This window comes from Pseudomonas sp. DD1 (genome assembly GCF_044510355.1).
Lineage (GTDB): Bacteria > Pseudomonadota > Gammaproteobacteria > Pseudomonadales > Pseudomonadaceae > Aquipseudomonas > Aquipseudomonas shahriarae.
Map to the genome: position 1 here is coordinate 112,765 of NZ_MSAJ01000035.1, position 56,163 is coordinate 168,927.

General features: G+C 60.1%; 53 protein-coding genes, 1 tRNA gene and 1 pseudogene (2 of these 55 cut by a window edge). 21 read left to right on the top strand and 34 right to left on the bottom strand.

Annotated elements, in window-relative coordinates; genetic code table 11:
- A protein-coding gene (locus PSFL_RS22020; RefSeq protein WP_397470483.1) for a hypothetical protein crosses the window boundary here: on the top strand, window positions 1-624 show its 3' portion. 183 nt of this gene lie to the left of the window's left edge; only the last 624 of its 807 coding nucleotides appear in the window; its start codon lies beyond the left edge, outside the window; it ends in the stop codon at window positions 622-624.
- A gap of 223 nt (window positions 625-847) precedes the next feature.
- Here PSFL_RS22020 and PSFL_RS22025 read toward each other — a convergent pair.
- From PSFL_RS22025 to PSFL_RS22110, 18 genes are all read right to left on the bottom strand, one after another.
- Window positions 848-923: transfer RNA gene (locus PSFL_RS22025), tRNA-Lys, on the bottom strand.
- 63 nt (window positions 924-986) lie between these two features.
- On the bottom strand, window positions 987-1,676 hold the full coding sequence (queC, locus tag PSFL_RS22030; protein WP_057960521.1) for a 7-cyano-7-deazaguanine synthase QueC: 690 nt from the start codon (window positions 1,674-1,676) through the stop codon (window positions 987-989).
- Between the two features lies 1 nt (window position 1,677).
- A complete protein-coding gene (queE, locus tag PSFL_RS22035) occupies window positions 1,678-2,325 on the bottom strand; it encodes a 7-carboxy-7-deazaguanine synthase QueE (protein WP_057441364.1) in 648 nt (215 codons plus the stop codon).
- Window positions 2,326-2,490: 165 nt separating this feature from the next.
- Window positions 2,491-3,315, bottom strand: coding sequence for a tol-pal system protein YbgF (ybgF, locus tag PSFL_RS22040; RefSeq protein ID WP_057445194.1), 825 nt, complete (start codon window positions 3,313-3,315; stop codon window positions 2,491-2,493).
- A gap of 6 nt (window positions 3,316-3,321) precedes the next feature.
- Entirely contained in the window at window positions 3,322-3,822 is a 501-nt protein-coding gene (gene pal / locus PSFL_RS22045) for a peptidoglycan-associated lipoprotein Pal (RefSeq protein ID WP_029300299.1), read from the bottom strand.
- Between the two features lie 55 nt (window positions 3,823-3,877).
- Complete coding sequence (gene tolB / locus PSFL_RS22050) at window positions 3,878-5,158, bottom strand: Tol-Pal system beta propeller repeat protein TolB (protein ID WP_154220440.1); 1,281 nt, start codon at window positions 5,156-5,158, stop codon at window positions 3,878-3,880.
- 17 nt (window positions 5,159-5,175) lie between these two features.
- Window positions 5,176-6,249, bottom strand: a complete 1,074-nt coding sequence (gene tolA / locus PSFL_RS22055; RefSeq protein ID WP_029300302.1) for a cell envelope integrity protein TolA — start codon at window positions 6,247-6,249, stop codon at window positions 5,176-5,178.
- Window positions 6,249-6,701, bottom strand: a complete 453-nt coding sequence (tolR, locus tag PSFL_RS22060) for a protein TolR (RefSeq protein ID WP_162473200.1) — start codon at window positions 6,699-6,701, stop codon at window positions 6,249-6,251. The genes tolA and tolR overlap by 1 nt, the downstream gene beginning before the upstream one ends.
- 23 nt (window positions 6,702-6,724) lie before the next feature.
- Complete coding sequence (gene tolQ / locus PSFL_RS22065; protein ID WP_029300305.1) at window positions 6,725-7,420, bottom strand: protein TolQ; 696 nt, start codon at window positions 7,418-7,420, stop codon at window positions 6,725-6,727.
- Window position 7,421: 1 nt separating this feature from the next.
- Window positions 7,422-7,877 carry a tol-pal system-associated acyl-CoA thioesterase gene (gene ybgC / locus PSFL_RS22070; protein WP_057441374.1) on the bottom strand — a complete coding sequence of 152 codons (456 nt, stop codon included), beginning with the start codon at window positions 7,875-7,877 and terminating at the stop codon, window positions 7,422-7,424.
- 138 nt (window positions 7,878-8,015) lie between these two features.
- The gene (gene ruvB, locus PSFL_RS22075) at window positions 8,016-9,074 is read right to left on the bottom strand and encodes a Holliday junction branch migration DNA helicase RuvB (RefSeq protein ID WP_029300308.1); all 1,059 of its coding nucleotides are present in this window, start codon (window positions 9,072-9,074) and stop codon (window positions 8,016-8,018) included.
- Window positions 9,075-9,686 carry a Holliday junction branch migration protein RuvA gene (gene ruvA / locus PSFL_RS22080; protein ID WP_057441376.1) on the bottom strand — a complete coding sequence of 204 codons (612 nt, stop codon included), beginning with the start codon at window positions 9,684-9,686 and terminating at the stop codon, window positions 9,075-9,077. It lies immediately after the preceding gene.
- A 63-nt stretch (window positions 9,687-9,749) separates the two neighbouring features.
- Window positions 9,750-10,274 carry a crossover junction endodeoxyribonuclease RuvC gene (gene ruvC, locus PSFL_RS22085; RefSeq protein WP_024077147.1) on the bottom strand — a complete coding sequence of 175 codons (525 nt, stop codon included), beginning with the start codon at window positions 10,272-10,274 and terminating at the stop codon, window positions 9,750-9,752.
- 154 nt (window positions 10,275-10,428) lie between these two features.
- On the bottom strand, window positions 10,429-11,175 hold the full coding sequence (locus PSFL_RS22090; RefSeq protein ID WP_038442836.1) for a YebC/PmpR family DNA-binding transcriptional regulator: 747 nt from the start codon (window positions 11,173-11,175) through the stop codon (window positions 10,429-10,431).
- 135 nt (window positions 11,176-11,310) lie between these two features.
- Entirely contained in the window at window positions 11,311-13,086 is a 1,776-nt protein-coding gene (gene aspS, locus PSFL_RS22095) for an aspartate--tRNA ligase (protein WP_057960524.1), read from the bottom strand.
- A 110-nt stretch (window positions 13,087-13,196) separates the two neighbouring features.
- Window positions 13,197-13,418: an FmdB family zinc ribbon protein gene (locus tag PSFL_RS22100; protein WP_057441377.1), complete on the bottom strand. Its 222-nt coding sequence runs from the start codon at window positions 13,416-13,418 to the stop codon at window positions 13,197-13,199.
- A 162-nt stretch (window positions 13,419-13,580) separates the two neighbouring features.
- Entirely contained in the window at window positions 13,581-13,931 is a 351-nt protein-coding gene (locus PSFL_RS22105; protein WP_057441379.1) for a ribbon-helix-helix domain-containing protein, read from the bottom strand.
- 192 nt (window positions 13,932-14,123) lie between these two features.
- On the bottom strand, window positions 14,124-14,597 hold the full coding sequence (locus PSFL_RS22110; protein ID WP_029300319.1) for a Dps family protein: 474 nt from the start codon (window positions 14,595-14,597) through the stop codon (window positions 14,124-14,126).
- A 407-nt stretch (window positions 14,598-15,004) separates the two neighbouring features.
- Here PSFL_RS22110 and PSFL_RS22115 point away from each other — a divergent pair, with 407 nt between their 5' ends.
- The gene (locus PSFL_RS22115) at window positions 15,005-15,607 is read left to right on the top strand and encodes a cold-shock protein (protein ID WP_057441381.1); all 603 of its coding nucleotides are present in this window, start codon (window positions 15,005-15,007) and stop codon (window positions 15,605-15,607) included.
- Between the two features lie 82 nt (window positions 15,608-15,689).
- Here the strand turns inward: PSFL_RS22115 and PSFL_RS22120 are convergent, their stop codons facing one another.
- Both PSFL_RS22120 and PSFL_RS22125 read right to left on the bottom strand, forming a co-directional pair.
- Window positions 15,690-15,896, bottom strand: a complete 207-nt coding sequence (locus PSFL_RS22120; protein WP_057441383.1) for a SlyX family protein — start codon at window positions 15,894-15,896, stop codon at window positions 15,690-15,692.
- Window positions 15,897-15,899: 3 nt separating this feature from the next.
- Window positions 15,900-16,325 (bottom strand): HIT domain-containing protein, encoded by a 426-nt coding sequence (locus PSFL_RS22125; protein WP_057441386.1) that lies wholly within the window; start codon window positions 16,323-16,325, stop codon window positions 15,900-15,902.
- A 716-nt stretch (window positions 16,326-17,041) separates the two neighbouring features.
- On the opposite strand from PSFL_RS22125, the gene PSFL_RS22130 reads away from it, so the two are divergent.
- The gene (locus PSFL_RS22130; protein ID WP_397470484.1) at window positions 17,042-18,337 is read left to right on the top strand and encodes an OprD family porin; all 1,296 of its coding nucleotides are present in this window, start codon (window positions 17,042-17,044) and stop codon (window positions 18,335-18,337) included.
- 175 nt (window positions 18,338-18,512) lie between these two features.
- Here PSFL_RS22130 and PSFL_RS22135 read toward each other — a convergent pair whose 3' ends face one another.
- Together PSFL_RS22135 and PSFL_RS22140 are read right to left on the bottom strand one after the other, a co-directional pair.
- A complete protein-coding gene (locus PSFL_RS22135; RefSeq protein WP_115128830.1) occupies window positions 18,513-19,355 on the bottom strand; it encodes a mechanosensitive ion channel family protein in 843 nt (280 codons plus the stop codon).
- 127 nt (window positions 19,356-19,482) lie between these two features.
- The gene (locus PSFL_RS22140) at window positions 19,483-19,968 is read right to left on the bottom strand and encodes a YajQ family cyclic di-GMP-binding protein (protein WP_057440144.1); all 486 of its coding nucleotides are present in this window, start codon (window positions 19,966-19,968) and stop codon (window positions 19,483-19,485) included.
- Between the two features lie 137 nt (window positions 19,969-20,105).
- Here PSFL_RS22140 and PSFL_RS22145 point away from each other — a divergent pair, with 137 nt between their 5' ends.
- From PSFL_RS22145 to PSFL_RS22155, 3 genes are read left to right on the top strand one after another with little or no spacing between them, the layout of a single operon-like run.
- A complete protein-coding gene (locus PSFL_RS22145; RefSeq protein ID WP_057440143.1) occupies window positions 20,106-21,023 on the top strand; it encodes a putative 2-dehydropantoate 2-reductase in 918 nt (305 codons plus the stop codon).
- Between the two features lie 46 nt (window positions 21,024-21,069).
- Window positions 21,070-23,106 (top strand): ATP-binding protein, encoded by a 2,037-nt coding sequence (locus PSFL_RS22150; protein ID WP_397470485.1) that lies wholly within the window; start codon window positions 21,070-21,072, stop codon window positions 23,104-23,106.
- 2 nt (window positions 23,107-23,108) lie between these two features.
- Window positions 23,109-23,687 carry a cob(I)yrinic acid a,c-diamide adenosyltransferase gene (locus PSFL_RS22155; protein WP_115128832.1) on the top strand — a complete coding sequence of 193 codons (579 nt, stop codon included), beginning with the start codon at window positions 23,109-23,111 and terminating at the stop codon, window positions 23,685-23,687.
- 489 nt (window positions 23,688-24,176) lie between these two features.
- Here the strand turns inward: PSFL_RS22155 and PSFL_RS22160 are convergent, their stop codons facing one another.
- The 3 genes from PSFL_RS22160 to secA form a co-directional block, all read right to left on the bottom strand.
- Window positions 24,177-25,121 carry a Nudix family hydrolase gene (locus PSFL_RS22160; RefSeq protein WP_120734018.1) on the bottom strand — a complete coding sequence of 315 codons (945 nt, stop codon included), beginning with the start codon at window positions 25,119-25,121 and terminating at the stop codon, window positions 24,177-24,179.
- 58 nt (window positions 25,122-25,179) lie between these two features.
- Entirely contained in the window at window positions 25,180-26,397 is a 1,218-nt protein-coding gene (argJ, locus tag PSFL_RS22165; protein WP_057440140.1) for a bifunctional glutamate N-acetyltransferase/amino-acid acetyltransferase ArgJ, read from the bottom strand.
- Window positions 26,398-26,513: 116 nt separating this feature from the next.
- Complete coding sequence (gene secA / locus PSFL_RS22170; protein WP_115128834.1) at window positions 26,514-29,249, bottom strand: preprotein translocase subunit SecA; 2,736 nt, start codon at window positions 29,247-29,249, stop codon at window positions 26,514-26,516.
- 308 nt (window positions 29,250-29,557) lie between these two features.
- Between secA and PSFL_RS22175 the strand changes: the two genes are divergently transcribed.
- The gene (locus PSFL_RS22175) at window positions 29,558-30,013 is read left to right on the top strand and encodes a DUF721 domain-containing protein (protein ID WP_057440138.1); all 456 of its coding nucleotides are present in this window, start codon (window positions 29,558-29,560) and stop codon (window positions 30,011-30,013) included.
- Between the two features lie 106 nt (window positions 30,014-30,119).
- Here the strand turns inward: PSFL_RS22175 and PSFL_RS22180 are convergent, their stop codons facing one another.
- Entirely contained in the window at window positions 30,120-31,598 is a 1,479-nt protein-coding gene (locus PSFL_RS22180; protein WP_057440147.1) for a helicase HerA-like domain-containing protein, read from the bottom strand.
- 197 nt (window positions 31,599-31,795) lie between these two features.
- On the opposite strand from PSFL_RS22180, the pseudogene PSFL_RS22185 reads away from it, so the two are divergent.
- Together PSFL_RS22185 and PSFL_RS22190 are read left to right on the top strand one after the other, a co-directional pair.
- Window positions 31,796-32,827: pseudogene (locus PSFL_RS22185) on the top strand (cache domain-containing protein); the annotation flags it as partial.
- Window positions 32,828-32,920: 93 nt separating this feature from the next.
- A complete protein-coding gene (locus tag PSFL_RS22190) occupies window positions 32,921-33,685 on the top strand; it encodes a methyl-accepting chemotaxis protein (protein WP_370693749.1) in 765 nt (254 codons plus the stop codon).
- 24 nt (window positions 33,686-33,709) lie between these two features.
- On the opposite strand, the gene PSFL_RS22195 is transcribed toward PSFL_RS22190, so the two are convergent.
- A complete protein-coding gene (locus PSFL_RS22195; protein ID WP_057440136.1) occupies window positions 33,710-33,907 on the bottom strand; it encodes a hypothetical protein in 198 nt (65 codons plus the stop codon).
- Window positions 33,908-33,994: 87 nt separating this feature from the next.
- Entirely contained in the window at window positions 33,995-34,843 is an 849-nt protein-coding gene (gene purU, locus PSFL_RS22200) for a formyltetrahydrofolate deformylase (RefSeq protein ID WP_029295472.1), read from the bottom strand.
- Window positions 34,844-35,193: 350 nt separating this feature from the next.
- Between purU and mvaT the strand changes: the two genes are divergently transcribed.
- The gene (gene mvaT, locus PSFL_RS22205) at window positions 35,194-35,568 is read left to right on the top strand and encodes a histone-like nucleoid-structuring protein MvaT (protein WP_057440135.1); all 375 of its coding nucleotides are present in this window, start codon (window positions 35,194-35,196) and stop codon (window positions 35,566-35,568) included.
- Window positions 35,569-35,657: 89 nt separating this feature from the next.
- Here the strand turns inward: mvaT and sbcB are convergent, their stop codons facing one another.
- Window positions 35,658-37,085 (bottom strand): exodeoxyribonuclease I, encoded by a 1,428-nt coding sequence (gene sbcB, locus PSFL_RS22210; RefSeq protein WP_170045564.1) that lies wholly within the window; start codon window positions 37,083-37,085, stop codon window positions 35,658-35,660.
- Window positions 37,086-37,295: 210 nt separating this feature from the next.
- Here sbcB and PSFL_RS22215 point away from each other — a divergent pair, with 210 nt between their 5' ends.
- Genes PSFL_RS22215 through PSFL_RS22240 form a run of 6 tightly spaced genes read left to right on the top strand, consistent with a single transcriptional unit; the run spans window position 37,296 to window position 43,960 of the window.
- Complete coding sequence (locus tag PSFL_RS22215) at window positions 37,296-37,988, top strand: RDD family protein (RefSeq protein WP_115128837.1); 693 nt, start codon at window positions 37,296-37,298, stop codon at window positions 37,986-37,988.
- On the top strand, window positions 37,985-38,965 hold the full coding sequence (locus tag PSFL_RS22220) for a stage II sporulation protein M (protein WP_169959670.1): 981 nt from the start codon (window positions 37,985-37,987) through the stop codon (window positions 38,963-38,965). Before PSFL_RS22215 ends, PSFL_RS22220 begins: the two co-directional genes overlap by 4 nt.
- Window positions 38,952-40,478, top strand: a complete 1,527-nt coding sequence (locus PSFL_RS22225; RefSeq protein WP_397470486.1) for a DUF4129 domain-containing protein — start codon at window positions 38,952-38,954, stop codon at window positions 40,476-40,478. The genes PSFL_RS22220 and PSFL_RS22225 overlap by 14 nt, the downstream gene beginning before the upstream one ends.
- Window positions 40,475-41,632, top strand: a complete 1,158-nt coding sequence (locus PSFL_RS22230) for a DUF4350 domain-containing protein (protein WP_115128839.1) — start codon at window positions 40,475-40,477, stop codon at window positions 41,630-41,632. The genes PSFL_RS22225 and PSFL_RS22230 overlap by 4 nt, the downstream gene beginning before the upstream one ends.
- Window positions 41,629-42,621 carry a MoxR family ATPase gene (locus PSFL_RS22235; protein ID WP_115128840.1) on the top strand — a complete coding sequence of 331 codons (993 nt, stop codon included), beginning with the start codon at window positions 41,629-41,631 and terminating at the stop codon, window positions 42,619-42,621. Before PSFL_RS22230 ends, PSFL_RS22235 begins: the two co-directional genes overlap by 4 nt.
- A 7-nt stretch (window positions 42,622-42,628) precedes the next feature.
- Window positions 42,629-43,960 carry a DUF58 domain-containing protein gene (locus PSFL_RS22240; RefSeq protein WP_397470487.1) on the top strand — a complete coding sequence of 444 codons (1,332 nt, stop codon included), beginning with the start codon at window positions 42,629-42,631 and terminating at the stop codon, window positions 43,958-43,960.
- Window positions 43,961-43,973: 13 nt separating this feature from the next.
- Here the strand turns inward: PSFL_RS22240 and PSFL_RS22245 are convergent, their stop codons facing one another.
- Both PSFL_RS22245 and PSFL_RS22250 read right to left on the bottom strand, forming a co-directional pair.
- On the bottom strand, window positions 43,974-44,333 hold the full coding sequence (locus PSFL_RS22245) for a PilZ domain-containing protein (protein ID WP_057440146.1): 360 nt from the start codon (window positions 44,331-44,333) through the stop codon (window positions 43,974-43,976).
- Window positions 44,334-44,566: 233 nt separating this feature from the next.
- Window positions 44,567-44,941 (bottom strand): hypothetical protein, encoded by a 375-nt coding sequence (locus PSFL_RS22250; RefSeq protein WP_057440129.1) that lies wholly within the window; start codon window positions 44,939-44,941, stop codon window positions 44,567-44,569.
- Window positions 44,942-45,116: 175 nt separating this feature from the next.
- On the opposite strand from PSFL_RS22250, the gene pyk reads away from it, so the two are divergent.
- A complete protein-coding gene (gene pyk / locus PSFL_RS22255) occupies window positions 45,117-46,568 on the top strand; it encodes a pyruvate kinase (protein ID WP_029295454.1) in 1,452 nt (483 codons plus the stop codon).
- Window positions 46,569-46,747: 179 nt separating this feature from the next.
- On the opposite strand, the gene PSFL_RS22260 is transcribed toward pyk, so the two are convergent.
- On the bottom strand, window positions 46,748-47,497 hold the full coding sequence (locus PSFL_RS22260; RefSeq protein WP_057960545.1) for an enoyl-CoA hydratase: 750 nt from the start codon (window positions 47,495-47,497) through the stop codon (window positions 46,748-46,750).
- A gap of 28 nt (window positions 47,498-47,525) precedes the next feature.
- Entirely contained in the window at window positions 47,526-48,458 is a 933-nt protein-coding gene (locus PSFL_RS22265; RefSeq protein ID WP_057960546.1) for an iron-sulfur-binding ferredoxin reductase, read from the bottom strand.
- Between the two features lie 248 nt (window positions 48,459-48,706).
- Between PSFL_RS22265 and PSFL_RS22270 the strand changes: the two genes are divergently transcribed.
- From PSFL_RS22270 to PSFL_RS22285, 4 genes are all read left to right on the top strand, one after another.
- Window positions 48,707-50,230: a fumarate hydratase gene (locus tag PSFL_RS22270; RefSeq protein ID WP_397470488.1), complete on the top strand. Its 1,524-nt coding sequence runs from the start codon at window positions 48,707-48,709 to the stop codon at window positions 50,228-50,230.
- A gap of 222 nt (window positions 50,231-50,452) precedes the next feature.
- The gene (locus PSFL_RS22275; protein WP_057440125.1) at window positions 50,453-52,219 is read left to right on the top strand and encodes an ATP-binding protein; all 1,767 of its coding nucleotides are present in this window, start codon (window positions 50,453-50,455) and stop codon (window positions 52,217-52,219) included.
- Entirely contained in the window at window positions 52,213-53,547 is a 1,335-nt protein-coding gene (locus PSFL_RS22280; protein WP_057958663.1) for a sigma-54 dependent transcriptional regulator, read from the top strand. Before PSFL_RS22275 ends, PSFL_RS22280 begins: the two co-directional genes overlap by 7 nt.
- Before the next feature lie 616 nt (window positions 53,548-54,163).
- Complete coding sequence (locus PSFL_RS22285) at window positions 54,164-55,483, top strand: MFS transporter (RefSeq protein WP_057439396.1); 1,320 nt, start codon at window positions 54,164-54,166, stop codon at window positions 55,481-55,483.
- A gap of 63 nt (window positions 55,484-55,546) precedes the next feature.
- On the opposite strand, the gene PSFL_RS22290 is transcribed toward PSFL_RS22285, so the two are convergent.
- A protein-coding gene (locus PSFL_RS22290; RefSeq protein WP_115128842.1) for a hypothetical protein crosses the window boundary here: on the bottom strand, window positions 55,547-56,163 show its 3' portion. It continues 139 nt past the right edge of the window; only the last 617 of its 756 coding nucleotides appear in the window; its start codon lies off the right edge, out of view; the stop codon is at window positions 55,547-55,549.

Genomic DNA, 56,163 nt, shown 5'->3' on the forward strand with positions numbered 1-56,163 from the left:
CTGGCCGCCAATGAACAGGAACTGACGGGGGTGATGAATATGATCCTGACCGTCGATGCGCAGAACCACGTAGTGGACTGCTCAGCCCAACGCGGAACCCTGCTGCCCAACGAGGGCCAGAACAACCTGCGCCAGGCCAAGCTGGCCAAATTGGTCACCGAACTGTGCTGGACCACCTTGTTTCCCGAAGTCTCGCCCAAGGTCTTCGCCGATGCCAAGGACACCCAAAAGATTATCGCCCCCATGGTGTTCACCCCTCTGATTGGGCTTTCGGAAGAACAGCAACAACTGCAGAAAAAGCGCATCGACCTCTACCAGCAGATCCGCTTCTTCCGTGAGCAATTGTTTGTCGGGCATGACCCCCAGAGTATTGGCGTCGCGAGCTTCCACTTCATCGCCGATGCCCAGGGCAAAGTGAGTGAGTGCATGGTCAACCTGAATCAAAGCCCGTACCGCTCACAAGGCTTCAAGGTAGATAGCGCGTTGCAGCAGCGCCTTGTCACGCAGTGCAAACGACTGGACTTGCGACAGATGCCGGGGTTTGCCAACTACCCTCAAGGCCTGCCCCAGGGTTACGTGGAGGTGGACTACAGCCCTTGGATGAATGGAGCCAAGCAACTTTGAGCCTAGGGTTGGGGCGCGGTTCAGGGGCAGCCGAAGCCCATCTTCAGCCGATCGACATCAACCCACCCACGAAATGAATGGTCGCCGCAGACGGCTGCATGTCTAACCGGCAAGCAGCACGTCACGCTCCCAGAGAGCCCTGCGCGTGCTTTTGCACCAGGCAAAAAAAAACCCGGAAATCCTCACTTGCGTGGGCCTTCCGGATTTTCTAAACCGCCAAAAATGGTGGGTCGTGTGGGATTCGAACCTACGACCAATTGGTTAAAAGCCAACTGCTCTACCAACTGAGCTAACGACCCGCTGTGTGGTGGCGCGTATAATACTGATTTCTAAGGATTATTCAACACCTTATTTTAAATAAATCAGAAATAACGCGTTGGGTCAGTAATTCCGGCCGCTTGGAAGCCTTCAGCGCGCAGGCGGCAGCTGTCACATTTCCTACAGGCACGACCATCATTGTCCGCCTGGTAGCAGGAAACAGTCAGCGAGTAGTCGACACCCAGCCTTACACCCGCCTTGACGATATCCGCCTTGCTCAGGTTTTGCAGCGGCGCCTGGATACGGAAGCCGTGGCCTTCTACGCCGGCCTTGGTCGCCAGGTTGGCCATACGCTCGAACGATTCGACGAACTCTGGGCGGCAGTCCGGGTAGCCGGAGTAGTCCACCGCGTTGACGCCGATAAAGATGTCACGGGCGTTGAGCACTTCTGCCCAGCCCAGGGCCAGCGAGAGGAACACGGTGTTACGGGCCGGCACATAGGTGACCGGAATGCCCTCTGTGGGCGCCTCAGGCACGTCGATGGTGTTGTCGGTCAAGGCCGAGCCGCCAATACCATTGAGGTTCAGGCCGATTACCTTGTGCTCCACCACGCCGAGGTCGCGAGCAACCCGGGCGGCGGCGTGCAACTCGGCATGGGAACGCTGGCCGTAGTCGAAGCTCATGGTGTAGCAGCTGTAACCCTCGGCACGGGCCATCGCCACCACGGTGGCGGAGTCAAGGCCGCCGGACAGCAGGATTACCGCACGTTTTTGATCAGTCGTTTGTTCAGTCATTTCAGCGTCCCGGCTCGTCATTCCAAAGGTATTTATGCAGCTGCAATTGCAGGCGCACCGGCAGGTTGTCCGCAACCACCCAATCAGCGAGGTCGCGAGCGTTCAAGTCATGGTGGCTTGGAGAGAACAACACCTCGCCGGCGCGTCGGTCCAGGCCGTACTGGATCAGCTTGGAGTTGGCCCAGTCATAGTCGTCCCGCGAACAAATGACGAACTTGACCTGGTCGTTGGCCGTCAGCAGCTCGATGTTCTCATAACGGTTGCGATGCGCCTCCTTGGAGTCCGGGGTTTTCAAGTCAACCACTCGGCTGACGCGAGGATCGACCGCGGAAATGTCCAGGGCACCACTGGTTTCCAGCGACACTTCGTAACCGGCGTCACACAGCTGCTTGAGCAAAGGAATGGCATTGGGCTGGGCCAGGGGCTCGCCGCCTGTCACGCAGACGTAGCGCGGCCGGAAGCCTGCAACCTGCTCCAGGATGTCGTCGAGGGTACGAATGGTGCCGCCGCTGAAGGCGTAGGCGCTGTCACAGTACTGGCAGCGCAACGGGCAGCCGGTGAGGCGCACAAATACTGTGGGCAGGCCGGCAGTGCGCGTTTCACCCTGTAACGAGTAAAAAACTTCGGTGATGCGTAATGTGTCTTGCATAGTCGCCACGGGCGTAACAGCTAAACAGGCTGTCCGCCTCCGTCAGGCACTTCATGGGATCCCGGCAAAGCGTGAACCCCAAAAAGCGTATTTCATAAAAGGGCGTGGATTCTAACGAAAAAACCCGCGACAGGCGCGGGTTTCTTCCAAGCGGGACAGCAGTGCTTACAAACGCTGCAAATCGCGCTGAGCCAACTGGGCAGCAGAGGTCCCAGGATATTGGGCCACTACTTGCTGCAGAATGCCTTTGACCTTGTCGGTATGACCCAGGCGGCGCTCTACGTCAGCCAGTTTGTACAACGAATCAGGCACCTTGGCATGCTTGGGGTAAAGCTGGCTGACCTTGGCAAACGCCTGGCCTGCACCTTGCAAATCACCCTTGGCCAGGTTGACCTCACCCAACCAATACTGGGCATTGCCCGCGTACTGGCTGTTTGGATAACGTCCCAGGAAAGCGGTGAACGCTTTGCTGGCCTTGTCGAAGTCCTTGGCTTTGATCAGGTCGAAGGCTGCATCGTAATACAGCTTTTCCTTGGCCGGATCAGCCGGTTCGCTGCTGGCTGCAGGGGCCTGTGCGGCGCCTGCGGCTGCACCACCGGCGGCGCTTGCAGCGCCACCGGCAGAAGAATTCTCAGGAGTCGCGGCAGGTGTAACGCCGGTTCCTATACGCCGATCAAGATCCTGGTATCGCTCCAGGCCTTCTTGCTTCAGGCGGTTCACTTCATTTTGCAGAACCTCAATCGCACCTTGTTGCTGTGCCAATTGATCCTGCATGCGTTGCAGCTGGTTAAACAGCTCGCCCTGTGCCGAGGGAGCGGCAGTAGCTGCTCCCCCTGCATAGGCGCCGTTCGTGCCATAACCTGCTGGTGGATAACTACTCCCACTATTGTTATAGCCAGAGTTGCTATCTTCCACGGGAACCGCAGCCCACACCGCAAGCGGTGCGAGGCTGAGAGCCAATACGGTTACTACACGACGGCACGTTCGCATGACGAATTACTTACGCAGTTCGACGCGACGGTTTTGAGCCCAGGATTGCTCGTCGTTGCCGGTAGCAACTGGACGCTCTTCACCGTAGGAAACCAGTTCCAGCTGAGCTGGGGAAACACCTTGCAGTACCAGGTAGCGCTGAACGGCTTTCGCACGACGCTCGCCCAGTGCCATGTTGTACTCACGAGTACCACGTTCGTCGGTGTTGCCTTCCAGAACAACGCGAGCGCCGTTACCTTTCAGGTCTTTCGCGTGAACGTCCAGAGCGCGCATGGCTTCTGGCTTCAGGTCCGAACTGTCGTATTCGAAGTAGAAAGTGGTGATTGCGCGCAGAGCAGCTTCTTCGCTCAGGGAGCCGTCAACTGCACCAGTGTTAGCGCCGTAACCAGCGTTTGGATCAACAGCTGCGCCTTCACCGGCATTGTCGCCGCCTTTAGACGAGCAACCAACGGCTACGGACAGAGCCAGAGCCAGAGCAGCAAACTTACCAAACTTCAGCATTTCCATCGTGAAACTCCTAATGAACCCCAGTGTGTTAAGTACTTCTTTTTGTAGCGCCGCGTCAGTTCAGGTAAGGGGACCAGGATGGTTCTCTGACTTCGCCTTGTGCGGTAGGAAGCGGGAGCCTTACGCGTCCATTAATGGACACGAGCATCAAGACTCCCCGGCCCTGCTGGCGGGTGGCGTAGATTACCATGGTGCCGTTGGGCGCAACAGTAGGCGACTCATCAAGAGTGCTATCTGTGAGGATTTTTACGCTTCCGCGCTGCAAATCCTGGGCCGCCACCTTGAAATTAGTGAAACCATCCTGGCGATGAATCATTACCAGGGTCTTTTCATCAGCCGAAAGCTTCGGATTGGCGTTGTAGTTACCGATAAAGGTCACACGCTCCGCACCACCACCGCCAACACTGCTCTTATAGATCTGCGGTTTGCCGCCACGGTCTGAAGTGAAGTAGATGGTCGAACCATCCTTGCCCCAGAACGGTTCGGTGTTGATGCCAGGACCGGAAGTGACGCGGGTGATCTGGCGCGAACCAAGGTTCATCACGTAGATATCCGGGTTACCGTCCTTGGACAGCACGAATGCCAGGCGATTGCCATCCGGCGACCAGGCTGGCGCGCCGTTCAGGCCTTCGAAGTTGGTGATCTGCTCACGGCGACCGGTATCAATGTGCTGAACGAAGATGCGCGGACGCTTCTGTTCAAACGACACGTAGGCGATACGCTTGCCATCCGGGGCAAAACGCGGCGACAGGATTGGCTCGCGCGATTGCAACAGAGTCACTGCACGGGCACCGTCGTAGTCCGAACGTTGCAGGGTGTAGCGGGTGTTGTTCACCGAGAAACGCTCAGCCGTCACGTACAGGATGCGGGTGGAGAACGCACCTTTGATACCGACCAGTTTCTCGAACGATTGGTCGGCGATGTAGTGCGCCATGTCCCGCAGTTGGTCGACGCTGCCCGACACGCTACCGGTCAGCACTTGCTGCTCGGTGGCCACGTTGAACAGGGCGTATTGCACCTGCAAGCGACCGCCTGCTGGAACGATGCTACCTACCATCAGGTACTGGGCGCCCAGGGCTTTCCAGTCACGGTAGATCACTTCGCTGCCTTGGGTCGGCTGGCTGATCATGTTCTGTTTCGGAATTGGCGCGTAGTAACCCGAGTTGCGCAGGTCATTACCAATGATTTCCGCCATATCGTCCGGCAGCACGCTGCCGCCCTGCCAGCCAAACGGTACAACCGCAATCGGAGTGGCCCGATCGCTACCACTGGTTACCAGGATGTTCTTTTCATCCGCCGCCGCTATCCCTGCCATGCAGCAAATAACGACAAGCATTCCTCGAAGAAGGTTTCTCACAAGGCTAGATCCTCAGGTGTGAATGTCATCTTGAATGAACGATAGGGAGCGAAGTCGCTTGGTTTCATTCCCTGCATCTCGGTCAGCCGGCCAATATTCTTGACCGCTGCAACCGCCGAACTGTCGAACGAACCATCGCCACTGGACTTGGCCACGCTGACCGAAGTCACCGTACCATCCGGCAACATGCCGATCTGCAGCACGACTGTCATGCCTTTGCGTGCCGAAGGTGGACGTGTCCAGCCCTCCGCTGCGCGCGCGCGAATCAGATCGTCGAAACTGCCCGCGACTTCATCACCACGTTCATCGGCCAAGGCTTGCTGACGTTGCGGCGTGTCGGAAAGCAAATCTGCCAGGGCCTGGGCCTTTTTATCTTCGGCGGATTTGCGCGCTGCTTCCTGGGCCTTTTTCTTGGAGGCGTCGGCGGCAGCTTTCTTCTTCGCGTCGTCGGCGATTTTCTTCTTCGCCTCGTCTGCTTCAGCTTTTTTCTTGGCGTCTTCGGCGGCTTTCTTCTTCGCGTCTTCGACTATCTTCTTCTTGGCTTCTTCAGCGGCCTTTTTCTTGGCCTCTTCTTCAGCCGCTTTCTTGGCTTCTTCTTCAGATTTCTTCTTGGCTATATCAGCCAATTGTTTCTCTTCGGCTTTTTTAGCTTCGGCAGCTTTCTCGGCTTTCTTGGCTTCATCAGCCTTTTTCGCCTCGTCGGCCTTCTTCGCTTCGTCAGCCTTTTTCGATTCCTCGGCCTTTTGAGCCGCCTCGTCTTTCTTTTGTTCCGCAGCAGCCTTCACCGCTTCCTGCTCGACCTTCTTCTGTTCCATCTGTTCGACTTCAGTCTGGCGCGCAGCCGACTTCTGGGCCTCACCCGCAATCTTCTGATTGGTCTGGGTGGTGGCCTGACTTTTCGATTTCAGCTGATACAGGGTCGCCTGCACGATCGGCTTGGCTGGCGGCAGCTCCGGGGTCATGGCAAAGCTGACAAACAGCATGCCAAACACCAGAACGTGCAGGGCTATTGCCCAGACGCTAGGCCAGAAGAAGCTTTCCGAGGCGGACGGCTCTCGCTGTTGCTGCATCAGGGCGCCTCGGTAATCAAGCCAACATTACCGACCCCGGCTTTCTGCAGCCCGCCCATGGCGCCCATGACGGAGCCATAGTCGACCGACTTGTCACCGCGGATGAACACCTGGGTGTGCTTGCCGCCTTCGTTGCCGGCGCGGATGATTTTGGTCACGGCGTCGGTCATTTGCGGCAAGGTCATGGCCTTGTCCTGCTGCTTCTGGGTATCGACTTCGCTGCCAAGGTTCCAGTAATAGGTCTTGTCAGCCTTGATCGAAATGGTCAGGACCTGGGTGTTGTTGTCCTGCGGCAAGGCTTCGCTGGAAACCTTGGGCAGATCAACTTTCACCCCCTGATTGAGCATCGGCGCGGTCACCATGAAGATCACCAGCAGCACCAGCATCACGTCGATGTAAGGCACTACGTTCATCTCGGCGACCGGCTTGCGCTTTTTGCGAGCTCGAGCGATTAAAGCCATTGGGAATTACCTGCTTATTCTTCGCTGGTGTGCACTTTACGGTGCAGGATCGCCTGGAATTCATCGGCGAAGGTGTAGTAACGGCCAATCAGGGTTTCGCTGGTGGCGGCGAAACGGTTGTAGGCGATTACTGCGGGGATTGCAGCGAACAGGCCGATGGCTGTGGCGATCAGCGCTTCGGCGATACCCGGGGCCACGGTGGCCAGGGTCGCTTGCTGGGCCGTTGCCAGGCCACGGAAGGAGTTCATGATGCCCCATACGGTACCGAACAGGCCGATATACGGGCTGACCGAACCGACGGTGGCCAGAAATGGCAGGCTCTGCTCGAGTTTTTCTTCCTCACGGGAGATCGCTACGCGCATCGCACGGGCCACGCCTTCCATGACGGCTTCCGGGTCAACGCCGGACTGCTGGCGCAGGCGGGAGAATTCCTTGAAGCCGGCGCGGAAGATCTGCTCGACGCCCGAATCCGGGTCCGGGTTGCTGCCCGCCTGGCGATACAGCTTGGACAGGTCGATACCCGACCAGAAGCGCTCTTCGAAGCTCTCCAGGGCACGTCGACCGGCACGCAGCAGGTTGCTGCGCTGAAAAATCATGACCCATGAGGTAACCGATGCGGCTACCAGGGTCAGCATGACCAGTTGAACCACGACACTGGCATTGCTGACCAGGCTCCACATGGAGGAATGGTCGACGACGGTAGGTTCCACGCTAAATCTCCTGCTTTGATTGTTGACCCGCGCCGCTCACGTTGGCAAAGGCCGCACGTAGAGTTTCGGGAATGGCCCTGGGTTTCAAACTGTTGGTGCGCACACACGCCACCAGGAACTGCCCCTCACAGAGCAGCGTTGCATCCGTTGCCCGCCTGACCTGCTGTTTAAAGCGCAGGCTGACACGGTTCAATTCGATTACTTCCGCGCTGACCAGCAATTCATCGTCCAGTCGCGCCGGCGCGTAGTAACGGGCCTCGCTGGAATGCACGACAAATAACAGGTCCTCCCCTGCCAGCTGGGATTGGGCAAAGCCCAGCTCCCGTAGCCGCTCGGTTCGAGCCCGCTCCATGAACTTTAGATAATTGACGTAATACACGATGCCGCCCGCATCGGTGTCCTCGTAATAAACGCGACAGCGATGTGCGAACGACTGATCCCCGTTTTGCGCGCGCATACTCTAGTGCTTACTCCTCAGGTTGCCAATCCGGCCAGGCAACTGTTTTTCATTCTCTGCAGCATTTCTAACGAAAGAATGACGACGCCAGCCACTAGGACAGCACAAACGTCGAATAAATCGACCCGCCATACCTTTTTAATCGTCCACTGCATCGAGGAATTCGTCTACCACAGGCATCTCCCCCAATCGTGACGGAATGTTTAACCCAAAGTGCAAATACGCATGGCGCGTGACCACCCGGCCCCTCGGCGTGCGCATGATGTAACCCTGTTGAATCAGGTACGGCTCCAGCACATCCTCAATGGTATGGCGCTCCTCACTGATCGCCGCCGCCAGGCTGTCCACGCCCACTGGCCCGCCATCGAACTTCTCGATCATGGTCAACAGCAGGCGCCGGTCCTGGTGGTCAAAGCCATGTTCATCGACATCCAGCAGGTTCAGCGCCAGGTCGGCCACGGCCTTGGTGATATGCCCCTTGGCCCGCACTTCGGCAAAATCGCGCACCCGCCGCAGTAAGCGGTTGGCGATCCGCGGCGTGCCACGCGCCCGACGGGCAATCTCGAAGGCACCCTCAGGGTCCAGCGGCAAGCCGAGAATCCCTGCCGACCGACTGACAATCGTCGCCAGATCGGCAGTGCTATAAAACTCTAGACGTTGAACAATGCCGAAACGGTCTCGCAACGGATTGGTCAGCATGCCGGCACGGGTGGTGGCGCCGACCAGAGTGAAGGGCGGCAGGTCGAGCTTGATCGAGCGCGCCGCCGGCCCTTCGCCAATCATGATATCCAGCTGGAAATCTTCCATGGCCGGGTACAGCACTTCTTCGACGATGGGCGACAGCCGGTGGATTTCGTCGATGAACAGCACATCATGGGGTTCAAGGTTGGTCAGCAACGCAGCCAGGTCGCCGGGGCGCTCCAGCACCGGACCGGAGGTGCTCTTGATCGACACCCCCATTTCCTGGGCGATGATATTGGCCAGGGTGGTCTTGCCCAGCCCCGGCGGACCGAAGATCAACGTATGGTCCAGGGATTCGGCACGCCCGCGCGCCGCCTGGATGAACAGCTCCATCTGCTCACGCACAGTGGGCTGGCCGATGTAGTCGGCAAGGCTCAGGGGGCGGATGGCCCGGTCCTGGACCTCTTCACGGTCGCGAGGGCCGGTGGCCGCAATCAGACGATCAGCTTCAATCACTTAAATCATTCCCTTCAGGGCTCGGCGGATCATGTCTTCAGCGCTCAGGTTCTTGTCCTTGATGGCCGACACTGCCTTGCTGGCTTCCTGCGGCTTGTAGCCCAGGGAGATCAGCGCATTGACGGCATCGCTTTCGGCACTGGCGACCTGGGCCGCCGGCATATCCGGCTGGTTCGGCACCAGAGCAAACATGCTGGGCGCCACTTCCCAGGCTTTGAAGCGGTCCTTGAGCTCCACCAACAGGCGCTCAGCGGTTTTCTTACCGACCCCTGGCACCTTGGTCAGCGCCGAGGTGTCCTGGGCCGAAACCGCACGTACCAGTTCGTCCACTTCCAGGCTCGACATCAAGGCCAGGGCCAGTTTCGGGCCCACACCATTGAGGCGGATCAGCTCACGGAAGAAGTCACGGTCGCGCTTGCCGATGAAACCATAGAGTAGTTGCGCGTCTTCGCGCACCACCAGATGGGTGTGCAAGGTTATCGGCTCACCGACCGACGGTAGGCGGTACAGGGTGGTCATGGGCACTTCCAGCTCATACCCCAGCCCGTTTACATCCAGAATCAGGTGCGGCGGCTGTTTCTCAGCCAGGGTGCCGCGCAAGCGTCCAATCACGGTTCAGATCCTTAAAGCTTGAGGTCAGATCGAGGCCCGACCATAACGATTGCGCTGATGCTATCAGAGACGCAGGCGCCCGCCACGACTGCGTGCCGTGCCAAGGCCATGGGGCAGCAGGCTGGAACGGGTATGGGCATGGCAAATGGCAATGGCCAGGGCGTCAGAGGCGTCGATCTGTGGCTTGGAGGTGAGTTTGAGCATATGCATGACCATCATCTGCACCTGCTCTTTATTCGCCGCGCCGGTACCGACCACCGCCTGCTTGACCTGGGTCGCAGTGTATTCGGCGATTTCCATGCCCTCCTCCGCCCCGGCAACAATGGCTGCGCCCCGCGCCTGGCCCAGCTTCAAGGCCGAGTCGGCATTTTTGGCCATGAACACCTTTTCAATGCCCATGGTCACCGGCCCGTAGGTCTGGATCACTTCACGCACGCCGCGATAGACGATCTGCAAACGCTCGGCCAACTCGCCGGCGCCGGTGCGGATACAACCCGACGCCACGTAGACGCAGCCACGCGGGGTGTGCTGCACCACGCCAAAGCCGGTGATGCGTGAACCGGGGTCGATACCTAGGATTAAAGTCATAACGCCTGCAGGTTGGGTAAACACATTTTTTGATACAGCGAAGATCCAATGTGGGAACGGGCTTGCTCGCGAAAGCGGTGTTTCAGTCAACGCATGTACTGACTGACCGCTTTCGCGAGCAAGCCCGCTCCCACATTTTGGTCTACACCAGCCTTCAGACTAGCTGTGCGGCCACGTCTTCTGGAATGTCGGCGTTGGAGTAGACGTTCTGCACATCATCCAGGTCTTCAAGCATATCCAGCATCTTGAGCACCTTCTGCGCGCCGTCCAGGTCCAGTTCGGCACTGGTGGTCGGCAGCATGACGATTTCCGCGTCGGTGCCCTTGAAACCAGCGGCTTCCAGGGCGTTACGCACCGCGTAGAAGCCGGCAAACGAGGTAAACACGTCGATGGAGCCGTCTTCGTTGGTCACCACGTCGTCGGCATCTGCCTCCATCGCGGCTTCCATCAGCGCATCTTCATCCGTACCCGGCGCAAAGGTAATCTGCCCCTTGCGCTCGAACAGATAGGCCACCGAGCCATCCGTGCCGAGGTTACCGCCACACTTGCTGAACGCATGGCGCACGGCCGCCGCAGTACGGTTGCGGTTGTCAGTCATGCACTCGACCATCACCGCGACGCCGCCCGGGCCGTAGCCTTCGTAGGTCAGCTCGACCATGTCGTCGGTATCCGCCGCACCGGCGCCACGGGCCACGGCGCGGTCGATGATGTCGCGACTCATGTTGGCGCCCAGGGCCTTGTCCAGCGCCAGGCGCAGGCGCGGGTTGGAGCCTGGATCACCGCCACCTTGGCGGGCAGCAACCGTCAGTTCACGAATCCACTTGGTGAAGATCTTGCCTTTTTTGGCATCCTGACGCTCTTTGCGGTGCTTGATGTTCGCCCACTTGGAATGGCCAGCCATAACACAACTCCGAAATTCTCTAGAAACCTTTCAATCCCGCCCCAGGCGAGATTTCCCTCTTTTAAACGCAAAGGCGCATCCGAAGATGCGCCTTTTTGACTGCGTACAACCTTATCGCGCTTTCACGCCGCAGCCTTACTCAGCCTTCGGCGCCTCGCGCAGACGGATGTGCAGCTCGCGCAGTGCCTTGGCATCCACCACACCTGGAGCCTGGGTCATGACGTCCGCAGCACTCTGGGTTTTCGGGAAGGCAATCACTTCACGGATCGACTGGGCACCGGTCATCAGCATCACCAGGCGGTCAAGACCGAAGGCCAGGCCACCGTGGGGTGGAGCACCGTATTTCAGGGCATCGAGCAGGAAGCCGAACTTCTCTTCCTGTTCCGCTTCGTTGATGCCCAGCAGGCGGAACACCGACTGTTGCATCTCCTTACGGTGGATACGGATCGAACCGCCGCCCAACTCAGTACCGTTGAGCACCATGTCGTAGGCACGGGACAGCGCGCCGGCCGGGTTGGCTTCCAGCTCCTGTGGCGTGCACTTGGGTGCGGTGAACGGGTGGTGCAGGGCGCTGAAGCTGCCGTCGTCGTTTTCTTCGAACATCGGGAAGTCGACAACCCACATCGGGGCCCACTTGCAGGTCAGCAGGTCGAGGTCGTGACCCAGCTTGATCCGCAGCGCGCCCAGGGCTTCGCTGACGATCTTGGCCTTGTCGGCACCGAAGAACACGATATCGCCATCGACTGCGCCAACGCGATCGAGGATCACATTGAGCTTGTCTTCCGGGATGTTCTTGACGATTGGCGACTGCAGGCCTTCAACACCCTTGGCGCGCTCGTTGACCTTGATGTACGCCAGGCCCTTGGCACCGTAGATACCCACAAACTTGGTGTAGTCGTCGATCTGCTTGCGCGGCATGCTCGCGCCGCCTGGCACGCGCAGTGCGGCGATGCGGCATTTCGGGTCGTTGGCCGGGCCGCTGAACACCTTGAAGTCGACTTCCTTGAGCTGATCGGCAACGTCAACCAGTTCCAGCGGGTTACGCAGGTCTGGCTTGTCGGAACCGTAGCGGCGCATGGCCTCTTCGAAGGTCATGTGCGGGAACTCGCCGAATTCCAGACCCAGCACTTCCTTGAACAGGTTGCGGATCATTTCTTCGGTCAGGCCCATGATCTCTTTTTCATCGAGGAAACTGGTCTCGATGTCGATCTGGGTGAATTCCGGTTGGCGGTCGGCGCGCAGGTCTTCGTCGCGGAAGCACTTGGCGATCTGGTAGTAACGGTCGAAGCCGGCGACCATCAGCAGTTGCTTGAACAACTGTGGCGATTGCGGCAAGGCGAAGAAGCTACCGGCGTGGGTACGGCTTGGCACCAGGTAGTCACGTGCGCCTTCTGGCGTAGCGCGGGTCAGGATCGGCGTCTCGACGTCGAGGAAGCCGTTCTCGTCGAGGAAGCGACGGATGCTGGTGGTCATGCGCGAACGCAGGCGCAGCTTCTCGGCCATTTCCGGGCGACGCAGGTCGAGGAAGCGATAACGCAGGCGGGTTTCTTCGCCAACGTCAGAGAACTCGTTGAGTGGGAACGGCGGGGTTTCCGACTCGTTCAGCACTTCGAGCTCGTAGCCCAGGACTTCGATCATGCCCGACGCCATGTTGGCGTTGGTGGCACCGGCCGGACGCAGGCGGACCTTACCGGTGATTTTCACGACGTACTCGCTGCGCACGCGGTCGGCGGCGGCGAAGCTCTCGGCGCGATCCGGGTCGAATACCACCTGGGCCAGACCATCACGATCACGGATATCGAGGAAAATCACCCCGCCATGGTCGCGGCGACGGTGAACCCATCCGCAAAGGGTGATTTCCTGACCTTCCAGGGTCTCGTTCAGTTGGCCGCAATAGTGGCTGCGCATCATGGTAGTGGTTTCACTTCTCGTAATTCGAAATTCGGTGGAGTTCCTGCTCGGACACCGCACCTTTTAAGTCAGGCCACGGATAATGCAGGAGCTCGCGCGTAGAGTTCAACTCAGTCTGCTTTGTCGCCGCCCGCCAGATTCTTCTTGGCGCCGGTCTTGAAGTCGGTCTCGTACCAGCCGCTACCGCTCAGGCGAAAACCCGGCATGGACAGCATCTTTTTCAGCTCGGGCGCCTGGCAAGCAGGGCAATCGACCAACGGCGCGTCGCTGATCTTCTGAATGGCTTCCAACTGGTGACCACAGGAAGCGCATTGGTAATCGTACATGGGCATGGGATGTCTCGGCGATCACGTCATTGCTGCGCTGCGCCCGGGTAGAGCCGGTTGCGCAGCAAAGGGCGAGATTATATCCGTTAAATCGAGGCTGTGCAGCCGTGGCAACGTGCAACGCACTATATAGAAACACCCCTGCGGCTCCGGTCTCGGCTAACCCGGCTATATAAGGCCCGCCTGATTGACGGCTGAAGCCTGCCCTTTCAACGCATGAACCACACACACGACCCGGACCAGACCGCTGAAATTCTTCACCCCGCCATAACGCAAGTGCACCTCGCGATCCACGTAGGACAGCAACGCACTGACCGAACAGGTATTGATCCTGGCGATTTCGCCAAGAATATTCCAATACACTTCTTCAAGCCGCAGGCATGTTGAAAAACCATTCAACCGGACAGAGCGCGACAGTGGCCGTGCCAATGCCATATCGAACCCTTTGACGAAAGGGTCGATCTTTATCTTGTAGACGCCGGAAGTTTCCAGCACACCTTTACCCGTACTACGCGACATACACCTGACACTCCCTTGCCAAACGGCTCTTGAACAAACGGCTGTTATTGGCCGTTGAGCCTATAAAACATCAAGCAGGCAAGTGCAGCCAGAAGACGGAGAGTTGTTGTGCGTAGGACAAGCCAACGCAGGTATCAGGAAGCAATCAGCTGAAGCCAGTGGCGCCTGCCAGGCACCACTGGCCTGCGGTGCTTACTTGCCTTCGAGCAGCGAGCGCAGCATCCAGGCGGTCTTTTCGTGGATCTGCATACGCTGGGTCAGCAAGTCCGCAGTCGGCTCATCGCTGACTTTATCAAGTAACGGGAAGATCCCACGTGCGGTGCGGGTAACGGCTTCCTGCCCATCGACAAGTTGCTTGATCATGTTTTCAGCACTGGGCACGCCTTCTTCTTCCTTGATCGAAGACAGACGGGCATAGATAGAGTAGGCACCCGGCGCAGGAAAGCCCAGGGCACGAATACGTTCGGCAATGGAGTCAACCGCCAGCGCCAGTTCGTTATATTGCTCTTCAAACATCAAGTGCAATGTACGAAACTGTGGCCCCGTGACGTTCCAATGAAAGTTATGGGTTTTCAGATAAAGTACATAGGTATCTGAAAGCAGCCGTGAAAGTCCGTCAACAATGGATTTACGATCTTCTTCGCTGATACCGATATCGATTGCCATGTCTATTCCCTTCAATTGATGAAAATTCATTGATCAGGTGCTTACCCACTCTAGCAAGAGTCCTCGCCTTGCGCAGCCCTACCGCCGCAGGTGGCCTGCGGCAAATCGCCCCTTTGCATCGCGCTCGACCACGGGCGGCAAGGCCTGCCACGGTTAAAAACACCCGCACCTGTCTAGGACAAGGGTTTGCCGCACAAATGCGATGATCTTTGCAACGCCCTGAAACGCTTGATTTGAGAAGGCACAGGCTTTGCTGTTAAATAGGCTGCGTGTCGCCGCCGCTATTTCCTGCGGCAAGCGGCATAGGCTGAATAATCGCGCACGTGCCCAACGCCTCCCATTGTTCAGAAGCGAACCGTGCCAGTCAGCTCTTCCTTCGTGATCCGTCTTAACGTGAGTTAATCAAAATGTTGAAAATCGTCCACCTGCTAACGGGCGCTGCAGCGTTGCTGCTGTCCTTTATCCCGAGCCTGCAACCAGAAAGCCTGCCGTACCTGCAACAACACGACGCGCTGTACCTGGCTCTGTTCGGCCTTCTCAACCTGACGCTGGCGCCAGTGATTCCCTACTGGAACAAAGGCACACGCCATCAACTGCAAAACCTGGTCAGCGCCTTGCTGGTGCTGGCTGTCGTGGTACAAACCCTCACCCTCCTGGCCCCTATGCCTGAAGTCGGCGGCCATCCAGCCATCCTGCTCAGCCTGGCCATTGCGGTGGTCGCGATCGTTCTTCACCTGGCCATCAGCTTCTACCGTTCGTCTGCCCCGGCCAGCTCGCAAAACTACGACATGACCAACCGGGATACCGGGACCGTCAAGTGGTTCAACACATCCAAAGGCTTCGGCTTTATTTCCCGGGACTCGGGCGACGATATCTTCGTCCACTTCCGGGCCATCCGCGGCGAAGGCCATCGCGTCCTGGTGGAAGGCCAGCGCGTGGAGTTCTCCGTGATGAATCGCGACAAAGGCCTGCAAGCTGAAGACGTGATCGCCGCCCTGCCGCGTCGCTGACCCCAGAGCAAGCCTCAAAAAAAACCGCGATGCAGCTAACACTGCATCGCGGTTTTTTATCGCCGGGACTTTTCCCGAACCCTCAATAATGAGGCGGTGGCGCTTCTTCCTCGGAAGACTCGAACTGCCCGCCCATTTCTTCCTGACGCTTGAGCAAGGCCGTCATCTGCAATTGCAGACGCTCTACCGCCCGCTGCTGGGCGACCAGGATGTCATTCAACGTCTCGATGGTGTCGTCCTGGAAAGCCAGGCGGCTCTCAAGGTCCATCACACGATCTTGCAGGTCCATGGTTCAGTCCTGGGCAAAAATGAATTCGGGCGGCAGTAGCTCCCGCAGGCGGGTACGAATCAGCGCCACCTGATCGTCGCTATAAGGTACTGCCGGGTGCTTGCCCCAGACTGGTGCAGGCCAAGCCGCATCGTCGCGTTTGCGCACAATCACGTGCACATGTAACTGGTTGACCACGTTACCCAGCGCACCGATGTTCATTTTATCGGCGCCGAACCCGTCATTGAGCAACTGTGCCAACGTGGTGGTTTCGTGCCACAACCGGGACTGGTCGCCAGCGTCGAGCTGGAACACTTCGCTGATGCCGGCAATGCGCGGCACCAGGATAAGCCAGAGGTAGTTAGAGTCATTGGACAGCAGCAGCCGGCACAGGGGGAATTCCCCGATGGGCAAGGTGTCGTTTTGCAGACGTGGATCCAAGGCGAACACCGCAGTCACTCCGTTCGGCTAGTCAGTTTCAGGCGCCCAGCATACCTGCGAATGGCGACTGCTTCACGGGGCAATCCGCGCGACACCTGCGGCAATCGGCAGATGCACCAAAATGAGTCTTTTATGCCCTACATCGGGCAGGGCTTATCCGCCGATTACTCACTCCACAGGGTGGACCGGTAACATTTCTGACAGAAACGTATTTTTGCGCGTTCGAAATCCCGCACAACCGGCACCACGAGTTCCAAAAAAAACCACGCAAAAGCCCCGTTTTCAGGCGCTTTTCACAGATCCAACACATTTTTCACGAAAAAATGACATCCGCCCGGCAGTTTGAGCACGCTTGTTGCATTCACTCCCATATCGTCGACAACGGCACTTGCCAGGAAGGCAGTGTTTCACGATAAAAACAACAGTGAGTCAATACACCTACAGGAAGTTTTAAAACTTTGAACAGGGTACTTTGCACCCCTGTACAGGGTATTAAAGACAGTATTGAAGTTGTCAGTCTGGTGACAAACAGACTGTAGATTTGCGACATGGATCTAGCAATTTACGACAGCCTCGTAAAGAAGCTGAAAGGACAGATGTGCAAGTATCGCCAATTATTGCCAGCGTGCTATAAGTTTGCGCTGTCACAAAAAAGAAAGAGCCGCCCAGACAAAAATACAGGTGGGACGGCAGTACTCTTCCTAAAACCAAAGGAGCAAATCACGATGCGCGTGATGAAGTGGAGCATGATCGCCCTCGCTGTCTCAGCAGGCACCTCACAGTTCGCTATGGCGTCCGCCCAAGATGATGCCAAAGGTTTTGTCGAAGACAGCACCTTCAGCATCAACACCCGTGCCCTGTACTTCAGCCGGGATAACCGCAACAACAAGTCGGGTACAAGCTACACCCGGGAAAGCGGCCTGGGCTTCAACGGTTTGTACCAGTCGGGTTTCACCCAGGGCACCATCGGTGTGGGTGTTGACGTAATCGGCCTGCTGGGCGTGAAACTGGACAGCGGCAGAGGCCGGAATGGCACTGGCTTGTTCCCGGAAGGCTCGGATGGCCGCTCAGAGGATGAGTACTCCAAGGGCGGCGGCGCCATCAAGTTCCGTCTCTCCAATACCGTGCTGAAAGTCGGCGACCAGTACACCACTGCGCCGGTCTTCGCGTCCGACGACAGTCGCTTGCTGCCGGAGCTGCCGCAAGGTATCTCGATCGTCAGCAACGAGATCAAAGACCTCAAGCTTGAAGCCGGTCACTTCACTTCCAGCGTTGCCCAGGCGCAAACCTACAGGGACAGTATCCTCGATTTCCCTGAAACCTCCCGGGGTATCAAGCAAGCCAATTTCGTGGGTGGTACCTACGGTTGGACGCCTGAGTTCACCACCAGCCTCTACTACTCGAAAGTCGAAGACTACTGGCGCAAATACTACGCCAACGTCAACTGGACCCATGCTCTGAGCGATGACCAGTCGGTGGCTGTAGACTTCAACATCTACGACACCAAGAGCGACGGTGCCGGCCTGCAACGCGCCTTCAAAGACAACGAGACCAAACTCGACAACCGTGCGTTCAGCTTGCAGGGTGCCTACACCATCGGTGCACACACCTTCACCCTGGCTGCCCAGAAGGTTTCCGGTGACGGCGACTACGGCTACGGCATTGATGGTGGCGGCACAGTGTTCCTGGCCAACTCCGTCGCCCGTTCCGACTTTAACGCCGAAGGTGAAAAATCCTTCAAAGCCCGTTACGACCTCGACATGGCCACCTTCGGTGTACCTGGCTTGAGTTTCCTGGCTGCGTACGTTACCGGTAGCGGCGCCAATACCGCCCTGACCTCGAACGGCAAAGAGTGGGAACGTGACCTCGAAGCCAAATACGTGATCCAGAGCGGCCCGGCCAAAGACCTGAGCCTGCGTATTCGCCAAGCGACTTATCGTTCGTCTGATGGCGTTTACTACGGTTCTTCGTCGATCGACGAACTGCGTCTGATCGCGCAATACCCGCTGAACATCTTGTAATCGAAGATGCCCAGGGGCTTCGGCCCCTAATTAAAAAGCCGCTCACTGTTAACCAGTGAGCGGCTTTTTATTGCACTAATATTTCTACCGCTTAAATAACTAGCAAGCTAGCTATCTAGTTTGTTACCGCGATTAAACTTGACCATTCAGCCAAGTTCGATCCCTGCTCCCGTCATTACTTGGCAGGTGCTTCTTGCATCACGCGAATAACGCGCTGCGGGAATGGGATATCAATCCCTGCAGCTTTCAAGCGATCCCGCGCCAGTTCATTAAACATGAACATCACATCCCAATAATCTGCAGTCTTGGTCCATACGCGCAGGGAAACAGTGATCGAACTGTCGCCCAGGGTCGAAATCACGGCGACCGGCTCTGGGTCCGCCAGAACCCGTGGGTCCTTGGCCAGTTCCAGCAGCACTTCACGGGCCTTTTGCAGGTCGGCTTCGTAGTCGACACCTACGTCAAACACCACCTTGCGGGTCGGTTGGCGGTTGGTGTTGGTGATGATGCCGTTGGACAAGATGCCGTTAGGCACGATGACCGTCTTGTTGTCGCCGGTACGGATCACCGTGTGAAAGATCTGGATGCTATCGACGGTACCCGCCGTGCCCTGGGCTTCGATCCAGTCACCGATGCGGAACGGGCGGAACAGCAGGATCAGTACACCACCGGCAAAGTTAGCCAGGCTGCCTTGCAACGCCAGGCCAATGGCCAGGGTCGCGGCACCAATCGCGGCGACGAACGAGGTGGTTTCGACACCAATCATCGAGGCGACGCTGACAATCAGCATCACTTTGAGCACGATGTTCGCCAGGCTGGTCACAAAGCCCTGCAACGCCAGGTCAGCATTGCGCAGGGCCAGCAGGCGCCCTACCTTGTGGGTCAACTTGTTGATCAACCACCAACCAATGGCCAGGGTCAGCACCGCCAGCAATACCCGGCTGCCGTACTCCATGATCATCGGGACCCAGGCTTGGGAAGCCTTGATCAATTGATCCACTTCAGCATTCAAGTCCATCTAGATTCTCCTGTTTAGCACTGCATATAAAGGTCGCCACAGCAATTGAGCCCCGTAGGGCTCAATCGTTTCTGCAGGTTCTGGGGCGTGGGACGTCGAAATCCCTTACGGGTTCCCGAAAACCGGATCAGTCGCGGAAGTTGTTGAACTGCAGCGGCATATCAAAGGTCTTGGCGCGCAGGGCGGCAATCGCATCCTGCAAATCGTCGCGCTTCTTGCCGGTGATACGCACCTGCTCGCCCTGGATCGCGGCCTGGACCTTGAGCTTGGCGTCCTTGACGTGAGCGACGATTTTCTTCGCCAGCTCCTTGTCGATACCTTCCTTGAGCACCGCTTCCTGCTTCATCAACTTGCCCGAAGCGTAGGCATCCTTGACTTCGAGGCACTGCACATCAATCTTGCGCTTGACCAGGGCCAGCTTGAGGATCTCGATCATCGCTTCCAGCTGGAAATCGGCTTCAGCGGTCAGGTTGACCGTCAGTTCCTTTTCCTTGAACTCAAAGCTGCCTTTGCCTTTCAAGTCATAACGACGGTCCAGCTCCTTGACGGCGTTCTCGACGGCGTTGGTGACTTCGTGCTTGTCCAGTTCAGATACCACGTCGAACGACGGCATGTAGTTTCTCCAATAAAAAAGGGGCGCGGCTCAGTAAAGATGGAGCGCGCCTGGCTTGCGGGTAAAATGCCGGGGCATTATAACGACTCTTTACCCTGAGCTGCTTGGCTCACCCAGCGGCTTACGGAGCAAAATTGATGTCCACCACCTGGCATGTCCTCGGCGCAGGCAGTCTCGGCACATTATGGGCCACACGCCTGGCCCGCGCTGGCCTGCCCGTCACGCTGATCCTGCGCGATCAGGCGCGCCTGAGCCGCTATCGGGCATCTCCCGGGCTGACCCTGGTCGAGCAAGGGCATGCCCAGACTTATCCGGTGGCTGCACAAACATCCGACAGCCCCGAGCCAATTGATCGCCTGCTGGTCGCGTGTAAAGCCTACGATGCTCCTGGCGCTGTCGCACAGCTGGCACGACGCCTGACACCCAATGCCGAGGTAATCCTGCTGCAGAACGGCCTGGGCAGCCAGGATGCGGTTGCCGCCCTATTGCCCCAGGCACGCTGTATCTTCGCCTCCAGCACCGAGGGTGCGTTTCGGCAAAGTGATGGCAGCGTGGTATTCGCCGGCCACGGCTTCACCTGGCTCGGTGACGCCAGCCATCCCACGGCGCCGCTGTGGCTGGACGACCTGCACGCTGCCGGCATTCCCCACCAGTGGAGCACCGACATCCTCACGCGGCTCTGGCGAAAACTGGCACTCAACTGTGCGATCAATCCGCTGACGGTGCTCTATCAATGCCGCAATGGCGGATTGCAGGCGCATCACTGCGAGGTGGCGACCTTGTGTGCCGAGCTCGGCGAGCTGCTGACGTGCTGCGGCCAGCCCGCGGCGGCCGAGAATCTGCAGGCCGAAGTGGAGCGGGTGATCCAGGCGACAGCGGCCAACTTTTCGTCGATGTACCAGGACGTGGCCAACGGGCGGCGCACCGAGATCAGCTATCTGCTCGGCCATGCCTGCCAGGCGGCCTTGCGCCATCGTTTGAGCCTGCCGCATCTGCAACAACTGCAGGTACGCCTGGCCGGCTACCTGGACGCACACGGATTGCCCAGCGACTGAGGCACGCGCTACCCTGCCAACTGGATCCTTGCCTGCGAACCACCTGATGCCACTGCGCCAGCGTCTCGAAAACCTCCCCGTCGGGCAGAAACTGCTGGCGGCCCTGCTGGTACTGCTGACCACCGTGCTGCTGGTGGCCAACCTGACCTTTATCAGCGCCGCCTATTGGATCTCCCAGGAAAGCATGGCCCCGCAAGCCTTGCAGGCAATTGGCCGGCTGGTTTCCAACCCCGCCCTCGCCGCGCAAGCCCTGGACTCTCCCGCCAACGCCGATGCCTTGCTCAACGAGCTGACCAGCTATTCGCCACTGCGGGCGGCGGCCCTGTATGACGGCGAAGGTAGTCGCCTGGCGCAACTGCAACACGGTGATCGCCTGCAACTGCCGGCGCACTATCGCGACATCGAGGCGTGGCGGGTTACCGAGTTTCGCAGCAATCAAGTCATCACCCTGCCCCGCCCCGGCCTGCCCTCAGGGCATCTGCTGCTGGTGGCCAGCAGCGAACTGCCAGTCGCTTTCTACACCGGCACCCTGACCGCCAGCCTTGGCATCCTGATTTTCAGCATCCTGCTGTGGATGGTGATCGCCCGGCAGATCAAACGCCTGATTACCCGGCCCATCCACGAGTTGGAAGAGTTGTCGCGCCAGGTCACCCGCGAGGAGAACTACGCCCTGCGGGCCGGTCGTGGCAACCATGACGAAATCGGCAGCCTGGCCGAAGCATTCAATACCATGCTGTCGCGCATCGAAGCTCGGGAGCAGCAACTCAAGCGCGCACGGGACGACTCCCAGGCCGCCTACGACCAGGCCCGGGGTCTGGCCGAGGAAACCCGGCATACCAACCGCAAGCTGGAACTGGAAGTGCAGGTTCGCAGCAAGATCGAGAAAAAACTCACCGGCTTTCAGAACTATCTCAACAGCATCATCGACTCCATGCCCTCCGCCCTGATTGCCCTGGACGAGCAGCTCTACGTCACCCAATGGAACCAGGAAGCCAGCGCCCTGTCCGGCACGCGCCTGGATGAAGCCCTGAACCAGCCGATCTTCCTCGCCTTCGAACCGCTCAAGCCCTATCTGCCCCAGCTCAAGGCCACGGTAGAGCAGCACACGGTGGAGCGCATCGAGCGCGTTACCTGGATCAAGGACGACGAACCCAAGCACTATGCCCTGACCTTTTACCCGCTGATGGGTGGCGCCGGGCGCGGGGTGGTGATCCGTATCGACGACATCACCCAGCGCCTGTCCCTGGAAGAAATGATGGTGCAATCGGAGAAAATGCTGTCAGTCGGCGGGCTCGCCGCAGGCATGGCCCACGAAATCAACAACCCGTTGGGGGCAATCCTGCACAACGTGCAGAACATTCGGCGACGCCTGTCGGCGGACCTGCCGAAAAACCAGGAGCATGCCGAGCAGGTGGGCGTGGAACTGGAAACGGTCAACCGCTACCTGCAAAGCCGCGAAGTACCGCAGCTGCTCGACGGCATCCAGCAAGCCGGGGCCCGTGCAGCGAAAATCGTCACCCATATGCTCAGTTTCAGCCGCCGCAGCAACCGTCAGATGGCGCCTTGCGACCTGCCGGCCCTGATTGACCAGGCCGTGGAAATTGCCGGTAACGACTTCGACCTGACCATCGGCTTCGACTTCAAGGGCCAGGCGATCATCCGCCAGTTCGACCCATTGCTGGGCCCCGTGCCGGGCACCGCCAACGAATTGGAGCAGGTACTGCTCAACCTGCTGAAAAACGCCGCCCAGGCCATCCACCTGCGCGAAGACGACAGCGAGCCTGGGCGCATCATCCTGCGCACCCGGCTCAACCCACCCTGGGCCGAGATCCAGGTGGAAGACAATGGCATCGGCATGAGTGAGAACGTGCGCAAACGCACGTTCGAACCGTTCTTCACCACCAAGGAAATCGGCCAGGGCACGGGGCTGGGCCTGTCGGTCTCGTACTTCATCATCACCAACAACCACAAGGGCCAGATGGAGGTTCACTCCACCCTGGGCCAGGGCACCTGTTTCACCTTGCGCCTGCCACTGGCCGGCAGCCAGCTTGCCCCCCACGAACTGACTCAACTGGAGCACTGACCATGGGCTTTCGCCTGTCGAAAATTTACACCCGTACCGGCGACAAGGGCGAAACCGGCCTGGGTGACGGCCGCCGCGTGCCCAAGGATCACCCCCGGGTGGAGGCGATCGGTGAAGTGGACAGCCTCAACAGCCAACTGGGCCTGCTGTTGGCCGGCCTTGAGGAGCAAAGCGGCCAGCATCCCGCGCTGAACGATGTGATCGAGGTACTAACACCCTGCCAGCATCGACTGTTTGACCTGGGTGGCGAGCTGGCAATGCCGGTCTACAAGGCGCTCAATGCGGGCGAGGTGGACCGCCTGGAAGCCGCGATTGATCGCTGGAATGAAGAAGTCGGGCCTTTGGAGAACTTCATCCTGCCCGGCGGTTCGGCGCTGATTGCCCAGGCCCACGTGTGCCGCAGCCTGGCCCGTAGCGCCGAGCGGCGCTGCCAGCAACTGAATGCGCTGGAGCCGTTGGAAGGGGTGGGATTGGCGTATATCAATCGGCTATCGGATTTGCTATTTGTGGCAGCAAGGGTGATTGCCCGGAGGCAAGGGATTGCGGAGATTTTGTGGCAGGCGGCGGCTAAGCCGCACTGAGACTCTGCGGGGTTTTGTATTGTTTGGCAGGGCCTCATCGCGGGCAAGCCCGCTCCCACATTTTGATTTGTGAATACATTCAAGTGTGGGGGATTTTGTGGCAGGCGGCTAAGCCGCACTGAAATTCTGCAGGTTTTGTATTGTTTGACTGGGCCTCATCGCGGGCAAGCCCGCTCCCACATTTTGATTTGTGAATACATTCAAGTGTGGGGGATTTTGTGGCAGGCTGCTAAGCCGCACTGAAATTCTGCGGGTTTTGTATTGTTTGGCAGGGCCTCATCGCGGGCAAGCCCGCTCCCACATTTTGATTTGTGAATACATTCAAATGTGGGGATTTTGTGGCAGGCGGCTAGGCCGCACTGAGACTCTGCAGGGTTTTGTATTGTTTGGCAGGGCCTCATCGCGGGCAAGCCCGCTCCCACATTTTGATTTGTGAATACATTCAAATGTGGGAGCTGGCTTGCCTGCGATGGGGCCAGCAATGACAACTCACACCTCAGGCCAGAACGCCCGAATCCCCGCCACACCCTGCGCCCCGCTCTCCCAGGCCTTCTCCCGCTCGTCAGGCCCAACCCCGCCCAACAGAAACACCGGCTTGCTGAAGCCCTTGATCAACTGCGCCGCCTCTTCCCAACCCAGAGGCTGCGCATCAGGGTGAGTCTGGGTCGGCTGCACCGGCGACAGAGTGACAAAATCCACGTCCATCAGTTCGGCCAATGCCAGTTCCTCGGCATTGTGACAAGACGCCGCCAACCAGCGGTCCTTGGGCAACGGTCGGCCCTTGCTCGCGTATTTGCGCAGTTGCGCCGAGGTCATGTGCCAGCCAGCAGCCGGGAAATCACCGAGCCATTCAAACGGCCCCTTGAGCATCAATTGCGCCTTGCCAGCACACAGGCCTACGGCGTCCACCGCCAGGTCGCGGTATTTGGGGTCGTAGCCATTGGGCGCACGCAACTGGATCAGTTTGATACCACCGGCAACGGCTTTCTGGATACCACGCAACAGCACCGGGGTTTCCAGTTCGCCTGGGGTGATCAGGTAGTCGGCGGGCAAACGGGCAGCAGCAACGATGGGCGCATTGGCCGCGGGAAACTCGTAGTTCTGCAAGTCCCGTGGCGCCACCCATTCAAGGGGCTGCCCTTCCGCGCCGTGGGGCTCGCCGGTAAACGCCGAGACCTCCCAGACATCCAGCAACACCTGCTTGTCCGGGTAATCATGCTGTACCTGGATCAACGGCCGGGCCGTGGTGACCTGGATACCCAATTCTTCCTGCAGCTCTCGCCCCAGTGCGGTGAGCACCGACTCATCGGCCTCCACCTTGCCACCGGGAAACTCCCAGAGGCCGCCCTGGTGCTGGGTATCTGCACGACGGGCCAACAGAATCCGGCCATCGGTACCGCGAATGACTGCGGCTGCTACATGAACTCGTTTCACGGTTTTACGTCCTCTAAGCCGGCGCCTGCCGGGGCATTGCTAATGCCCCGGGCAGGTATCAAGTACGGTATTCGGCGTTGATCTTCACGTACTCGTGGGACAGGTCGGTGGTCCAGATGGTTTCGCTGCACTCACCGCGCCCCAACTCGATACGGATGGTGATTTCTTCCTGCTGCATCACCGCCGAGCCCTGGGCTTCGGTGTAGGTCTCGGCACGGGCACCACGGCTGGCGATGCACACATCGCCGAGGAACACGTCGATCTTGCTCACATCCAGGTTCGGTACGCCGGCACGGCCAACCGCCGCGAGGATCCGGCCCCAGTTCGGGTCGGACGCAAACAGCGCGGTCTTGATCAATGGCGAGTGGGCCACGGTGTAACCCACATCCAGGCACTCCTGGTGATTACCGCCGCCGTTGACTTCAACGGTAACGAACTTGGTCGCGCCTTCACCGTCACGCACGATGGCCTGGGCCACTTCCATGCACACTTCAAACACCGCCTGCTTCAACGCCGCGAACAGCGGGCCGTTGGACGAAGTAATTTCCGGCAGGTCGGCCTTGCCTGTGGCAATCAACATGCAGCAGTCGTTGGTCGAGGTATCGCCGTCGATGGTGATGCGGTTGAACGACTTGTTGGCGCCATCAAGCATCAGGTTTTGCAGCACGTCACGGGAGACTTTGGCGTCGGTGGCGATGTAGCCGAGCATGGTCGCCATGTTCGGACGGATCATGCCCGCGCCTTTGCTGATACCTGTCACGGTGACGGTCACGCCGTCATGCACAAACTGGCGGCTGGCGCCCTTGGGCAAGGTGTCAGTGGTCATGATCCCGGTGGCCGCGGCCGCCCAGTTATCCACCGACAGGTCGTCCAGCGCGGCTTGCAGGGCGTTTTCGATTTTTTCCACGGGCAATGGCTCACCGATCACCCCGGTGGAGTACGGCAGCACTTGGCTGGCGTCCACGCCGGTCAACTCCGCCAGCTTGGCGCAGGTGCGCGCGGCAGCGGCCAGGCCTGGTTCGCCGGTGCCGGCGTTGGCATTGCCGGTGTTGGTCAGCAGGTAACGTACCGGGCCTTCGACGCGTTGCTTGGCGAGAATCACCGGCGCGGCGCAAAACGCGTTCAGGGTGAAAACACCGGCGATGGTCGAGCCTTCGGCACAGCGCATCACCACCACGTCTTTGCGCCCAGGGCGTTTGATGCCGGCCGAAGCGATACCGAGTTCAAAACCGGCAACCGGGTGCAACGTGGGCAAAGGACCAAGACCAACAGCCATGAATGCGCTCCTTAACGATGTCTGCACCGTCGTCGTCGACGGTGATTAAATGGCAAAACGCCGCGACGGCTGATGCCGGTCGCGGCGCGGGGGTATTGCAGCGTCAGGCAAAAATCTTAGTTGATTTCGCCGTGGCAGTGTTTGAACTTCTTGCCCGAACCGCACCAGCACGGCTCGTTGCGACCCAGCTTCTGCTCGTTGCGCACCGGCGCCTGGGCCAGGGCCACGTCGACTTCTTCGCCCAGCACTTCAGGTGCTTCAAGACCCGGTGCTTCGTCATGCTGGAACTGCATGCGCGCGGCAAGGGCTTCGGCTTCCTGGCGCAGACGGGCTTCTTCTTCGATCGGGTCTTCGCGACGCACCTGAACGTGGGACAGCACACGAATCGAATCGCGCTTGATCGAATCCAGCAACTCGGAGAACAGCGTGAACGACTCGCGCTTGTACTCCTGCTTCGGGTTCTTCTGGGCGTAGCCGCGCAGGTGGATACCATGACGCAGGTGATCCATGGTCGACAGGTGGTCTTTCCACAGGTCGTCCAGCACGCGCAGAACGATTTGCTTCTCGAAGGTGCGCAGTGCTTCGGCACTGGCTTGCTCTTCTTTCTCGTTGTACGCGGCCAGCAGTTCGGCCATCAGTTTTTCGCGCAGGGTTTCTTCGTACAGGTGGTCGTCTTCGTCGAGCCATTGCTGGACCGGCAGATCGACACCGAAGTCGCTCTTCAACGCCGCTTCCAGGCCGGCAACATCCCACTGCTCAGGCAGGGACTGTGGCGGGATATGGGCGCTGACGGTGGCGTTGAGCACGTCCTGACGGAAGTCGGCGATGGTTTCGCCAATGTTGTCGGCGGCCAGCAACGTGTTACGCATGTGATAAATCACTTTACGCTGTTCGTTGTTGACGTCATCGAACTCCAGCAGTTGCTTACGAATGTCGAAGTTACGACCTTCGACCTTGCGCTGGGCCTTTTCGATGGCGTTGGTCACCATGCGGTGCTCGATGGCTTCGCCGGACTGCATGCCCAGGGCCTTCATGAAGTTCTTTACCCGATCCGAGGCGAAGATGCGCATCAGGCTGTCTTCCAGGGACAGGTAGAAACGGCTGGAACCGGCGTCACCCTGGCGACCGGCACGGCCACGCAGTTGGTTGTCGATACGACGCGATTCGTGACGCTCGGACGCGATCACCTGCAAACCACCGGATTCCAGCACTGCCTGGTGGCGTTTCTGCCAGTCGGCCTTGATCTGGGCGATCTGCTCAGGGGTCGGGTTGTCCAGGGACGCCACTTCCACTTCCCAGTTGCCGCCCAACAGGATGTCGGTACCACGACCGGCCATGTTGGTCGCGATGGTCAGCGCGCCTGGGCGACCGGCCTGGGCAATGATCTCGGCTTCTTTTTCGTGGAACTTGGCGTTGAGGACCTTGTGCTCGATACCTTCCTTGTTGAGCAGGTTCGACATGTGCTCGGAGGTTTCGATGGTGGCAGTACCCACCAGGACCGGACGGCCGTGGGTCATGCATTCCTTGATGTCGGCGACGATGGCCGCGTATTTCTCGTCGGCGGTCAGGAACACCAGGTCGTTGTAGTCTTTACGCGCCAGCGGCTTGTTCGGCGGGATAACCATCACCGACAGACCGTAGATCTGGTGGAATTCGAACGCTTCGGTATCCGCAGTACCGGTCATGCCGGACAGCTTGTTGTACAGGCGGAAGTAGTTCTGGAAGGTGGTCGAGGCCAGGGTCTGGCTCTCGGCCTGGATATTGAGCTCTTCCTTGGCTTCGATGGCCTGGTGCAGGCCTTCGGACAAGCGACGACCGGGCATGGTACGGCCGGTGTGTTCGTCGACCAGTACTACCTGGCCGTCCTGGACGATGTATTCGACGTTGCGATGGAACAGCTTGTGGGCGCGCAGGCCGGCATACACGTGGGTCAACAGGCCCAGGTTGTGCGCCGAGTACAGGCTTTCGCCTTCAGCCAGCAGGCCGATCTGGGTCAGCATTTCTTCGACGAACTGGTGACCGGCTTCGTTGAGTTCGACCTGACGGGTCTTCTCGTCGATGGAGTAATGACCTTCTTTGGTCACCACGCCTTCCACTTCCTCGATATGTTGCTCAAGGCGCGGGATCAGTTTGTTGATTTCGGTGTACAGGCGCGAGCTGTCTTCGGCCTGGCCGGAGATGATCAGCGGGGTACGGGCTTCGTCGATGAGGATGGAGTCGACTTCGTCGATCACGGCAAAGTTGAGTTCGCGCTGGAATTTTTCTTCCATGCTGAACGCCATGTTGTCGCGCAGGTAGTCGAAACCGAATTCGTTGTTGGTGCCGTAGGTGATGTCGGCGGCGTAGGCGGCACGCTTCTCTTCCGGCGGCTGGAACGGCGTCACGACGCCGACGGTCAGGCCGAGGAATTCATACAGCGGACGCATCCAGTTGGCGTCCCGGCGGGCCAGGTAGTCGTTCACCGTCACAACGTGCACGCCCTTGCCGGACAGTGCGTTGAGGTAAACACCCAGGGTTGCCACCAGGGTCTTGCCTTCACCGGTGCGCATTTCGGCAATCATGCCTTCATGTAGGGTCATGCCGCCGATCAACTGGACGTCGAAGTGGCGCATGCCCATCACCCGCTTACCGGCTTCGCGGGCGACCGCAAAGGCTTCAGGCAGCAGTTTGTCGAGGGTCTCACCTTTGGCTATGCGGGCCTTGAACTCTTCGGTCTTGGCGCGCAATTGCTCGTCCGACAAAGCAACCATCTGCTCTTCGAAGGCATTGACCAGCTGCACCGTCTTGAGCATGCGTTTGACTTCGCGCTCATTCTTGCTTCCAAAAAGTTTCTTTAACAAAGGCGCAAACATATCGGCAGGTTCTTCCACACATTAGGGATGAAGGGGCGCCCCATGAGTCGCCCGAGCAGCCCTCACGGCCGCATGCGAACGAGCATTCTACCCGGAAACGAGGGTGAGGAAAGTGGCGTTGTTCCACGATGCAGGCACAGCGTTCCCAGAGGGCTTGTTTAAAATAGGGGCTTTTTGCTGAACTTCAACCCATTCGAGTGAGAAGTTACTTATTGATTTAATGGATAAACTGCTGACAAAGCAATGACCACGGTGCCGCACACGCTTTCTGCTACCATGGCGGCTCTGTTACCTAAGGTGTCTAGATCATGGCATTTCGCCCTCTTACGGCCCGTGCTCCCGCCGTGTTGCTGCGCGAAGCCAAGCCTTTAAAAGCCATCTTTGGCCATGCGCAACGCCTGGGCCATCTGCAACGCCTCCTGGAAAGCCAACTGCAACCTGCTGCCCGCGAGCACTGTCATGTGGCGTCGTGGCGTGAAGGTACGCTGCTGCTGATCGTCACCGATGGGCATTGGGCAACCCGCCTGCGCTACCAACAAAAACGCTTGCAGCGCCAGCTACAGGCGTTTGAGGTATTTGAGAGCCTGCAGCGCATCCAGTTCAAGGTCCAGCCACCGACCGTGCAGCAAGGTGCGGTGGGGCATACCATGGATTTGTCGGTGAATGCCGCCGAAACCATCCAGGCGACGGCAGACGGGATTACAGATCCGAAGTTGCGCGCAGCGCTGGAGCGCCTGGCCAGTCACGCCAAGCCCAAGACCTGAGAGCGGGCAGCCGCGAGTGCGGTGTGCCAGTCAGCACATGTATCGACTGATACAGCGCAATCGCGGGCAAGCCCGCTCCCACATTGGGTTGCATAGACCTGGATGGCTACTTGCGCTTGCTACCGCCAAGCAAAGACCCCAACAGCCCGCGCACCAACTGGCGGCCCATCTGGTTGGCCGCCTGCTGCATCGCCGATTTCAGGGCCTTGCCCGCGGTAGTGCCAAGAAACGCCCCGGCCTTGTCGGTGAAGCTCGGTTCTTCAGCGGCAGGCGCAGCACTCGCCTCGGGCCCCAGCTCCTTGCGTGCCATCAACACTTCATAGGCGGATTCACGATCAATCGGCTTGTCATAGCGCCCCTGTAGAGGCGAGCCGGCAATCAACCCTGCCCGCTCGGCGGCAGTCAACGGCCCGATCCGCGACTGCGGCGGCGCGACCAGCACCCGCTGGACCACCTCGGGGGTGCCTTTTTCCTGCAGCGTACCCACCAGCGCCTCACCCGTGCCCAGCTCGGTCAATACCGCCAGCGCATCAAACGCAGGATTTGGCCGGAAACCATCGGCCACCGCCCGCAGGGATTTTTGCTCCTTGGTGGTGAACGCCCGCAGGCCATGCTGGATCCGCAAACCCAGTTGCGCCAGTACGCTATCCGGCAAGTCGCCCGGCGACTGGGTGACAAAATACACCCCCACACCTTTGGAACGAATCAACCGCACCACTTGCTCCAGGCGGTCCTGCAAGGCCTTGGGCGTATCGGCAAACAGCAAATGCGCTTCGTCGAAGAACAGTGCCAGCAGCGGCTTGTCGGCATCCCCACGTTCCGGCAACTGCTCGAACAACTCCGCCAGCAACCACAGCAGGAAGGTCGCATAGACCTTGGGTGACTCGTGCACCAGGCGGCTGGCATCCAGCAAATGAATACGCCCTCGCCCATCGCTGGCCGGTTGCAGAATATCTTCCAGTTGCAGCGCCGGCTCGCCGAACAGGGCCTCTGCGCCCTGCTGTTCCAGCACGGCCAGGCGCCGCAGCAAAGCCTGGCTGGAGCCCGTGGTCATCAGGGCCGCATCATCGCCGAGCAATTCGGGGTGGAATTTGAGGTGATTGAGCAGGGCCTTGAGGTCCTTGAGATCCAAGAGCAACAAGCCCTCGCGATCGGCCACTTTAAACGCCGCATACAAGGTCGACTGCTGGCTGTCGGTCAACTCCAGCAGGCTGCCCAGCAACAGTGGGCCCATTTCACTCAATGTTGTACGAAGCGGATGACCGGACTGACCGTGGATATCCCACAGCGTTACCGGATATGCCTTAGGCGCGTAATTCAGGAACGGCATGCCGGCGATCCGCTCGGCCACCTTGCCCTGGGGATTGCCTGCAGCGCCCAGGCCACACAGGTCACCCTTGATATCTGCAGCGAACACCGCCACGCCAGCATCACTGAACGCCTCTGCCAGCCGCTGCAACGTCACGGTCTTGCCGGTGCCGGTAGCGCCGGCGATCAGGCCATGGCGGTTAGCCAGGCGCATGGCCTGGGCGATGGGTTGGCCTTCAAGGTCTGCGCCAATAAGAAGTTGCGAGGAGTCAGGCATTTTGTCACCCATGGTTAATCTTTAGCCCTGCACGGTCGATACAGATAAAGCGAGAGACCCAAAAAGTCTAAAAAAGTTAGGCCAGATAATTCCTGCAGGAGCAAATGGAAATATCACACTTTATTTAACGCTGTCATTTATGCGTTGCCATAAAAGACGCGCCTTGGACATTAAGACCCTAGCGGACACGACGAGCCATGAATAAAAATCTGCGCTTCAGCCACAAAATCCTGCTTGCAGCCGCCCTTATCGTCATTGCCGCATTTGCGTTGTTTACGCTGTACAACGACTACCTGCAACGCAACGCGATTCGCAATGACCTCGACAGCTACCTCCATGAAATGGGGGATGTCACCGCCAGCAATATCCAGAGCTGGCTGGCCGGACGTATTGTGCTGGTGGAAAACGCCGCCCAGAACATCGCCATCAACCCCGAGCCGAGCGTCATCGCCAGCCTGCTAGAGCAGAAAGCCCTGACATCTTCGTTCATGGCAACCTACCTGGGCGATAGCAAAGGCGGCTTCACCATTCGCCCCGATGCCAAGATGCCCGACGGCTTCGATCCACGCGTGCGCCCCTGGTACAAGGGCGCCCAGAGCAGCAATGGCTCGACCCTGACCGAGCCCTACATCGACGCCGCCACCGGCCAGTTGATCATTTCCATCGCCACCCCCAGCAGCAAGGCCGGACAAAGCGTCGGCGTGGTCGGCGGTGACCTGAGCCTGCAAACCCTGGTGGACAATATCGGCGCGCTGGACTTCGGCGGCATGGGCTACGCGTTCCTGGTCAGTGCCGACGGCAAGATCCTGGTGCACCCGGAAAAAAACCTGGTGATGAAGACCCTGGGCGAGGCGTACCCGAACCAGACCGTCAAGATCAGTGCCGACTTCAGCGAAATCGAGGTCGAGGGCAAAACCCGTATCGTCACTTTCGCCCCGATCAAGGGTTTGCCGTCAGTGAACTGGTATATCGGTCTGTCGGTAGATAAAGACAAATCCTTCGCAATGCTCAGCGAATTCCGCACCTCGGCCATTATCGCCACGGTGATTGCCGTGGCGATCATCATCGCGCTGCTGGGCATGCTGATCCGCGTGCTGATGCAACCGCTGCATGTCATGACCCGGGCCATGGAAGACATCGCCGATGGCGAAGGTGACCTGACGCGCCGCCTGACGATCCAGAACCACGACGAGTTCGGCATTCTGGGCAAAGCCTTCAACCGCTTTGTGGAGCGGATTCATACCTCGATTCGCGAAGTGTCCTCCGCCACCGGCCAGGTCAATGAAGTGGCCCTGCGCGTGGTCAGCGCCTCCAACTCATCGATGGTCAACTCCGACGAACAGGCCAACCGCACCAACAGTGTCGCGGCAGCGATCAACCAGTTGGGTGCCGCTGCCCAGGAAATTGCCCGCAACGCCGCCCAGGCCTCGAACCAGGCCAGCGACGCACGCCATCTGGCCGAAGATGGCCAGCAAGTGGTGGAGCGCAATATCAAGGCCATGACGCAACTGTCCGAGATGATCAGTGCCTCCAGCAGCAATATCGAGGCACTTAACAGCAAGACCGTGAATATCGGCCAGATCCTCGAAGTGATCACCAGTATTTCCCAGCAAACCAACCTCCTGGCACTCAACGCGGCCATTGAAGCCGCGCGAGCCGGGGAAGCCGGACGCGGGTTTGCGGTGGTGGCCGACGAGGTGCGCAACCTGGCCCACCGCACGCAGGAATCGGCGCAACAGGTGCAAAAGATGATCGAGGAGCTGCAAGTCGGCGCCCGGGATTCGGTCAGCACCATGAGCGACAGCCAGCGCCACAGCCTCGAAAGCGTGGAGATCGCCAACCTGGCAGGCGAACGCCTGAGCAGCGTGACCCAGCGCATCGGTGAAATCGACGGCATGAACCAATCGGTGGCTACCGCGACGGAAGAGCAGACCTCGGTGGTGGAGTCGATCAATATCGACATCACCGAGATCAACACGCTCAATCAGGAGGGTGTGGAAAACCTGCAGTCCACCTTGCGCGCCTGCTCCGATCTGGAGCAGCAAGCAGCGCGCTTGAAACAACTGGTGGGGAGCTTCCGCATCTAGACCTCAACACAGCAGCGCCTACATTCAGCCAGCGTTGTTTTTGTCAGGGCCGGGCTTGTCGTGCGGCTCTGACTCCTCCTGCAACTGCTCCCACAACCGGGCAGCATCGGGGAAGTCCGTGCCGTCCTCGGCATCCAGGGCATCCGGGTCATAGCGGCTCAAACAGCCCTCCCCCAAGGTGGCGGGCGCCTTGGACGTGGCTTTATCCAGGGGATCACTCATGGTTCGATCCTCGCAACTGACACTAATAAAAAGGGCCTGGGTGATTTAACGCCCAAGCCCTTTTTGCTTCAACCCAAAAACAGTCGATCAGAACACCACGGTCTTGTTGCCGTGCACCAGCACGCGGTCTTCCAGGTGATAGCGCAGGCCACGGGCCAGGACCATCTTCTCGACATCGCGGCCGAAACGCACCATGTCTTCAATGCTGTCGCTGTGGCTGACGCGGACCACGTCCTGCTCGATGATGGGACCTGCGTCCAGCTCTTCGGTGACGTAGTGGCAGGTTGCACCAATCAGCTTCACGCCGCGCAGCGACGCCTGGTGATACGGCTTGGCCCCGACAAAGGACGGCAGGAAGCTGTGGTGAATGTTGATTACCTTGCCGGCATATTCGCGGCACAGTTCCGGCGGCAGGATTTGCATATAGCGCGCCAGGACTACAACGTCCGCTTGATGCTGCTCGACCAGACGCGAGACTTCGGTGAAGGCCGGCTGTTTGTTCTGCGAGTCGACCGGGACGTGGTAATACGGAATGCCATGCCACTCCACCATGCTGCGCAGGTCGTCGTGGTTGGAAATCACACAGGCGATCTCACAGTCCAGCTCATCGCTGTGCCAGCGGTGCAGCAAGTCCGCCAGGCAGTGGGATTCGCGGCTGGCCATCAGCACCACGCGCTTTTTCTGCTCGGTGTCGGTAATACGCCAGGTCATCGAAAACTCTTCGGCGATGGGCGCAAACGCCTCGCGAAAGGCTTCAAGGCCAAACGGCAGGGTGTCCGCGCGAATTTCGTGGCGCATGAAAAACCAACCACTGAGATTGTCCGAGTGATGACTCGCTTCGGTGATCCAGCCATTGTGGGAGGCCAGAAAGTTACTGACTTTAGCGACGATACCAACCCGATCCGGGCAAGCAATCACCAGACGAAAAGTGCGCATTAGGGGCAAACTCCAGAACTTCGCAAAGGCCGCCATTCTAGCGACACCGTAGAAAAACTGCAGTACTCCTCAGCGCTTATTCGCGCGATTCGTTGCGGCGGCCCTAAACAGCGTATGGTTTTTACCTGGGCACTATGTCAGTACAAGCAGCTGTTACCGCAATTAGCCGAGATCTAATGAGAATATCTATAGCTGGCTGGGGCGCACTAAATAATGCACTCCGAGCCTTTCGCTACAAACATTCAAAGTAAATTACATAAAACCGAGCTTAAATGTTTACTTGGGCAAACTGTCTGACTATTATTAGGCCACTATCCCTGTCCCTCAGCGCCCCGTATAAGGTAGTCCACATGTCCCTGATCAACGAATACCGTGCCACCGAATCCGCTATCAAAGAGCTGCAAGAACGTTTGAAGAATCTGTCCCAAGACGACAAATTGCAAACCGAGCTGGAATTCGAAGGCAAATTGCGCACCCTGATGGGTGAATACTCCAAATCCCTGCGTGACATCATCGCGCTGCTGGATCCGGAATCGAAAGTTAAAGCACCACGCGCCGCCGTGAAAGTTACCGGTACCAAGCGCGCGCGCAAGGTCAAGCAATACAAAAACCCGCACAACGGCGAAGTGATTGAAACCAAAGGTGGCAACCACAAGACTCTGAAAGAGTGGAAAGCCAAGTGGGGCGGTGACGTGGTTGAAGGCTGGGCGACCCTGCTGGACTAAGGTTCGCCAGATCGTCACCTGATTCGCGACACAATAAAAAACGCCAGTTCGCTGGCGTTTTTTATTGCCCACTTTTTATCAAACGTCGATTACAGGCCCAGGCGCTGGCTTAAAGCGTCAGCATATTCCTGCCACTCATCCAGCACCTGACGCTGAAACGATGTAGCACTAGCGTCCAATTCAAGCCTGGCCTTATTGAAACTCTCAAGGGTATTTGGCGCGCCGTAATCCGCATCTGACAAGCGTTGCTGACAGAAGAGTTTCCAGCGTTGTTGCTCTTCACTGTCCAAGGTGTGCGCAAAGTTGCGGGCACGATAGCGAAATAATAATTCCGGCAAACGATGATCATCAAAAGGCCACTGCTGGCGTGCTAGTTGCTCGGGTTCAGCAGTGCGGACTTGCTCACATAAACGTCGATCCCGATCACCAATAAAACCATCGTAGAGCTGTTGCTCCGGGTCGGCGCTTGCGGCGAAATCGTCCTCAGCATAAATCGCCGGCAATTTATCCAGCCAAAGTTCCTGTGCGTCAGTTAGCCGCAGTGCCCGGGCCTGATATTCACGCATGTCCAGGTTCAATCGCTGCTGGTCTTGCGCCCGCAACACATTCAGCGGCGCGACGACCGGACAACGATTGATGTGAATGAGTTTGAGCGGCACCGGCAACTCACCCTCCGCCAATTGATCGCGCCGGGTATACAAGCGCTGGCGCAGGGTTTCGGCATCCAGGTCCAGCAGCGCCTGTGGGTCGAGCCCCAGGTCGCAGACAATCAACGCGTTGCGATTGCGCGGATGCCACGCCAGGGGCAGGACCACCCCCAGGTAATGGCGCTCAGCGGAAAAGCGCCCGGAAATATGCACCATGGGCTGCAACAGGCGGATTTGATCCATGACCCGCTGCTTGCTGCGCAGTTGAAACAACCAATCGTACAACTTCGGTTGTTTTTCCCGGACCAGCCGCGCCAGGGCGATGGTGGCCCGCACGTCAGCCAAAGCTTCGTGAGCCTGGCCATGGTCAATTCCATTGGCCGCCGTCAGGCGCTCCAGCTTGAGGGTCACGCGCCCGTCCTGCTCGGGCCAGACAATGCCGTCGGGGCGCAGGGCATAGGCCGTACGCATCACGTCGATCAAGTCCCAGCGGCTGTTGCCGCTCTGCCATTCCCGTGCGTAAGGGTCGAAAAAATTGCGATACAAACTGTAGCGGGTCATTTCGTCATCGAAACGCAGGGTGTTGTAACCCGCACCACAGGTGCCGGGGGCGGCCAGCTCGGCATGCACCCGCGTCATGAAGTCGGCTTCGGCCAGGCCTTTTTCCGCCAGTTGGCCGGGGGTAATGCCCGTGATCATGCACGCGGCCGGGTGCGGCAGGATATCGTCGCTGGGCTGGCAATAGAGGTTGACCGGCGGCCCGACCTCATTGAGGTCATGGTCGGTGCGAATCCCGGCAACCTGCAGCGCACGGTCGCTGCGTGGGTTGATGCCGGTGGTTTCATAGTCGTACCAGAAGATCGAGGTCACGGGCTATTCCTGTGCTGAAGACCGACAAAGTCTAGGCGCTGGACGCCGCCCGGGGCCAGCGCCGTGTGCACTGGATAAACATTCAGTGAAACCTTGGCGCATTTTCAGGTGTTACTTCCGTCCACGACACTGCTAGCATCGGCCTCTCGAATTGCCGGCTGCCCGACGAGGTTGCCCATGCCCAGCCACACCGCACTGCCAGGGAATGCAATGCCCACCGCACCATTGGACACCCGCTATCAGATCGAGACCCCGGAAGGCATCGACCTGCCCTTGCGCCCCGCCGGGCTGATGCCCCGGGCACTGGCATTCGGCTTCGACCTGGGCCTGCGCGGCCTGATCCTCGGTGTCCTGTTCATCGCCCTGGCGTTTCTCGGCAACCTGGGCATCGGCCTGGGCTCGATCCTGCTGTTCCTCGTCAGTTGGTGGTACATGGTGCTGTTCGAAGTGCTCAACCAGGGCAGTTCACCGGGCAAACAGATCATGGGCCTGCGCGTGGTACAGGATGACGGCACGCCCATTGGCTGGTCCGCATCCCTGATCCGCAACCTGCTGCGGTTTGTCGATATGTTGCCGTTCGGCTATTTCCTCGGGGCCATCAGTTGCCTGCAACATCCCCACTTCAAACGCCTGGGCGACATTGCGGCCGGTACCCTGGTGATCTATCGCGAACAGCCCCTGGCCCGCCCTCACCTGCCCCAGGCCCCGGCATTGCGCCTGCCCTTTGCCCTCGAGCTGGACGAGCAACGTGCGATCCTGGGTTTTGCCGAGCGCCAGGGTGAGCTGTCCGCCGAACGGACCCACGAGCTGGCGGCGATTCTGGCCACGCCCCTGCAAGTCTCCCCCGCGCGCGCCGTGGAACAGCTCAATGGCGTGGCCCGCGGCCTGCTGGGGCCGACATGAAGCAAAGCCTGTTCGAAACCCGTCACCAGCCGCACTGGCAGGCATTTGCCAGCCAGTTGGCACTGCTTGAACAAGGCAAGGCAAAGGCCGAGGAGCTGACGCGTTTCCCTCAAGATTACCGACGCCTGTGCCAACATCTGGCACTGGCGCAGGAGCGGGGCTACAGCAGCTACCTGATAGACCCGCTGCAACAGTTGGCCTTGCGCGGCCATCAACAGTTGTATCGCCATCGCAGCCAGCTCGGTGCCAAGGTGCTGGGCTTCCTGCTGGCGGATTTCCCCCGCACGGTTCGCGAACAATGGCGCTTCGTGCTGGTCGCCAGCCTGCTGTTCTTTGGCAGCCTGATCGGCATTGCGCTGCTGGTCTATCTGTTCCCCGAACTGATCTACACCATCGTCAGTGCCCCGCAAGTGTCCGAGATGCAGGAGATGTACGACCCCGACGCCAGTCGCCTGGGCCGCGCAGCCGCGCGGGCGTCGAGCGAAGACTGGATGATGTTCGGCTACTACGTCATGCATAACATCGGCATCGCCTTCCAGACCTTTGCCGGCGGCCTACTGTTTGGCCTGGGCAGCGTGTTTTTCCTGTTTTTCAATGGCCTGATGATCGGCGCCATCGCCGGTCACCTGACCGAAATCGGCTATGGGCAGACCTTCTGGTCCTTTGTCATCGGCCACGGCGCCTTTGAACTGACGGCCATCGCCCTGGCCGGCGCGGCCGGCCTGCAACTGGGTTGGGCCTTGATCGCGCCGGGAGCATTGCCCCGGGGTGAAGCACTGCGCCTGGCAGCCCGCAAAAGCGTGAAAATGATCTGCGGCGTGATTTTATTCCTGCTGATCGCGGCCTTTATAGAGGCCTATTGGTCCTCCACCACCGCCGTGGAACCTTGGGGTAAGTACTTGGTGGGCGCCGCGCTCTGGGCCATGGTGCTCGCCTATCTGCTGTTTGCCGGCAGGGGTCGTCATGCGCCTGAGTGACGCCAGCGTGGTAATCCGCCCCCGCACTACGTGGGAAGCCATGGACCTGGGGGTATTGCTGGCCCGCAAGCACCGCGTGCTCTTGATGAGCAGTTGGGCCTTGGTCAGCCTGCCGATCTTTATCCTGATCAGCCTTGCGCTGTGGGACTACCCATCTGTTGCTGTACTGGTGTTCTGGTGGTTGAAACCGGCCTTTGAGCGCCTGCCGCTGTATATCCTGTCCACAGCACTGTTTGGCGAAACGCCTACCCTCAAGCAGGCGCTGCGCCAATGGCCGCGCCTGCTCAAAGGTCAACTGCTGGCCAGCCTGACCTGGAGGCGCTTGAGCCTCAGTCGCAGCTTCGTCATGCCCGTGGTGCAACTCGAAGGCCTCGGCGGCCTGGCCCGCCAACAACGGCTGGGGGTGCTGCAACAGCGCAATGCCGGCGCAGCGCGCTGGCTGACGCTGATCGGTATTCACCTGGAAACAGCACTGTGGGTTGGCTTGATGGCACTGTTCTACCTGTTCCTGCCACAACAGGTCGAGCTCGACTGGGACTGGCAACAACTGGCGCTGGCCAGCAGCCAGGACTGGCTCTGGCTGGAACACCTGACCAATGCCTTGTACGCCCTGGTCCTAGTGCTCTGGGAACCGATCTATGTGGCCTGCGGGTTCAGCCTCTACCTGAACCGGCGTACCGTGCTCGAAGCCTGGGACCTGGAGTTGGTGTTCCGCCGTCTGCGCCAGCGCCTGGGGTCAACGGTGGCCGTCCTGCTGCTGGCTGTCGGCCTGCTGCTGCTCCCGCCAACACCCCAGGCCATGGCCGATCAACCCGTGGCTGCACACCCCTTGAGTACGCCAGCCGCCAGCCAGGCGATCAAGCGCCTGCTGGAAGAGCCCCCGTTCAAGAATCCGGAATCCGTGACCCGCTACCGTTTCGGTGAAGACCAGACCATCGACAAGACCAAGCCCACAGGGGATGCCCGATTGCCTGCCTGGCTTAAATCCTTGCTCGACAACCTCAACAGCGACACCTTCAAGTCCCTGGCCCTGGTCATGGAGGTGCTGTTGTGGAGCCTGCTGACCGCCGGTATTGCCTTGGTGGCCTGGCGCTATCGTGATTGGCTGCACGCCTTTGTCAGCCATCGCCGCGCCCCCCGCACCGTTGACCAGCCCGTGCCGTCACAACTGTTCGGCCTGGACATGGGCGTGGAAACATTACCCGATGACATCGCCGGTACCGCCGAGCAACTGTGGGCCATCCAGCCCCGTGAAGCGCTTGGCCTGCTCTATCGCGGCCTGCTTAGCCGCCTGTTGCATGACTTCAACCTGCCCCTGAAAAACGCCGATACCGAAGGCCAGGTCCTGGAGCGTGTGCGTCACTTGCAACAGCCGCAATTGCTGGCATTCAGCGACGACCTGACCCGCCACTGGCAAAACCTCGCCTATGGCCATCGCGTACCGCCTGCCCTGGCCCAACAACAACTGTGCGCCCACTGGCGCGCGCTGTTTGACAGCGAGGCCACGGGATGAACCGGCCACTGATCTGGCTCGCGCTGATCCTGGCCTGCCTGCTGACGGCGGGGGGCTTCTACGCCTGGCACAAGGCGATCCCCTACGAGGAAGTGGTCGAGCGCGGGCCATCACCCGAAGCCCAGGCTAATCCCTACCTGGCGGCGGAGCATTTCCTACGCCAGCAAGGCATAGCCGTCGAGCACGCCAACAGCCTGGAACGCCTGGCTACCCTGCCCTCCAAGGGCGGCAGCCTGCTGTTGCTCAGCGAACGCAGCAACATGACCCCGCGCCAGGTTGACCAGTTGCTGGAGTGGACCCAGGCCGGCGGCCACCTGCTGCTGGTGGCCGAAGCTATATGGGATGAAGAAACCCAGGACAGCGGCGACCTGCTGCTCGATCGCCTGCAGTTGCGCCAGGCCTTCAGCGATGACTTCGACCAGCCAGCCCCACCTCGCAAGGGCAAGAAACCGGACCTGACACGCCTGTATGTCGATAATGAAACCGCACCGGCCTTCTTCAGTTTCGACACCGACTTCACCTTGATCGACCCCAGGCACCTGGCCCAGTTTTCGGCCAACAGCGCCAAGTCCAGCCACTTGATGCAACTCGATCTCGGGCAGGGCCGTGTGACAGTGATCACCGACAGCGAACTGTGGAAAACCCCGGATATAGGCCTGCACGATAATGCCTGGCTGCTCTGGTACCTGACCCAGGGCAGCAATGTCACCCTACTGTCCAACACGGATGTCGAGAACCTGTTCAGCCTGTTGCTGCGTTACTTCCCCCAGGCCCTGTTGGCACTCGCCGCCTTGATTGTGCTGGGGTTGTGGCGCGCCGGCGTACGCCAGGGGCCCATCCAGGCACCCGCGCCCAAGGCGCGCCGACAACTGCTGGAGCACTTGAATGCCAGTGCCGATTTCCTGCTGCGCCGCAGCGGGCAAAACAGCCTGTTGCACGCCCTGCAGCGGGACATCCTGCGCACCGCCCGTCGCCGCCACCCCGGCTTCGAACAGTTGGACACTGCCGGGCAATGGCAAGCCCTTGAACGCCTGACTCGCCAACCGCCATCCATTATCAGCCAGGCCCTGGGCCCACTCCCGGCAAAGCGGCTTTCCAGCGCCGACTTCAGCCGCCAGGTGGCCTGCCTGCAAACCCTCAGGAATGCCCTATGAGCGACTCTCCAGTGGATTCACCCAACACCCTCGACACCGGTCGGGCCACCCAGTTGGCCCAGGCGCTGCGCACCGAGTTGCGCAAGGCCGTGATTGGCCAGGATGGGGTGATTGATGACGTGCTGACCGCATTGATCGCCGGCGGCCACGTGTTGCTCGAAGGGGTTCCCGGCCTGGGCAAGACCCTGCTGGTACGGGCCCTGGCCCGCTGCTTTGACGGCGACTTCGCGCGTATCCAGTTCACCCCGGACCTGATGCCCAGTGATGTAACCGGGCATGCCGTGTACGACCTGCACACCGAGCAGTTCAAACTGCGCAAGGGGCCGTTGTTCACCCACTTGCTGCTGGCGGACGAGATCAACCGGGCCCCGGCAAAAACCCAGGCCGCCCTGCTCGAAGCCATGCAGGAACGCCAGGTCACCCTCGAAGGCGAAGCCCTGCCTATCGGCCAGCCCTTTATGGTGCTGGCCACCCAGAACCCCATCGAACAGGAAGGCACTTATCCACTACCGGAGGCCGAACTCGACAGGTTCATGCTCAAGGTGCGCATGGACTACCCCGAGGCACAGCAAGAGGTGGATATGGTGCGTGAAGTGACCCGTTCATCGCGCGCCGACATGCTCGACGTGCAACCACTGCGCACCGTGCTGCAAGCCGCTGACGTGTTGCTGTTGCAGCAGGTCGCCAGTGAGCTGGCCCTGGATGAACAGGTACTCGACTACGCCGTGCGCCTGGCTCGTACCACCCGCACCTGGCCCGGTCTGGCCCTGGGCGCGGGCCCGCGTGCGTCCATCGCCCTGGTGCGGGGTGCCCGTGCTCGCGCCCTGCTGCGAGGTGGCGAGTTCGTCACGCCGGACGACATCAAGAGCTGTGCGCTGGCAGTGTTGCGCCATCGGGTACGCATCGCCCCGGAGCTGGATATCGAAGGCCTGGAGGTGGATCAGGTGCTGACCCAGTTGCTCGACCAAGTGCCGGCACCACGCCAGTGACATGCCCATGAGACCGACTCGCCTGTTGCTGGCCTGGCTTGCCGTGTTGCTGGGCCTGAACATCGCCCTCGGGACGGCCGTGGCCCTGCAACTCAAGGTGCCGGCCGCCCTGCATTCCATCGCCTGGGGCCTGCTCCTGGCGCTGCTCTTGCTGGCCTTGCTCGATGCTGGCCGGCTGAAACGCCGCCCCTCGCCACGCCTGCGCCGGCAGATGCCCGGCAGCCTGGCGCTGGGGCGTTGGAGCGAGGTGCGGATCACCCTGGAACATGACTATCCACAGCCGTTGGTCCTGGAGGTGTTTGATCACGTACCGGATGGTTTGAGCGTGCAAAACCTGCCCCAGTCCATCGCCCTGCGCCCCGGGGAACAGAGCGAACTGGGCTACCGCCTGCGCCCCTTGAGCCGTGGGCATTTCAGTTTTGAGCGCTGTGAGGTGCACCTCCCCAGCCTCCTGGGGCTGTGGACTGCCAAGCGCCAGGTGCCGGTCAAGGATGCCACCCGGGTCTATCCGGATTTTGCCCGCCTGTACGGCGCGCAATTACTGGCGGTAGACAACTGGCTCAGCCAACTGGGTGTACGCCAGCGCCAGCGTCGCGGCCTGGGCCTGGAGTTTCACCAGTTGCGGGAATTTCGCGAGGGTGACAGCCTGCGCCAGATCGACTGGAAGGCCACGGCCCGGCAACGCACGCCGATTGCCCGGGAATATCAGGATGAGCGCGACCAGCAGATTGTGTTCATGCTCGACTGCGGCCGGCGGATGCGCAGCCAGGACAACGAGCTGGCGCATTTCGACCACGCTCTCAACGCGTGCCTGCTGCTCAGCTATGTGGCCCTGCGCCAGGGCGATGCCGTGGGCTTGTGTACCTTCGCCTGCGACCAGCCGCGCTACCTGGCACCCGTCAAGGGCAGCGGCCAGTTGAACCAGTTGCTCAACGCGGTATACGACCTGGACACCACCCGGCGCGCGGCCGACTACCAGGCTGCGGCCAACCAACTGCTGGCCCGCCAGAAACGCCGGGCCTTGGTGATTATCGTGACCAACCTGCGTGATGAGGACGATGAGGATCTGCTGACCGCCGTCAAGCGCATCAGCCGCCAGCACCGGGTATTGGTCGCGAGCCTGCGCGAAGAAGTGCTGGATCAAGTGCGCCAGGCGCCTGTGCAAACCTTGCCGGAAGCGCTGGCCTACTGTGGCAGCGTCGACTACCTCAATGCCCGGGAAGAATTGCATGACCGCATGAAGGCGCAGGGCCTGGCGGTATTGGACGCCCGACCCTCGGACCTCGGCGCAGACCTGGTAACCCGTTACCTGGGCTGGAAAAAGGCCGGCGTGCTATGAGTGGCGTATGACGCTAGGCCGAAGCCTGCAAGGGATCAAAGCTGAAGTACTGCAACAGCGCGGCAATCAATTGCCCGTACTCGTCGGGGGCCTGCAGCAGGGTGAACCCCGAATCGTAATGCTGGGGGTTGATATCCTCACGGCTCCACAGGCAGGTAGCAGTGAAGTCAATGGCATGCACATCCCCCTCAGGTCCGGGGATCTTCAAGCGCAGCTCAAAATCCGCGTTGACCATCATGGGTAATCGGCTGACCAACATCAGCCCGTCGCTGGAGATGTTACCCAAGTAACCGATGGGTTTATCCGTGTGGCGGTTGAACACCTGTAAAAAACAGGGCAACTGGTGTCGCTCAATCCTTCGGTCGGTAAACATGATGAGATCGCCGTCCAATGGCCATGATTCTGGCCGTTCCTGTGATTCGGACCGGAGCGCTGCCAGCAGCACCCCGCTCTCCCCCGGACTTCGCTACAACAGCAGCCTTTGCCCTGTCGCTTTAACGCCATCGAATCAGGGGCTACATCTATTTGGGTTGAAAGTTGTACAAACAGACATCCAAAGAATAGCCCAACTCTGGCAAGAGGCCAGCTATCAAATTACAAATGCCATCACAAGGCGGCTGGCCGCGCTCGTGCAGTACTTGCACCCGGGTAATGCCCCAGTTGTTGCAGGGTATCCAGGCGTGCGCGGGCACGGAATGCGTATTCGCTCGACGGATATTGGCTGATGATGAACTGATAGGTCTGCACGGCATCCACGAACAACTTCTGCCGTTCCAGGCACTGCCCACGCAGCATCGAGACCTCCGGCTGCACGTAGCGACGGGACCGGCTTTGACGGTCGACCTGGGACAATTCCAGGGTAACCCGTTCGCAGTCGCCTACGTTGTAGGCCCGGTAGGCATTGTTCAAATGATGGTCCATCGACCAACGGGTACAGCCGACAACACTGACGGCCAGGGCTGCAATGATCAAAACTCGCATGGGTGTTCTCCTGTCTTGAGCAGTGTATCGACCCTTGGGCGAAAATCTTCAAGGTTGTTCGTCTGGCGTCATCGAGTGAAAACAAGCGAATCGACAATAAGTAGTGCAAACGAACAATGACTACAGCCAAAGAGCATAGTAGCCTTCCCCAGCGCTAGAACTCAGGAGTCCGTGCATGTCCGTCCGTCGTACCAAAATCGTCGCCACCCTTGGCCCGGCCAGTAACTCGCCGGAAGTCCTCGAACAGCTGATTCTGGCTGGCCTGGACGTTGCCCGTCTGAACTTCTCCCACGGCACCCCGGACGAGCACAAGGCTCGCGCCAAGCTGGTACGTGACCTCGCCGCCAAGCATGGCCGCTTCGTCGCGCTGCTGGGTGACCTGCAAGGGCCGAAGATCCGTATCGCCAAATTCGCCAACAAGCGCATCGAGCTGAAGATTGGTGACAAATTCACCTTCTCCACCAGCCATCCGCTGACCGAAGGCAACCAGCAGGTCGTGGGTATCGACTACCCGGACCTGGTCAAAGACTGCGGCGTCGGCGACGAACTGCTGCTGGACGATGGCCGCGTGGTCATGCGTGTCGACACCGCCACCGTCACCGAGCTCAACTGCACCGTGATCATCGGCGGTCCGCTGTCCGACCACAAAGGCATCAACCGTCGCGGTGGTGGCCTGACTGCACCGGCCCTGACCGAAAAAGACAAGGCTGACATCAAGCTCGCCGCCGAAATGGAAGTGGACTACCTCGCCGTATCCTTCCCGCGCGACGCTGCCGACATGGAATACGCCCGCCAACTGCGCGACGAAGCCGGCGGTACCGCCTGGCTGGTGGCGAAGATCGAGCGCGCCGAAGCCGTGGCCGACGACGAAACCCTCGACGGCCTGATCAAGGCGTCCGATGCAGTGATGGTTGCCCGTGGCGACCTCGGTGTAGAAATCGGTGACGCAGAACTGATCGGCATCCAGAAGAAAATCATCCTGCACGCCCGCCGCCACAATAAAGCGGTGATCGTCGCGACCCAGATGATGGAGTCGATGATCCAGAACCCGATGCCGACCCGTGCCGAAGTGTCCGACGTGGCCAACGCCGTGCTCGACTACACCGACGCCGTGATGCTCTCGGCGGAAAGTGCTGCCGGCCCGTACCCGCTGGAAGCGGTCCAGGCCATGGCGCGTATCTGCGTCGGCGCTGAAAAGCACCCGACCAGCAAAACCTCCAGCCACCGCATCGGCAAAGTGTTCGAAAGCTGCGACCAGAGCATCGCCCTGGCCGCCATGTACACCGCCAACCACTTCCCGGGTGTGAAGGCGATCATTGCCCTGACCGAAAGTGGCTACACGCCGTTGATCATGTCGCGTATCCGTTCCTCGATCCCGATCTACGCGTTCTCCCCGCACCGCGAAACCCAGGCCCGTGCGGCCATGTTCCGTGGCGTCTACACCGTACCGTTCGACCCGGCGTCGCTGCCGCCTGAGCAAGTCAGCCAGGCTGCCATCGACGAACTGCTCAAGCGTGGCGTAGTCGAGAAAGGCGATTGGGTGATCCTGACCAAGGGCGACAGCTACCACACCATCGGTGGCACCAACGGCATGAAGATCCTGCACGTTGGCGATCCAATGGTCTGAGTGACCCGCTGAAAAGCAAAGGCCCTGGCACGTGAGTGACAGGGCCTTTTGCATTTCAAGTCATGGTGATGTGGTGACTGGGCTGGCGTTATCGCGGGCAAGCCCGCTCCCACATTGGAGCGCATTTCAAGTGTGAGAGCGGGCTTGCCCGCGATAACGCCAGTCCAACCACTTGGATTTCAGCGCCGGGCAATAAACCCCGACAACGCCGCAATCGCCTCCGGCGACCTCAGACGCTGGGTAAACAATGCACCCTCCTCCTCGATCACCTGGCGCAATTGCTCGCGGTCGACGCTCTTCATCAATTGCTTGGTCACCTGCACCGCCCCCGGCGCCAGGGTCTCAAAGCGCCCGCCGACTTCCCGCGCCTTGGCCAGGGCCGCTTCGCCGCTGCCCAACGCTTCGGTGGCGATCCCCCACTGCGCAGCCTGCTCTCCACTGAACCCTTCGCCCAGCAGCAGCAACTCGGCGGCTTTCGCGTGCCCCAGCAAGCGCGGCAGGATCAGGCTGGAGCCAAACTCAGGGCACAGCCCCAGGTTGACGAATGGCATGCGCAACCGGGCATCGCGACTGACATACACCAGGTCGCAATGCAGCAGCAGCGTGGTGCCAATGCCCACCGCCGCCCCGGCCACGCCGGCAATCACCGGTTTGCGGCAGTTGAGCAGGCTTTGCATGAAATGAAAGGGTGGGCTGTCCAGGTCTGTGGGCGGCTGCTCAAGGAAGTCGCCGATGTCGTTGCCGGCGGTAAAGCAGTCGCTGCTGCCCTGGATCAGCACGGCATTGACCGTCGTGTCGGCATCGGCCTGCTCCAGCGCCGCCGCCAATTGGCTGTACATGGCGCGGGTCAGGGCATTTTTCTTGTCGGGGCGATTGAGCTGCAGGATCAGCAGCCCACGGTCACGGTGCAGCAGGATGGCGTCGGTCATGGTGAGTCTCACAGATAGACATCAGCGCTCAACCACGGGGCAGGAACACATCGGCCAGCAGTTGATTGCGCGGCAAGCCAGCCAGGAACAGGCGTTTGGAAAAGGCCTCGACACTGCTGGGGTGCCCGCAGAGTAAGGCCAGGGTTTGCCGGGAAACAAGCCGCAGTTGCGCCAAAGCCTCGGTCAACTGCGCCGCCGTCCACAGCTCCACACTGAGGCTGGGATGGCTCGCGGCCAGTTGCCTCAGGGGCTCGGCCAGATAATGGCTGTCGGCATCATGGGCCAGGTGAATCACGCGAATGGCGCCCTGGTGATCCTGGCGCAACGCCTCACGCAAAACGCCCCACAACGGGCCCATTCCAGTGCCGGATGCCAGCAGCCACAGCGGCCGGGATTGCCAGTCCGGATCGTAGTGCAACGCGCCGCCGCGCAACTCGCCCAGGCGCAATGGATCGCCGGCCTGTAACTGCCGTGCAAGGTCGCTGAATTCGCCGGGCAGGCGGCAATCGAGGTGGAACTCCAGGAACGGATCTTCCTCGGGCAGGCTGGCCAGGGAATACGGCCGCGCCACCGTGCCCGCCCACAACACCAGGTGCTGGCCGGCCCGGTAGCGCAACCCACGCTCCGCTTGCAGGCGCAGGCGCAACACTGTCGGGCTCAACCAATCGGCGCTCAGCACCGTTGCCGCCGCGCCGTCGCGCAAGGGGTCAAAGGTCTCGACCTGTACATCGCCCACGACCTGGCACTGGCAGGCCAGACGCCAACCATCCTGGCGTTGTGCCGGGTTCAGGGCATCGGGCTGCTTGTCATCAACCTCGCCCTGGCAGCGCACCAAACACGCATGGCAACTGCCCGCGCGACAACTGTAGGGCACAGCCACACCGGCCTGGTTCAAGGCATCCAGCAGATTGCTGCCGGTGGAGACCGACCAGCGGCGTTCGCCGACGTGCAGTTCAGGCATGAAAGGCCTCGCATCAAAATGTGCGATCACTGTAACTGCTTTTTGTAGGAGTCGGCTCCTCCAGGAGGGTGGTCGGCAGCGTTTGACCATCGTCGGGTGTATCGGCCATCGCGCCGGGTTATACTGCCGCGCCTTTTTAGCGTCGCGCCAGCACTACCCGGCGTGCCTTGGAAAAGGTGGCTTCAGCGACCGATGCACCCATCTGAAGCCACCTTTATTGAATGTTCCCTTATAGAGGAGCGCGACTCATGACCGTGATCAAGCAAGACGACCTGATTCAGAGCGTTGCCGACGCCCTGCAATTCATTTCCTACTACCACCCCGTTGACTTCATCCAGGCGATGCACGAGGCCTACCTGCGCGAAGAATCGCCGGCAGCCCGTGACTCCATGGCGCAGATCCTGATCAACTCGCGCATGTGTGCCACCGGCCACCGCCCGATCTGCCAGGACACCGGGATCGTCACCGTGTTCGTACGCGTGGGCATGGATGTGCGTTGGGATGGCGCCACCATGGGCCTGGACGACATGATCAACGAAGGCGTGCGTCGCGCCTACAACCTGCCGGAAAACGTCCTGCGCGCTTCGATCCTCGCCGACCCGGCCGGTGCGCGCAAAAACACCAAGGACAACACCCCGGCAGTGATCCACTACTCCATCGTCCCGGGTAACACCGTGGAAGTGGACGTGGCCGCCAAAGGCGGTGGTTCCGAGAACAAGTCGAAAATGGCCATGCTCAACCCGTCCGACTCGATTGTCGACTGGGTGCTCAAGACCGTTCCGACCATGGGCGCCGGCTGGTGCCCACCGGGCATGCTCGGCATCGGCATCGGCGGCACCGCCGAGAAAGCCGCAGTGATGGCCAAGGAAGTGTTGATGGAATCCATCGACATCCACGAGCTGAAAAAGCGCGGCCCGTCCAACCGTATCGAAGAGATGCGCCTGGAGCTGTTCGAGAAGGTCAACCAACTGGGGATCGGCGCCCAGGGCCTGGGTGGCCTGACCACCGTGCTCGACGTGAAGATCATGGACTACCCGACCCACGCCGCCTCGTTGCCGGTGTGCATGATCCCCAACTGCGCCGCCACCCGTCACGCGCACTTCGTGCTCGACGGTTCCGGCCCGGCCTCGCTGGAAGCGCCACCGCTGGACGCATACCCGGAAATCGTCTGGGAAGCCGGCCCGTCGGCCCGTCGCGTCAACCTCGACACCCTGACCCCGGAAGACGTGCAAAGCTGGAAGCCGGGCGAAACCGTACTGCTCAACGGCAAGATGCTCACCGGTCGCGACGCTGCGCACAAGCGCATGGTCGAGATGCTGAACAAGGGTGAAACCCTGCCGGTGGACCTCAAGGGTCGCTTCATCTACTACGTCGGCCCGGTAGATCCGGTGCGCGAAGAAGTGGTTGGCCCGGCTGGCCCGACCACCGCCACGCGGATGGACAAGTTCACCCGCCAGATCCTCGAACAAACCGGCCTGCTGGGCATGATCGGCAAATCCGAGCGCGGCCCGACCGCCATCGAAGCGATCAAGGACCACAAGGCCGTGTACCTGATGGCCGTCGGCGGCGCTGCTTACCTGGTGGCGCAAGCCATCAGGAAGTCGCGCGTGGTAGCTTTCGCCGAACTGGGCATGGAAGCGATCTACGAGTTCGACGTCAAGGACATGCCGGTCACTGTTGCCGTCGACAGCAAAGGCGAGTCGGTACACATCACCGGCCCTGCCATCTGGCAGAAAAAGATCAGTGAGAGCCTGGCGGTAGAGGTGCAGTAAGCACCTCCCCGCAAGGATAAAAGGCGACTGTGGCTCCATGCCGCAGTCGCCTTTTTTATGACCGGCGATTTTGTGGGAGCGGGCTTGCCCGCGATGCAGGCACTGCGGTCTGGCTGCAGAACGCGTCGATGCAATCGCGGGCAAGCCCGCTCGCCACAAGTACTGCGCTCGTCCTGCTGCATGGTATGGTGCTCGCCCCCTACTGCAGCTGTTCATTCTCGTATGATCGCGATCCCTCGCCCATTGCGTCTGACCTTCTACTCCCTGCTGATTATCGCCGGTGCCGTTTTGGCCGCCGCTCTTGCCATGCGCCAGGCTGAACGCCAGTCCCTGGTGGACGATGCCGGCCGTGCCAACCAGCAACTGGCGCTGTACGCCAACTCCCTGCACACCCTGATTGAACGTTACCGCGCCCTGCCCGCCGTACTGGCCCTGGATTCGGAAATGATCCGCGCCTTGCAAGGCCCGCTGGATCCGGCGACCCAGGACGTGCTCAACCACAAGCTGGAACGCATCAACAGTGCCGCGCAGTCGTCGACCCTGGAACTGATGGACCGCACCGGCCTGGCCGTGGCGGCCAGCAACTGGCGGTTGCCCAGTAGCTATGTCGGCCACAACTATGCGTTTCGCCCGTATTTCAGCCAGACCCGCAGCCAGGGCACCGGGCGCTTTTATGCGGTGGGGGTGACCACCGGGATTCCAGGGTATTTCCTGTCCAGCGCAGTGCTGGATGAACAGGAGCAGTTTCTCGGCGCCATGGTGGTGAAACTGGAGTTCCCGGAACTGGAGCGAGAATGGGCCCAGGGCGACGACCTGCTATTGGTCAGCGATGCCCGGGGCATTGTGTTTATCGCCAATAAACCCGGATGGCGTTACCGCAACCTGCGCCCGCTGTCGGCCAACGATCTGGCCGAGCTCAAAGCCACGCGCCAATACGATAAAAAACAACTGCAGCCCCTGGACACCCAGACCTTGCAGCGCTTTGACGAAAACAGTCACTTGATGCGCGTCGCCGGGCCCGAAGGCAATGCCAACTACATCTGGGAATCCCTGCCTCTCAAAGCCGAAGGCTGGACCCTGCACCTGCTGCGCAAACCCCAGGTCGCCTTTGAAGACCAACGTAACGCCGGCCTCGCCGCCGCTGGCCTATGGTTGACCCTGGTGTTCCTGGTGCTGTTCCTCAGCCAGCGCTGGCGCCTCGCCCGCTTGCGCCAGCGCAGCCGCGCAGAGCTTGAGAGCCTGGTGGAAGAGCGCACCCGGGCCTTGCGCACCGCCCAGGATGGCCTGGTGCAGTCGGCCAAGCTGGCGGCGCTGGGACAGATGTCCGCGGCCCTGGCCCATGAAATCAACCAGCCACTGACTGCCCAACGCATGCAACTGGCCACCTTGCGCCTGCTGCTCGACCACGGGCGTATCGACGACGCCTACCAGGCCCTGACGCCGTTGGACGACATGCTCACCCGCATGGCCGCCCTCACCGGCCATCTCAAGACCTTCGCCCGCAAAAGCCCCAGTGGCCTGCGCGAACGCCTGGACCTGGCGACCGTGGTCGACCAGTCCCTGCAGTTGCTCGACGCACGCCTGCGGGACGAAGCCATCGGCACCGTGCTCGACCTGACCCGCCCGGCCTGGGTGCGCGGCGATGCCATTCGCCTGGAACAAGTACTGATCAACCTGCTGCGCAATGCCCTGGACGCCATGGCCAACAAGCCACGCAAGCGCCTGGAAATCCGCCTGCATGCTGATCAACAACTGTGGCACCTGAGCGTCAGCGACAGCGGCGGTGGGATTGCCGAGGAACACCTGAACAATGTGTTCGACCCGTTTTTCACCACCAAACCGGTGGGGGACGGGCTCGGACTTGGGCTGGCGGTGTCGTACGCTATCGTGCATGAACTGGGAGGGCGCCTGATTGCTGCCAACCAGGGGGACGGCGCCGTCTTCACCCTGATCCTGCCCATCGCGCTGGAGGCGCCAGACCTATGCTGAACGCGGTGATCGTGGTTGATGACGAGGCCAGTATCCGCACGGCCGTGGAACAGTGGCTGAGCCTCTCCGGGTTCGAGGTGCAGTTGTTCAGCCGTGCCGAGGACTGCCTGGCCAAACTGCCCAGGGATTTCCCCGGGGTGATTCTCAGCGACGTGCGCATGCCGGGCCTCAGTGGCCTGGAGCTGCTGGCCGAGGTGCAACGGCGCGATACCGATTTGCCAGTGATCCTGCTGACCGGCCATGGCGACGTGCCGATGGCCGTCGAAGCCATGCGCGACGGCGCCTACGACTTCCTTGAGAAACCCTTCAGCCCCGACGCCCTGCTCGCCAGCCTGCGCCGGGCCCTGGACAAACGCGGACTGATCCTGGAAAACCGCCGCCTGCACCAACAGGCCGATCATCGCGCCCAGTTGGAGTCGACCCTGTTGGGGGTGTCGCGCAGCCTGCAGAACCTGCGGCGCCAGGTGCTGGACTTGGCCGGTTTGCCGGTCAATGTGCTGATCCGCGGCGAGACCGGCAGCGGCAAGGAACTCGTCGCCCGTTGCCTGCATGACTTCGGGCCCCGGGCAAAGAAGCCGTTTGTCGCGCTCAACTGTGCGGCGATTCCCGAGCAACTGTTTGAAGCCGAACTGTTCGGCCATGAAAGCGGCGCCTTCACCGGCGCCCAGGGCAAGCGCATCGGCAAGCTGGAGTACGCCAACGGCGGCACGTTGTTTCTCGACGAGATCGAAAGCATGCCCCTGGCCCAGCAGGTGAAGCTGCTGCGGGTGTTGCAGGAGCAGAAACTGGAGCGCCTGGGTTCCAACCAGAGCATCAAGGTCGACTTGCGCATCATTGCGGCCACCAAGCCCGACCTGTTGGACGAAGCCCGCGCCGGGCGTTTTCGTGAAGACCTGGCCTACCGCCTGACGGTGGCACAACTGCGCCTGCCACCGTTACGCGAACGCCGCGAAGATATCCCACTGCTGTTCGACCACTTTACCCAGATAGCCGCCGAACGCCTGGGCCGCGAGACCGTGCCCCTCAACGGGCCGCAACTGGGGCAGTTACTGAGCCATGACTGGCCGGGCAACGTGCGCGAACTGGCCAACGTCGCCGAACGCCAGGTGCTGGGCCTGGGCGAGCCGGAGCCGGAGGGTATCGAGGCCGGGCAATCCCTGGCGGCGCAGCAGGAGGCATTCGAGGCCCATTGCCTGAAAGCCGCGCTGACTCGGCATAAGGGCGATATCAAGGCGGTTCTGGCCGAACTGCAACTGCCACGGCGGACCTTCAATGAAAAGATGCAGCGCCATGGGCTGACCCGGGAAATGTTTCTGTCGATGGATTGAGGCCCCCCCTGAGGGCCTCATCGCAGGCAAGCCAGCTCCCACACTTGAATGTATTCGCAAATCAGAATGTGGGAGGCGGTTCTGGCCGAACTGCAACTGCCACGGCGGACCTTCAATGAGAAGATGCAGCGCCATGGGCTGACCCGGGAAATGTTTCTGTCGATGGATTGAGGGCCCCCCTGAGGGCCTCATCGCAGGCAAGCCAGCTCCCACACTTGAATGTATTCGCAAATCAGAATGTGGGAGGCGGTTCTGGCCGAGCTGCAACTGCCACGGCGGACCTTCAATGAAAAGATGCAGCGCCATGGGCTGACCCGGGAAATGTTTCTGTCGATGGATTGAGGGCCACCTGAGGGCCTCATCGCAGGCAAGCCAGCTCCCACACTTGAATGTATTCGCAAATCAGAATGTGGGAGCTGGCTTGCCTGCGATGAGGACGGCCGCCATAAGCGGATTTCCGCTCATCGACAAAAAATCATCAGCGACTTTCCGCTCAAAAAAATCCCCCAACCCTTCTAGATCGGGCCCTCACCTGCTTGGCACAGCTCCTGCTATAGGTCCAACCAGGCTGCGCTGACGCGCGCTCCACAAAAACAATGACATGAAGGATCCTTCAATGGATAACTCCAATTCCCTGCCTCTGGGGTCGGCGGCTGCGCCGGCGCAAGCACGCACCACCTCCAGCCGCATCAAGTCGATCTTCAGCGGATCGGTCGGCAATATGGTCGAGTGGTACGACTGGTACGTCTACGCTGCTTTCTCGCTGTACTTCGCCAAGGCCTTCTTCCCTAAAGGCGACACCACCGCCCAACTGCTCAACACCGCCGCGATCTTCGCCGTGGGCTTTTTGATGCGCCCGATTGGCGGCTGGCTGATGGGCCTCTACGCCGACCGCGCAGGCCGTAAAGCCGCATTGATGGCGTCGGTGCTGCTGATGTGCTTCGGCTCGCTGATCATCGCCCTGAGCCCCGGTTATGAAACCATCGGTGTCGGCGCGCCGATCCTGCTGGTGTTCGCCCGCTTGCTGCAAGGCCTGTCGGTCGGTGGCGAATACGGCACCTCGGCCACCTACCTGAGTGAAATGGCGACCAAGGAACGTCGCGGCTTCTTCTCCAGCTTCCAGTACGTGACCCTGATCTCCGGCCAGCTCATCGCGCTGGCGGTGCTGATCGTGCTGCAACAGATCCTCACCACCGAAGAGCTGTATGCCTGGGGCTGGCGTATCCCGTTTGCCATCGGCGCACTGTGCGCAGTCGTAGCCCTGTACCTGCGACGCGGCATGGAAGAAACCGAGTCGTTCACCAAGAAGGAAAAAGCCAAGGAAAGCGCAATGCGCACCTTGATGCGCCACCCCAAGGAACTGATGACCGTGGTCGGCCTGACCATGGGCGGCACCCTGGCCTTCTACACCTACACCACCTACATGCAGAAGTACCTGGTGAACACTGTCGGCATGAGCATTTCCGACTCCACCACCATTTCTGCGGCCACGCTGTTCCTGTTCATGTGCCTGCAACCGATTGTCGGCGGCCTGTCGGACAAGGTCGGTCGCCGGCCGATCCTGATCGCCTTCGGCATCCTCGGCACCCTGTTCACCGTGCCGATCCTCACCACTCTGCACACCGTCCAGACCTGGTGGGGCGCGTTCTTCCTGATCATGGCGGCGCTGATCATCGTCAGCGGCTACACCTCGATCAACGCCGTGGTGAAGGCCGAGCTGTTCCCTACCGAAATCCGTGCACTGGGCGTCGGCCTGCCTTACGCACTGACCGTGTCGATCTTCGGCGGTACCGCTGAATACATCGCCCTGTGGTTCAAGAGCATCGGCATGGAAACCGGCTACTACTGGTACGTCACCGCGTGTATTGCCGTGTCGCTGCTGGTCTACATCACCATGAAAGACACCCGCAAGCATTCGCGGATCACCACGGACTAAGGGTTCGCCAGGTGTAGAAAAGGGGCCATGTCATGCAAATGATATGGCCCCTTTTTTATCCCGTCAGGACAGCCCTGCCAGCGGCTGGCGGTTATCCCGGCGCTGTACATACCAGGCACCGGCGATCATCACCAGCAACACCGCCGCCAGCACCGCCGATGAGCCGACAGTGCCAAAGTCCAGGCCACCCTTTTCATGGGGTTTGGTCAGGAAATCCCCGAGGGTCGCGCCAAAGGGCCGGGTCAACACAAACGCTACCCAGAACAACACCACCGACGAAACCGTCGTGCAGTACTTGAGCGCCACCACCAGCAGGATGCTCGCGCCGATCAACATCGCACCGCCGGCAAAACCCAGGCCCGAGTCGTCGGCCAGGAAGTCCCCCAGGGCCGTGCCCAGGGTGCTGGAGAGCAGGATTGCCACCCAGTAGAACAGCTCGCCGCGCGGGGTCTGCACCTTGTTCACGTTCAGCGAATTGCCGCTCAGGTGCCAGAGGGCGAACACCATCAGTAACAGGACAATCAGGATCATCGAGCCAGAGGCGTACCCCAGGCCCAGGGTGCGGTCCATAAAATCGGACATGGTGGTGCCCGCCGTACTGGTCGACAGAATCACGATCCAGTACAGCACCGGGTTGTAGGATTTCGACCATAACTGCGTCAGCAATGTGATCAGGAACA

What these genes read in the sequence shown, in the direction of transcription:
- PSFL_RS22155 (WP_115128832.1), top strand. Translation starts at nt 23,109, where the DNA reads ATGGGCTTTCGCCTGTCGAAAATTTACACCCGTACCGGCGACAAGGGC.
- PSFL_RS22175 (WP_057440138.1), top strand. Translation starts at nt 29,558, where the DNA reads ATGGCATTTCGCCCTCTTACGGCCCGTGCTCCCGCCGTGTTGCTGCGC.
- tolA (WP_029300302.1), bottom strand. Translation starts at nt 6,249, where the DNA reads ATGCAGCAACAGCGAGAGCCGTCCGCCTCGGAAAGCTTCTTCTGGCCT.
- ybgF (WP_057445194.1), bottom strand. Translation starts at nt 3,315, where the DNA reads ATGCGAACGTGCCGTCGTGTAGTAACCGTATTGGCTCTCAGCCTCGCA.
- PSFL_RS22180 (WP_057440147.1), bottom strand. Translation starts at nt 31,598, where the DNA reads ATGCCTGACTCCTCGCAACTTCTTATTGGCGCAGACCTTGAAGGCCAA.
- PSFL_RS22215 (WP_115128837.1), top strand. Translation starts at nt 37,296, where the DNA reads ATGCCCACCGCACCATTGGACACCCGCTATCAGATCGAGACCCCGGAA.
- PSFL_RS22260 (WP_057960545.1), bottom strand. Translation starts at nt 47,497, where the DNA reads ATGACCGACGCCATCCTGCTGCACCGTGACCGTGGGCTGCTGATCCTG.
- PSFL_RS22120 (WP_057441383.1), bottom strand. Translation starts at nt 15,896, where the DNA reads ATGGACCTGCAAGATCGTGTGATGGACCTTGAGAGCCGCCTGGCTTTC.
- purU (WP_029295472.1), bottom strand. Translation starts at nt 34,843, where the DNA reads ATGCGCACTTTTCGTCTGGTGATTGCTTGCCCGGATCGGGTTGGTATC.
- pal (WP_029300299.1), bottom strand. Translation starts at nt 3,822, where the DNA reads ATGGAAATGCTGAAGTTTGGTAAGTTTGCTGCTCTGGCTCTGGCTCTG.
- PSFL_RS22230 (WP_115128839.1), top strand. Translation starts at nt 40,475, where the DNA reads ATGAACCGGCCACTGATCTGGCTCGCGCTGATCCTGGCCTGCCTGCTG.
- PSFL_RS22245 (WP_057440146.1), bottom strand. Translation starts at nt 44,333, where the DNA reads ATGTTTACCGACCGAAGGATTGAGCGACACCAGTTGCCCTGTTTTTTA.
- argJ (WP_057440140.1), bottom strand. Translation starts at nt 26,397, where the DNA reads ATGGCTGTTGGTCTTGGTCCTTTGCCCACGTTGCACCCGGTTGCCGGT.
- PSFL_RS22090 (WP_038442836.1), bottom strand. Translation starts at nt 11,175, where the DNA reads ATGGCTGGCCATTCCAAGTGGGCGAACATCAAGCACCGCAAAGAGCGT.
- pyk (WP_029295454.1), top strand. Translation starts at nt 45,117, where the DNA reads ATGTCCGTCCGTCGTACCAAAATCGTCGCCACCCTTGGCCCGGCCAGT.
- mvaT (WP_057440135.1), top strand. Translation starts at nt 35,194, where the DNA reads ATGTCCCTGATCAACGAATACCGTGCCACCGAATCCGCTATCAAAGAG.
- PSFL_RS22195 (WP_057440136.1), bottom strand. Translation starts at nt 33,907, where the DNA reads ATGAGTGATCCCCTGGATAAAGCCACGTCCAAGGCGCCCGCCACCTTG.
- PSFL_RS22140 (WP_057440144.1), bottom strand. Translation starts at nt 19,968, where the DNA reads ATGCCGTCGTTCGACGTGGTATCTGAACTGGACAAGCACGAAGTCACC.
- PSFL_RS22145 (WP_057440143.1), top strand. Translation starts at nt 20,106, where the DNA reads ATGTCCACCACCTGGCATGTCCTCGGCGCAGGCAGTCTCGGCACATTA.
- queC (WP_057960521.1), bottom strand. Translation starts at nt 1,676, where the DNA reads ATGACTGAACAAACGACTGATCAAAAACGTGCGGTAATCCTGCTGTCC.
- queE (WP_057441364.1), bottom strand. Translation starts at nt 2,325, where the DNA reads ATGCAAGACACATTACGCATCACCGAAGTTTTTTACTCGTTACAGGGT.
- PSFL_RS22130 (WP_397470484.1), top strand. Translation starts at nt 17,042, where the DNA reads ATGCGCGTGATGAAGTGGAGCATGATCGCCCTCGCTGTCTCAGCAGGC.
- PSFL_RS22285 (WP_057439396.1), top strand. Translation starts at nt 54,164, where the DNA reads ATGGATAACTCCAATTCCCTGCCTCTGGGGTCGGCGGCTGCGCCGGCG.
- PSFL_RS22135 (WP_115128830.1), bottom strand. Translation starts at nt 19,355, where the DNA reads ATGGACTTGAATGCTGAAGTGGATCAATTGATCAAGGCTTCCCAAGCC.
- PSFL_RS22250 (WP_057440129.1), bottom strand. Translation starts at nt 44,941, where the DNA reads ATGCGAGTTTTGATCATTGCAGCCCTGGCCGTCAGTGTTGTCGGCTGT.
- secA (WP_115128834.1), bottom strand. Translation starts at nt 29,249, where the DNA reads ATGTTTGCGCCTTTGTTAAAGAAACTTTTTGGAAGCAAGAATGAGCGC.
- PSFL_RS22190 (WP_370693749.1), top strand. Translation starts at nt 32,921, where the DNA reads ATGGTCAACTCCGACGAACAGGCCAACCGCACCAACAGTGTCGCGGCA.
- PSFL_RS22280 (WP_057958663.1), top strand. Translation starts at nt 52,213, where the DNA reads ATGCTGAACGCGGTGATCGTGGTTGATGACGAGGCCAGTATCCGCACG.
- PSFL_RS22275 (WP_057440125.1), top strand. Translation starts at nt 50,453, where the DNA reads ATGATCGCGATCCCTCGCCCATTGCGTCTGACCTTCTACTCCCTGCTG.
- PSFL_RS22225 (WP_397470486.1), top strand. Translation starts at nt 38,952, where the DNA reads ATGCGCCTGAGTGACGCCAGCGTGGTAATCCGCCCCCGCACTACGTGG.
- ybgC (WP_057441374.1), bottom strand. Translation starts at nt 7,877, where the DNA reads ATGCGCGCGCAAAACGGGGATCAGTCGTTCGCACATCGCTGTCGCGTT.
- PSFL_RS22115 (WP_057441381.1), top strand. Translation starts at nt 15,005, where the DNA reads ATGTTGAAAATCGTCCACCTGCTAACGGGCGCTGCAGCGTTGCTGCTG.
- PSFL_RS22240 (WP_397470487.1), top strand. Translation starts at nt 42,629, where the DNA reads ATGAGACCGACTCGCCTGTTGCTGGCCTGGCTTGCCGTGTTGCTGGGC.
- PSFL_RS22150 (WP_397470485.1), top strand. Translation starts at nt 21,070, where the DNA reads ATGCCACTGCGCCAGCGTCTCGAAAACCTCCCCGTCGGGCAGAAACTG.
- tolB (WP_154220440.1), bottom strand. Translation starts at nt 5,158, where the DNA reads ATGCTTGTCGTTATTTGCTGCATGGCAGGGATAGCGGCGGCGGATGAA.
- PSFL_RS22265 (WP_057960546.1), bottom strand. Translation starts at nt 48,458, where the DNA reads ATGCCTGAACTGCACGTCGGCGAACGCCGCTGGTCGGTCTCCACCGGC.
- PSFL_RS22220 (WP_169959670.1), top strand. Translation starts at nt 37,985, where the DNA reads ATGAAGCAAAGCCTGTTCGAAACCCGTCACCAGCCGCACTGGCAGGCA.
- ruvC (WP_024077147.1), bottom strand. Translation starts at nt 10,274, where the DNA reads ATGACTTTAATCCTAGGTATCGACCCCGGTTCACGCATCACCGGCTTT.
- PSFL_RS22100 (WP_057441377.1), bottom strand. Translation starts at nt 13,418, where the DNA reads ATGCCCATGTACGATTACCAATGCGCTTCCTGTGGTCACCAGTTGGAA.
- PSFL_RS22105 (WP_057441379.1), bottom strand. Translation starts at nt 13,931, where the DNA reads ATGTCGCGTAGTACGGGTAAAGGTGTGCTGGAAACTTCCGGCGTCTAC.
- PSFL_RS22270 (WP_397470488.1), top strand. Translation starts at nt 48,707, where the DNA reads ATGACCGTGATCAAGCAAGACGACCTGATTCAGAGCGTTGCCGACGCC.
- PSFL_RS22110 (WP_029300319.1), bottom strand. Translation starts at nt 14,597, where the DNA reads ATGGCAATCGATATCGGTATCAGCGAAGAAGATCGTAAATCCATTGTT.
- PSFL_RS22235 (WP_115128840.1), top strand. Translation starts at nt 41,629, where the DNA reads ATGAGCGACTCTCCAGTGGATTCACCCAACACCCTCGACACCGGTCGG.
- aspS (WP_057960524.1), bottom strand. Translation starts at nt 13,086, where the DNA reads ATGATGCGCAGCCACTATTGCGGCCAACTGAACGAGACCCTGGAAGGT.